The sequence below is a fragment of the Streptomyces sp. NPDC049597 genome (assembly GCF_040675505.1).
Lineage (GTDB): Bacteria > Actinomycetota > Actinomycetes > Streptomycetales > Streptomycetaceae > Streptomyces.
Map to the genome: position 1 here is coordinate 1 of NZ_JBFAOY010000019.1, position 55,307 is coordinate 55,307.

General features: G+C 72.9%; 55 protein-coding genes and 1 pseudogene (1 of these 56 running past the window's edge). 33 read left to right on the forward strand and 23 right to left on the reverse strand.

Annotated features, from left to right (window positions below):
- Positions 1 to 259: 259 nt before the first annotated feature.
- Together AB0K02_RS21350 and AB0K02_RS21355 are read right to left on the reverse strand one after the other, a co-directional pair.
- Positions 260 to 1,159, reverse strand: coding sequence for a hypothetical protein (locus AB0K02_RS21350; protein ID WP_365994061.1), 900 nt, complete (start codon positions 1,157 to 1,159; stop codon positions 260 to 262).
- Positions 1,156 to 2,181, reverse strand: coding sequence for an SPFH domain-containing protein (locus tag AB0K02_RS21355; RefSeq protein ID WP_365994062.1), 1,026 nt, complete (start codon positions 2,179 to 2,181; stop codon positions 1,156 to 1,158). The genes AB0K02_RS21350 and AB0K02_RS21355 overlap by 4 nt, the downstream gene beginning before the upstream one ends.
- 131 nt (positions 2,182 to 2,312) lie before the next feature.
- Between AB0K02_RS21355 and AB0K02_RS21360 the strand changes: the two genes are divergently transcribed.
- Complete coding sequence (locus tag AB0K02_RS21360) at positions 2,313 to 3,041, forward strand: class I SAM-dependent methyltransferase (RefSeq protein ID WP_365994063.1); 729 nt, start codon at positions 2,313 to 2,315, stop codon at positions 3,039 to 3,041.
- Between the two features lie 37 nt (positions 3,042 to 3,078).
- Here the strand turns inward: AB0K02_RS21360 and AB0K02_RS21365 are convergent, their stop codons facing one another.
- Positions 3,079 to 3,819, reverse strand: coding sequence for a carbonic anhydrase (locus AB0K02_RS21365; RefSeq protein WP_365994064.1), 741 nt, complete (start codon positions 3,817 to 3,819; stop codon positions 3,079 to 3,081).
- A 257-nt stretch (positions 3,820 to 4,076) separates the two neighbouring features.
- Entirely contained in the window at positions 4,077 to 5,195 is a 1,119-nt protein-coding gene (gene dnaN, locus AB0K02_RS21370) for a DNA polymerase III subunit beta (RefSeq protein ID WP_365994065.1), read from the reverse strand.
- Positions 5,196 to 5,335: 140 nt separating this feature from the next.
- On the opposite strand from dnaN, the gene AB0K02_RS21375 reads away from it, so the two are divergent.
- Positions 5,336 to 6,007 carry a hypothetical protein gene (locus tag AB0K02_RS21375; RefSeq protein ID WP_365994066.1) on the forward strand — a complete coding sequence of 224 codons (672 nt, stop codon included), beginning with the start codon at positions 5,336 to 5,338 and terminating at the stop codon, positions 6,005 to 6,007.
- The gene (locus tag AB0K02_RS21380; RefSeq protein WP_365994068.1) at positions 6,000 to 7,010 is read left to right on the forward strand and encodes an endonuclease/exonuclease/phosphatase family protein; all 1,011 of its coding nucleotides are present in this window, start codon (positions 6,000 to 6,002) and stop codon (positions 7,008 to 7,010) included. The genes AB0K02_RS21375 and AB0K02_RS21380 overlap by 8 nt, the downstream gene beginning before the upstream one ends.
- On the opposite strand, the gene AB0K02_RS21385 is transcribed toward AB0K02_RS21380, so the two are convergent.
- The gene (locus AB0K02_RS21385; protein WP_365994069.1) at positions 7,000 to 7,914 is read right to left on the reverse strand and encodes a LysR family transcriptional regulator; all 915 of its coding nucleotides are present in this window, start codon (positions 7,912 to 7,914) and stop codon (positions 7,000 to 7,002) included. The genes AB0K02_RS21380 and AB0K02_RS21385 overlap by 11 nt on opposite strands.
- A gap of 77 nt (positions 7,915 to 7,991) precedes the next feature.
- On the opposite strand from AB0K02_RS21385, the gene AB0K02_RS21390 reads away from it, so the two are divergent.
- From AB0K02_RS21390 to AB0K02_RS21400, 3 genes are all read left to right on the forward strand, one after another.
- Positions 7,992 to 8,723, forward strand: a complete 732-nt coding sequence (locus tag AB0K02_RS21390; protein ID WP_365994070.1) for a hypothetical protein — start codon at positions 7,992 to 7,994, stop codon at positions 8,721 to 8,723.
- A 218-nt stretch (positions 8,724 to 8,941) separates the two neighbouring features.
- A complete protein-coding gene (locus AB0K02_RS21395; RefSeq protein ID WP_365994071.1) occupies positions 8,942 to 11,407 on the forward strand; it encodes a helix-turn-helix domain-containing protein in 2,466 nt (821 codons plus the stop codon).
- Between the two features lie 9 nt (positions 11,408 to 11,416).
- Complete coding sequence (locus tag AB0K02_RS21400; RefSeq protein WP_365994072.1) at positions 11,417 to 11,977, forward strand: helix-turn-helix transcriptional regulator; 561 nt, start codon at positions 11,417 to 11,419, stop codon at positions 11,975 to 11,977.
- Positions 11,978 to 12,007: 30 nt separating this feature from the next.
- On the opposite strand, the gene AB0K02_RS21405 is transcribed toward AB0K02_RS21400, so the two are convergent.
- The gene (locus tag AB0K02_RS21405; RefSeq protein ID WP_365994073.1) at positions 12,008 to 12,760 is read right to left on the reverse strand and encodes an aquaporin; all 753 of its coding nucleotides are present in this window, start codon (positions 12,758 to 12,760) and stop codon (positions 12,008 to 12,010) included.
- Between the two features lie 298 nt (positions 12,761 to 13,058).
- Between AB0K02_RS21405 and AB0K02_RS21410 the strand changes: the two genes are divergently transcribed.
- A complete protein-coding gene (locus AB0K02_RS21410; protein WP_365994074.1) occupies positions 13,059 to 14,033 on the forward strand; it encodes a glycosyltransferase family 2 protein in 975 nt (324 codons plus the stop codon).
- Here the strand turns inward: AB0K02_RS21410 and AB0K02_RS21415 are convergent.
- From AB0K02_RS21415 to AB0K02_RS21425, 3 genes are all read right to left on the reverse strand, one after another.
- On the reverse strand, positions 14,008 to 15,510 hold the full coding sequence (locus AB0K02_RS21415) for a DUF6056 family protein (protein ID WP_365994075.1): 1,503 nt from the start codon (positions 15,508 to 15,510) through the stop codon (positions 14,008 to 14,010). The two genes, AB0K02_RS21410 and AB0K02_RS21415, sit on opposite strands and share 26 nt — an antisense overlap.
- Positions 15,511 to 15,650: 140 nt before the next feature.
- Positions 15,651 to 16,355, reverse strand: coding sequence for a hypothetical protein (locus AB0K02_RS21420; RefSeq protein ID WP_365994076.1), 705 nt, complete (start codon positions 16,353 to 16,355; stop codon positions 15,651 to 15,653).
- Positions 16,352 to 17,977 carry a protein kinase gene (locus AB0K02_RS21425; protein ID WP_365994077.1) on the reverse strand — a complete coding sequence of 542 codons (1,626 nt, stop codon included), beginning with the start codon at positions 17,975 to 17,977 and terminating at the stop codon, positions 16,352 to 16,354. Before AB0K02_RS21425 ends, AB0K02_RS21420 begins: the two co-directional genes overlap by 4 nt.
- A gap of 262 nt (positions 17,978 to 18,239) precedes the next feature.
- Here AB0K02_RS21425 and AB0K02_RS21430 point away from each other — a divergent pair, with 262 nt between their 5' ends.
- The 7 genes from AB0K02_RS21430 (at position 18,240) to AB0K02_RS21460 (ending at position 27,616) form a co-directional block, all read left to right on the forward strand.
- On the forward strand, positions 18,240 to 19,427 hold the full coding sequence (locus AB0K02_RS21430; protein ID WP_365994078.1) for a S1 family peptidase: 1,188 nt from the start codon (positions 18,240 to 18,242) through the stop codon (positions 19,425 to 19,427).
- A 289-nt stretch (positions 19,428 to 19,716) separates the two neighbouring features.
- A complete protein-coding gene (locus AB0K02_RS21435; protein ID WP_365994079.1) occupies positions 19,717 to 21,573 on the forward strand; it encodes a hypothetical protein in 1,857 nt (618 codons plus the stop codon).
- A gap of 40 nt (positions 21,574 to 21,613) precedes the next feature.
- Positions 21,614 to 22,798 carry an ROK family protein gene (locus AB0K02_RS21440; protein ID WP_365994080.1) on the forward strand — a complete coding sequence of 395 codons (1,185 nt, stop codon included), beginning with the start codon at positions 21,614 to 21,616 and terminating at the stop codon, positions 22,796 to 22,798.
- Between the two features lie 41 nt (positions 22,799 to 22,839).
- Positions 22,840 to 24,150 carry an ABC transporter substrate-binding protein gene (locus AB0K02_RS21445; RefSeq protein WP_365994081.1) on the forward strand — a complete coding sequence of 437 codons (1,311 nt, stop codon included), beginning with the start codon at positions 22,840 to 22,842 and terminating at the stop codon, positions 24,148 to 24,150.
- Positions 24,147 to 25,133, forward strand: a complete 987-nt coding sequence (locus tag AB0K02_RS21450) for a sugar ABC transporter permease (RefSeq protein ID WP_365994082.1) — start codon at positions 24,147 to 24,149, stop codon at positions 25,131 to 25,133. Before AB0K02_RS21445 ends, AB0K02_RS21450 begins: the two co-directional genes overlap by 4 nt.
- Positions 25,130 to 25,969 carry a carbohydrate ABC transporter permease gene (locus AB0K02_RS21455; RefSeq protein WP_365994083.1) on the forward strand — a complete coding sequence of 280 codons (840 nt, stop codon included), beginning with the start codon at positions 25,130 to 25,132 and terminating at the stop codon, positions 25,967 to 25,969. The genes AB0K02_RS21450 and AB0K02_RS21455 overlap by 4 nt, the downstream gene beginning before the upstream one ends.
- 45 nt (positions 25,970 to 26,014) lie before the next feature.
- Positions 26,015 to 27,616: an alpha-amylase family glycosyl hydrolase gene (locus AB0K02_RS21460; protein ID WP_365994084.1), complete on the forward strand. Its 1,602-nt coding sequence runs from the start codon at positions 26,015 to 26,017 to the stop codon at positions 27,614 to 27,616.
- A gap of 135 nt (positions 27,617 to 27,751) precedes the next feature.
- Here the strand turns inward: AB0K02_RS21460 and AB0K02_RS21465 are convergent, their stop codons facing one another.
- Positions 27,752 to 29,218 carry an aminotransferase class I/II-fold pyridoxal phosphate-dependent enzyme gene (locus AB0K02_RS21465; protein WP_365994085.1) on the reverse strand — a complete coding sequence of 489 codons (1,467 nt, stop codon included), beginning with the start codon at positions 29,216 to 29,218 and terminating at the stop codon, positions 27,752 to 27,754.
- 291 nt (positions 29,219 to 29,509) lie between these two features.
- Between AB0K02_RS21465 and AB0K02_RS21470 the strand changes: the two genes are divergently transcribed.
- Positions 29,510 to 31,060, forward strand: a complete 1,551-nt coding sequence (locus AB0K02_RS21470; protein ID WP_365994086.1) for a hypothetical protein — start codon at positions 29,510 to 29,512, stop codon at positions 31,058 to 31,060.
- 70 nt (positions 31,061 to 31,130) lie between these two features.
- Here the strand turns inward: AB0K02_RS21470 and AB0K02_RS21475 are convergent, their stop codons facing one another.
- A complete protein-coding gene (locus AB0K02_RS21475) occupies positions 31,131 to 31,448 on the reverse strand; it encodes a PRC-barrel domain-containing protein (protein ID WP_365994087.1) in 318 nt (105 codons plus the stop codon).
- Between the two features lie 177 nt (positions 31,449 to 31,625).
- Between AB0K02_RS21475 and AB0K02_RS21480 the strand changes: the two genes are divergently transcribed.
- Both AB0K02_RS21480 and AB0K02_RS21485 read left to right on the forward strand, forming a co-directional pair.
- Positions 31,626 to 32,012, forward strand: coding sequence for a VOC family protein (locus tag AB0K02_RS21480; RefSeq protein WP_365994088.1), 387 nt, complete (start codon positions 31,626 to 31,628; stop codon positions 32,010 to 32,012).
- The gene (locus AB0K02_RS21485) at positions 31,999 to 32,640 is read left to right on the forward strand and encodes a TetR/AcrR family transcriptional regulator (RefSeq protein WP_365994089.1); all 642 of its coding nucleotides are present in this window, start codon (positions 31,999 to 32,001) and stop codon (positions 32,638 to 32,640) included. The genes AB0K02_RS21480 and AB0K02_RS21485 overlap by 14 nt, the downstream gene beginning before the upstream one ends.
- 32 nt (positions 32,641 to 32,672) lie before the next feature.
- Here AB0K02_RS21485 and AB0K02_RS21490 read toward each other — a convergent pair whose 3' ends face one another.
- On the reverse strand, positions 32,673 to 33,545 hold the full coding sequence (locus AB0K02_RS21490) for an LLM class flavin-dependent oxidoreductase (RefSeq protein WP_365994090.1): 873 nt from the start codon (positions 33,543 to 33,545) through the stop codon (positions 32,673 to 32,675).
- Between the two features lie 243 nt (positions 33,546 to 33,788).
- Between AB0K02_RS21490 and AB0K02_RS21495 the strand changes: the two genes are divergently transcribed.
- On the forward strand, positions 33,789 to 34,004 hold the full coding sequence (locus AB0K02_RS21495) for a hypothetical protein (protein WP_365994091.1): 216 nt from the start codon (positions 33,789 to 33,791) through the stop codon (positions 34,002 to 34,004).
- Between the two features lie 86 nt (positions 34,005 to 34,090).
- Here AB0K02_RS21495 and AB0K02_RS21500 read toward each other — a convergent pair whose 3' ends face one another.
- On the reverse strand, positions 34,091 to 34,381 hold the full coding sequence (locus AB0K02_RS21500) for a DUF6355 family natural product biosynthesis protein (RefSeq protein WP_365994092.1): 291 nt from the start codon (positions 34,379 to 34,381) through the stop codon (positions 34,091 to 34,093).
- A gap of 239 nt (positions 34,382 to 34,620) precedes the next feature.
- Here AB0K02_RS21500 and AB0K02_RS21505 point away from each other — a divergent pair, with 239 nt between their 5' ends.
- Complete coding sequence (locus AB0K02_RS21505) at positions 34,621 to 35,349, forward strand: SDR family oxidoreductase (RefSeq protein WP_365994093.1); 729 nt, start codon at positions 34,621 to 34,623, stop codon at positions 35,347 to 35,349.
- Between the two features lie 33 nt (positions 35,350 to 35,382).
- Here AB0K02_RS21505 and AB0K02_RS21510 read toward each other — a convergent pair whose 3' ends face one another.
- Positions 35,383 to 36,129, reverse strand: a complete 747-nt coding sequence (locus tag AB0K02_RS21510; RefSeq protein WP_365994094.1) for a class E sortase — start codon at positions 36,127 to 36,129, stop codon at positions 35,383 to 35,385.
- A gap of 236 nt (positions 36,130 to 36,365) precedes the next feature.
- Between AB0K02_RS21510 and AB0K02_RS21515 the strand changes: the two genes are divergently transcribed.
- From AB0K02_RS21515 to AB0K02_RS21525, 3 genes are all read left to right on the forward strand, one after another.
- Entirely contained in the window at positions 36,366 to 36,758 is a 393-nt protein-coding gene (locus AB0K02_RS21515; protein ID WP_365994186.1) for a helix-turn-helix transcriptional regulator, read from the forward strand.
- A gap of 71 nt (positions 36,759 to 36,829) precedes the next feature.
- Positions 36,830 to 37,276, forward strand: a complete 447-nt coding sequence (locus AB0K02_RS21520; protein WP_365994095.1) for a VOC family protein — start codon at positions 36,830 to 36,832, stop codon at positions 37,274 to 37,276.
- Entirely contained in the window at positions 37,270 to 37,908 is a 639-nt protein-coding gene (locus AB0K02_RS21525) for a CAP domain-containing protein (RefSeq protein ID WP_365994096.1), read from the forward strand. Before AB0K02_RS21520 ends, AB0K02_RS21525 begins: the two co-directional genes overlap by 7 nt.
- A 106-nt stretch (positions 37,909 to 38,014) precedes the next feature.
- On the opposite strand, the gene AB0K02_RS21530 is transcribed toward AB0K02_RS21525, so the two are convergent.
- Together AB0K02_RS21530 and AB0K02_RS21535 are read right to left on the reverse strand one after the other, a co-directional pair.
- Positions 38,015 to 38,185, reverse strand: coding sequence for an SAM-dependent methyltransferase (locus AB0K02_RS21530; RefSeq protein WP_365994097.1), 171 nt, complete (start codon positions 38,183 to 38,185; stop codon positions 38,015 to 38,017).
- A gap of 103 nt (positions 38,186 to 38,288) precedes the next feature.
- The gene (locus tag AB0K02_RS21535) at positions 38,289 to 38,741 is read right to left on the reverse strand and encodes a hypothetical protein (RefSeq protein WP_365994098.1); all 453 of its coding nucleotides are present in this window, start codon (positions 38,739 to 38,741) and stop codon (positions 38,289 to 38,291) included.
- A 305-nt stretch (positions 38,742 to 39,046) separates the two neighbouring features.
- Between AB0K02_RS21535 and AB0K02_RS21540 the strand changes: the two genes are divergently transcribed.
- The 7 genes from AB0K02_RS21540 to AB0K02_RS21570 all read left to right on the forward strand — a co-directional run bounded on the left by AB0K02_RS21540 (position 39,047) and on the right by AB0K02_RS21570 (position 44,385).
- Positions 39,047 to 39,205: a hypothetical protein gene (locus AB0K02_RS21540; protein ID WP_365994099.1), complete on the forward strand. Its 159-nt coding sequence runs from the start codon at positions 39,047 to 39,049 to the stop codon at positions 39,203 to 39,205.
- Positions 39,206 to 39,484: 279 nt separating this feature from the next.
- A complete protein-coding gene (locus tag AB0K02_RS21545) occupies positions 39,485 to 40,480 on the forward strand; it encodes a DUF3048 domain-containing protein (protein WP_365994100.1) in 996 nt (331 codons plus the stop codon).
- A 324-nt stretch (positions 40,481 to 40,804) separates the two neighbouring features.
- Positions 40,805 to 41,275 carry a hypothetical protein gene (locus AB0K02_RS21550; protein WP_365994101.1) on the forward strand — a complete coding sequence of 157 codons (471 nt, stop codon included), beginning with the start codon at positions 40,805 to 40,807 and terminating at the stop codon, positions 41,273 to 41,275.
- 380 nt (positions 41,276 to 41,655) lie between these two features.
- Positions 41,656 to 41,787 (forward strand): hypothetical protein, encoded by a 132-nt coding sequence (locus AB0K02_RS21555; RefSeq protein WP_365994102.1) that lies wholly within the window; start codon positions 41,656 to 41,658, stop codon positions 41,785 to 41,787.
- Positions 41,784 to 42,647, forward strand: a complete 864-nt coding sequence (locus AB0K02_RS21560) for a polymorphic toxin-type HINT domain-containing protein (RefSeq protein WP_365994187.1) — start codon at positions 41,784 to 41,786, stop codon at positions 42,645 to 42,647. The genes AB0K02_RS21555 and AB0K02_RS21560 overlap by 4 nt, the downstream gene beginning before the upstream one ends.
- Before the next feature lie 18 nt (positions 42,648 to 42,665).
- Positions 42,666 to 42,914, forward strand: coding sequence for a hypothetical protein (locus tag AB0K02_RS21565; protein ID WP_365994103.1), 249 nt, complete (start codon positions 42,666 to 42,668; stop codon positions 42,912 to 42,914).
- A gap of 211 nt (positions 42,915 to 43,125) precedes the next feature.
- Entirely contained in the window at positions 43,126 to 44,385 is a 1,260-nt protein-coding gene (locus tag AB0K02_RS21570; protein WP_365994104.1) for a GAF domain-containing SpoIIE family protein phosphatase, read from the forward strand.
- A gap of 199 nt (positions 44,386 to 44,584) precedes the next feature.
- On the opposite strand, the gene AB0K02_RS21575 is transcribed toward AB0K02_RS21570, so the two are convergent.
- Positions 44,585 to 45,859: an MFS transporter gene (locus AB0K02_RS21575; protein WP_365994105.1), complete on the reverse strand. Its 1,275-nt coding sequence runs from the start codon at positions 45,857 to 45,859 to the stop codon at positions 44,585 to 44,587.
- A 411-nt stretch (positions 45,860 to 46,270) separates the two neighbouring features.
- Here AB0K02_RS21575 and AB0K02_RS21580 point away from each other — a divergent pair, with 411 nt between their 5' ends.
- Complete coding sequence (locus tag AB0K02_RS21580; RefSeq protein ID WP_365994106.1) at positions 46,271 to 47,050, forward strand: 2OG-Fe dioxygenase family protein; 780 nt, start codon at positions 46,271 to 46,273, stop codon at positions 47,048 to 47,050.
- Here AB0K02_RS21580 and AB0K02_RS21585 read toward each other — a convergent pair.
- Both AB0K02_RS21585 and AB0K02_RS21590 read right to left on the reverse strand, forming a co-directional pair.
- The gene (locus AB0K02_RS21585) at positions 47,037 to 48,179 is read right to left on the reverse strand and encodes a YbdK family carboxylate-amine ligase (protein ID WP_365994107.1); all 1,143 of its coding nucleotides are present in this window, start codon (positions 48,177 to 48,179) and stop codon (positions 47,037 to 47,039) included. The two genes, AB0K02_RS21580 and AB0K02_RS21585, sit on opposite strands and share 14 nt — an antisense overlap.
- 71 nt (positions 48,180 to 48,250) lie before the next feature.
- A complete protein-coding gene (locus AB0K02_RS21590; protein WP_365994108.1) occupies positions 48,251 to 49,513 on the reverse strand; it encodes a cation:proton antiporter in 1,263 nt (420 codons plus the stop codon).
- 253 nt (positions 49,514 to 49,766) lie between these two features.
- On the opposite strand from AB0K02_RS21590, the gene AB0K02_RS21595 reads away from it, so the two are divergent.
- Both AB0K02_RS21595 and AB0K02_RS21600 read left to right on the forward strand, forming a co-directional pair.
- Entirely contained in the window at positions 49,767 to 51,128 is a 1,362-nt protein-coding gene (locus AB0K02_RS21595; protein ID WP_365994109.1) for an FAD-dependent oxidoreductase, read from the forward strand.
- Between the two features lie 223 nt (positions 51,129 to 51,351).
- A complete protein-coding gene (locus tag AB0K02_RS21600) occupies positions 51,352 to 51,555 on the forward strand; it encodes a hypothetical protein (RefSeq protein ID WP_365994110.1) in 204 nt (67 codons plus the stop codon).
- A gap of 137 nt (positions 51,556 to 51,692) precedes the next feature.
- Here the strand turns inward: AB0K02_RS21600 and AB0K02_RS21605 are convergent, their stop codons facing one another.
- The 4 genes and pseudogenes from AB0K02_RS21605 to AB0K02_RS21620 form a co-directional block, all read right to left on the reverse strand.
- Positions 51,693 to 52,322, reverse strand: a complete 630-nt coding sequence (locus AB0K02_RS21605; protein WP_365994111.1) for a DNA polymerase ligase N-terminal domain-containing protein — start codon at positions 52,320 to 52,322, stop codon at positions 51,693 to 51,695.
- Between the two features lie 93 nt (positions 52,323 to 52,415).
- Entirely contained in the window at positions 52,416 to 53,261 is an 846-nt protein-coding gene (locus tag AB0K02_RS21610; protein ID WP_365994112.1) for a class I SAM-dependent methyltransferase, read from the reverse strand.
- A 213-nt stretch (positions 53,262 to 53,474) separates the two neighbouring features.
- A pseudogene (locus tag AB0K02_RS21615) lies at positions 53,475 to 53,729 on the reverse strand (monooxygenase); the annotation flags it as partial.
- Between the two features lie 551 nt (positions 53,730 to 54,280).
- A complete protein-coding gene (locus tag AB0K02_RS21620; protein ID WP_365994113.1) occupies positions 54,281 to 54,865 on the reverse strand; it encodes an XRE family transcriptional regulator in 585 nt (194 codons plus the stop codon).
- A 331-nt stretch (positions 54,866 to 55,196) separates the two neighbouring features.
- Between AB0K02_RS21620 and AB0K02_RS21625 the strand changes: the two genes are divergently transcribed.
- Positions 55,197 to 55,307 carry the 5' portion of a GNAT family N-acetyltransferase gene (locus tag AB0K02_RS21625; protein ID WP_365994114.1) on the forward strand. The gene runs 408 nt beyond the window's last position, so 111 of the gene's 519 nt are visible here — the first part of the coding sequence; its start codon is at positions 55,197 to 55,199; the stop codon falls past the right edge of the window.

Genomic DNA, 55,307 nt, shown 5'->3' on the forward strand with positions numbered 1-55,307 from the left:
GCTCGACGCCGGGCGGGCCGCCGCCGACCTGCACACGTTCCTGGCCAGGCACTCCCGTACGCCCGCCTGCGGCGGTGTGACCGCCGAAGGTTGAAAAGTCATGCACATGACAGATGTGTGTCGGCGCTGCGCGGTCGGTGCGGACCGGGAGTGGTCGAAGGGTACAAACCGCCAACAGGGGCCACCAGTCGAGGACCGGCCATTGAACGGCTCCGGAAGGGCCCGTTCAATGGCCGGGTCCCGACCGTGCGGGCCGGCCTCAGTCCAGCAGACGCAACGCGGTGTCGCTGACGCCCAGGTGGACGGACTGTCCCCAGGTCACCTCCAGGGCGTCGGCCTCCATGCCGTCGCCGAACACGACCAGCCGGTCCGACTCCACCGTGATCCGCAGCCGTTCCGCACTGCTCAGCGCCCCGGCGACCCGCTCTGTGCCGGTGGCCGGTGACGGCCAGGCCTCACGGACGAACCAGATCAGCCGGCGGTCCGTCGGCGACGGGAGCGCGAGTGTGCCGCCCCGTTCCTGCCACACCGAGCGCAACCACCCCGTGGCACCCGTGCCGGTACCCACGAGCACTCCCGACGACGCCTGGGCCTCGGCACCCGACAGGTCGCCGTCCGGGCCGAGCCGGTAGCGGGCCGTCTGATGGCCGGGCCGCCCGAGGTAGATCTCGTTGAGTGCCACCAGGCGCTGTGTGTCGTCGGCGACGGCCTCCACCATCGTCAGGTCGTCCGTCCGGCGGCCCGGCAGGACCGCGGAGCGCAGCAGCCGGCCGGTGTCCGATGCCCGGTGGCGCACCAGGACGCCCGGGTTGCGTCCCGGTTCGGTGTCGATGCCGATGACGGGCTGACCGGCCAGGTACTTCGCCGTGTTGGCGACCAGCCCGTCCTGGCCCACGACGACGACTACGTCCTCGGGGGCGAACAGGAAGCGATCCAGGTCCGACCGCTCGACGCGGGCGCGGCGCCACGAGAGCGGCACCGCGCCCGCGACGTCCGCCAGCGCCCGCAGCGTACGCCGGTGCCGTTCGGCCACCTCCCGGATGCTGCGGCCCCGCGAGGAGAGGAAGAAGTCCGCCTGGCCGTGCGTGCCGTGCCGGGCGAGCAGTTCCTCGTACTCGGTGGCGCGGTGGACGAGCACGGCGCGTGGGGCGAGGCTCACGCCCCGGCCGCCGTACCGCCGCCCCCCGGCGTCCCGGCGAGCCTGGCGAGCGCGGAGGTGAGCACGTCGGGGGAAAGGGTGAGGCTGTCGATACGCGGCAGGTTCTCGGCGAGGCGCGTCACGGCCAGCGCGTGCAGCGTCGCCGGATCGACATCAGCGTGCACCCGCAGCCATGCCGCCTGGGCTTCGGCGCGCGCCGCGCCCACCCGCTGCGCCGCTTCGGCCTCCGCCCGTGCGAGCCGGACGGTGCGGGACGCCTCGGCGTCCGCCTTCACGGCGTCGGCGGCCGCGCTCTCCTCCGCCTGACGTCGTGCGTTCGCGCCGTTCTGCTCGACCAACTGCTCCTCGCGGCGGGCCAGTTCGATCCGGCTCGCCAGTTCGTTCTCGGCGATGGCGCGCTCGCGCTCCACGGCCACGGCCCGGCGTTCGTACGTCGCACGGTCCGCCTCCTGCTGGATCTGTTCGCGGGCGGGCGTGCGCAGCGCGCGCTCGACCTCGGGCTCGGGCCTGATCGCGACGACGCGGACCGCGACGACCTCGATGCCGGTCGCGGGCAGCCGGGGCTCATCGGCGAACCCCGCGCCGACGCGCTCGCGTACCGAGGCGACACCGTCCGCGAGCGCGGACGCCAGTGAGGTGCGGGCCAGCACGTCCAGCGCGTGCTGCTGCGCGGTCTCGGTGAGCAGGTTCGCTATCTGCTCGAGCGGTGTGCCGCGCCAGGCGCCGGTGTCGGGGTCGATGGAGAAGTCGAGGCGGGCGGCGGCCGTGGCGGGGTCGTGGATCCGGTACGTCACCGTGGCCTGGACGCCCACGTCCTGGAAGTCCGCGGTGCGCGCGTGGAAGGACATCGCCAGTTCGCGGTCGTCGACGGGCACTTCGGACAACGCGGCGGTCAACGCCCGGAACCAGAAGCTCAGTCCGGGCCCGTCATGGGCGAGTCGGCCGCGCCTGTTGTGCCGGATGTGGGCGGTGGGTGCGGCGCGCAGGTGGCGCCAACCGAGGCGTGCGGTGATGTCTGCCAAGAGAATCCCCTCTTTTCGTCACTATGACGATAGTTGGTCGACTCCTTATCGTCAATCGGACGTGATGAGGTCCCGGGCGGCGCCGGACAGCCCCGTGACCCGAGCGGTCCCGGCAGCTAGGCTGATCAGCGATGTTCACCGCACACGGGCCCACCCTGAGGGAACTGGCCGTCCAGGCACTGTCCTCGACCCAGCGGGGCTACGACCTGCTCGCGCCGAAGTTCGACCTGACGCCCTTCCGGACTCCGGACCCGGTCCTCGACTCCGTCGCGCGGGCCCTGCGGCCGCTCGGCCCGTTCGCCGCCGGCCTCGACATCTGCTGCGGCACCGGCGCGGGGACCGGGATGCTGCGCGAGCTGTGCACCGACCGCGTCACCGGGGTCGACTTCAGCGCCGGCATGCTCGCCGCCGCCCGGGCCGTGACGGCCACGAGCGGCCCGCCGGCCGTCTCCTGGGTGCGGGCGGACGCGCGGTCCCTGCCCTTCGAGGGGGACTTCGACCTGGCCGTCAGTTTCGGTGCCTTCGGCCACTTCCTGCCCGAGGAACGGCCCCTGCTCTTCGCCGGGGCCCACGCCGCCCTGCGGCCGGGCGGGCTCTTCGCCTTCCCGGTGCTCGCACCGCCCGGCCCCCGGACACGGCTCTACTGGGCGCTGCTCGCCTTCGACCTCGTCATGCGGGTACGCAACGCCCTGTGGCGGCCGCAGTTCGTCATGTACTACCGCACCTTCCCTCTGGGCGGCGTGCTCGCCGACCTCCAACGGGCCGGGTTCGAGGTCCGGTTGATCCCGCTCGCCGGCCTGGGGCGGCTGCCCGGCGGCGCGCCGCGAGCCCGGCTCGTCATCGCGCGGCGGCGCGACTGACGGGCCGCGGCATACGACCGCCCCGCCGGGCGGCGCGTCAGGTGAGAGTGTGCACCCGCTGTGAGGTCAGCTCGTAGCGCGCGCCGACGACCGCCAGGGCACCGGTGGCGATCCGGGCGGCGAGGTCGGGCTCCTCGGCGAGCCGGCGGGTGACCATGGCGACATTGCGGTCGATCGTGGAGTCGATCCGCGCCTCGCCCTGCTGACTGTGGTCGATGGCCGGGCGTATGCGATCGGCTATGTACTGGATGTGGGCGGGCAGTTCCTCGCCGGTCTCCTCGGCCCGCACCGCCGCGCTCACCGCTCCGCACGCCTGGTGCCCGAGCACCATGACCAGCGGTGTGCCGAGTTCCAGGACGCCGTACGCCACGCTGCCGAGCACGGCCTCGTCCAGCACCTCGCCCGCGGCGCGCACCGTCATCAGGTCGCCGAGACCCTGGTCGAATATCAGCTCAGGAGGCACCCGCGAGTCGATGCAGCCCAGGATCACGGCGAACGGGTGCTGCCCGCCGACCAGGGCCTCGCGCACGGCCCCGCTCTCGTGCGGGTGCTGCTGGTGGAAGGTCCGCCAACGGCGGTTGCCGGCAGCCAGTTCGCGCAGCGCGGCGGACGGCGTCGTGGGCCGCGGGCGCGGCGGCGCGGTGCGGTGCGCCGCGGACGCCGGTGCGGCTCCGAGGAGCAGGCCGCCGGTGGCGAGCGCCCCACCGGCGACGGCCGCGCGCAGCAGGGTCCGGCGGCTCTCGCCCACCGGCTTGTCGGTCTGTCGAATGAGTGTCACACAGGTGAACGTAGAGCGCCTGACCGGTCAGATGTTCGTTGCCCGGAGTTCTTTGTGCCTGCTTGGACAAGCCTTGACCGGTGCCGTGGCAGGCCTGGGGTTCCCCTATATGAACCGCACGGGCATCGCGGCGGGCGGGCCGGCCCGGCGGTGGCCGACTCCGGTCTCCTGCCCCTGATCCCCTCGACCCGTCAGAGAGCCACGAACCGGAATCGCCGCACCGCACGCACGCCCGTCCGGGCACCCGGCTGCCGGTGTCACACCAGCGGCTTCACCGACATCAGCAGATGACGGTGCATCGGCTCCGGGTCCCTGTCGTCGGCCGACGCCAGGCCCGTCAGCAGGGCCCTCTGTCCCGGACCGAGCAGATCGAAACGGACCACGGGCGCGTCGAAGGACGACAGCGCGTCCACGAGATACGACGGGTTGAAGGCGACCGTCGTCTCCGGTGTGCCCTCCAGCGCCGACGGCAGCCGCTGCGAGGCCACGTCGTCCTCGTACCCCGCGCGCAGACACACCGAGCCGTCCGAGAAGTCGAGCTGCAGCGGACTGTCCCCCTCTGCGACGACGGCCACCCGCCTCACCGCCTCCAGCAGCGGCTCGCGGCCGGTGACGGCGACGGCGGTCGGTGTGAGCGCGAACAGCTTGTCGTGACGCGGCAGTTGTCCCTCAAGCAGGCGGGTCGTGATCCGCATGCCGCCGTTCTCGAAGCCGATCGAGCCCGTGTCGAGAGCGATCCTGACCATTCCCGAGCGGGCCAGGGAGCGCGCGATGTCGGTGAGCCGGCGCGCCGAGACGACGGCTTCACCGGACGCGTCCCGCGCCTGCGGCTTCCAGCCGAGCGTACGCACCGCGTACCGGTAGCGGTCGGTCGCCGACAGCGTCATCCTCTCGCCGTCGAAGGCCACCCGGATGCCCGTGAGCACCGGCAGCGTGTCGTCACGCCCCGCGGCGACCGCCACATGACCGACCGCCGAGGCGAACACCTCGGCGTCCACCACCCCGCGGAACTCCGGCAGCGCGGGAAGGGCCGGGTAGTCGTCGGACGGCAGCACCGACAGCCCGAACCGCGCACCGTCGCTCACCACCGAGAACCGCGACCCGTCGGCCGAGCACTCCACCGTGCCGGCGGGAAGCACCTTGCAGATGTCGACCAGCCTGCGCCCCATGACCAGCACCCGTCCCGGGCGCACCACGTCCGCCTCGACCTCGATGCGCGCGGACGCCTCGTAGTCCAGCCCCGAGACGCGCAGCATCCCGGAGCCCGCGTCCAGGAGGAGGCCACCGAGCACGGGGACCGGCGAGCGGGCGGGCAGCACACGGGCCGCCCACGCGACCGCTTCGGCCAGCTCACTGCGTGCGATCCGGAACTCCATGCGAACCCTCTCCTCGTCGACGGCGACGCTTCGACGCTATCGGCCACCACTGACAAGTCCCTTGTCTCAGCGGCCTGGCAGGATCATGGGCACGGGGGAGGCCGAGTGGGCTCCCGGCGAACACGGGGACAGGGGGTGTCGTGGGCGAGACGGAGACCGCCGGCACGGCCGCGGGGACGACGGCGCGGAACGCGGACGGGCGTCCGCCGGACGGTCGGCGGGGCGGGTGGGCGCGCCGGCTGCTGTGGGCGGTGGTCGCCTTGACCGGTGCCGTGGGAGGCCTGGTGGTCGGGTGGTTCGCGTGGGTGATGGTCTCGGTCGTGGTCAGCGACGATCCCTTCGGTACGCATTCCACGATCAGCTGTTCGGCGGCGATGGAGTTCGCCCACGGCACGTTCCCGGAGAAGACCACCGACGAGGACTGCAGCATCGACGACTGGATGGATGACGTGGTCCGGGGAACGTTCCGGATGCCGCGCGAGGACGTGGACGAGTGGCTGGCGTCGGCGTACCCGAATGTCCGGCCGGAGGAGCACTGCGCCGAGGACGTCTGCATCGAGATCGGCGGGAGCGACGACTCGGCGGGGCCGTTCGCCGAACCCACCGGCTCCGCCACGGCCGGCACCCCCACGCCTTCCGCCACGACCGCCGTCCCCGCCGCATCGGCCACCGATGCCGGCCCCGCCGTCCCCGCCGCATCGGCCACCGGTACCGGCACCGCCGCCCCCGCCGGCGCGGACGTCGTCCGGCTGACCGTGCGCTACGAGAGCGAGAGCACGGCGCTTGTCACCGTCGAGGCCTTCGATGACTGAGCCGCGCCCGGCACGGCATCCGCTGCGACGCATCCGGCCGCTCGGCCGCGACGCAAGACGGCGCTCGGACGCCCCCGGCCCGGCCCTGCGGCGTGGCCGTGCGGTGGCCGCGTGCGCCGTCCTCACGGCGTTTCTGCTCACCTTCCACCGGGCCGTACCGAACACCGCCGTCCGGTTCGGCAGTCTGCTGGAGACCTTCCTGCCCTGGCTGGGCCTCGCCGTGCCGGTGCTGCTCGTCCCCGCTGTGCTGCGCAGGTCGGTCACCGCGCTCGTCGCCCTCCTGCTGCCCGCGGCCGCGTGGCTCGGCTGCTTCGGTCCGTTGCTGCTGCCCGCCGGTGACGAGCCCCACGACATCGTCGCGGTGCAGCACAACGTCAGCGACGTGAACGCCGACCCGGCAGGCACCGCGCGGGCCCTGCTGCGGGAACGGCCCGATGTCGTCGCCCTGGAGGAGGTGACCCCCGAGGCGCTGCCCGTGTACGCCAAGGCGCTCGGCGGGCGCTGTCCCCACCGCGCGGTGGTCGGCAGCGTGGGCCTGTGGTCCGCCCATCCCCTTGACGACGTACGGCCGGTGGACATCAGGCCCCGTGGTCTCGGGCCGGACTGGAACAGAGGGATGCGCGCCACCGTGCGGACCCCAGGGGGCGATGTCGCCGTCTATGTGGCCCACCTGCCCTCGGTGCGCCTCGGCGTGCCGCACGGGTTGGGCTCCGCCCGGCGGGACGAGAGCGCGGCCCTGCTGGCGAAGGCCATCGCCCGCGAGGAGGTGGACCGCGTGATCCTGCTCGGCGACCTCAACTCCACCGTCGACGACCGCGGCCTCGATCCGCTGCTTTCCCGGCTGCGTGTGGCGGGGCCGGGCATGGCGTTCAGCTGGCCGGCGGCGTTCCCGGTGGCCAGGATCGACCAGATCATGGCCCGGTCCGCGACCGTCGTCGACGTCAGGTCGCTGCCCGCGACCGGCAGCGACCACCTGCCCGTCGTCGCCCGCATCAGGCTCTGACGGCGTCCGCCGCCCCGCCCGGCACGGACGCGAGCCGGGCTGCCAGAAGAGCCGCCGGCCCGATCCCCGTCCCGCCGTGGAGCGCCTCGATCCGGTGCACCGTACGCGGCTCCGTCACCGCGGTTCCCACCACGCCGCACGCCCCTTCCAGCGCGGAGCGCGGCAGGAGCGCGAGGCCGTGCCCGGCGGCGACCAGAGCGATCAGCCCGCGTACGTCCGTCCCTTCGTACCGCAGAGACACGGGGAACCCGTCGTAGCCGCACAGGGTCCTCAACCGGTCGAGCCCCGCGGCTGTCCCCGGGGCGTCGATCCACCGGGCGTCGCCGAGGTCGACGAGCCGGACGCCGTCACGGCCGGCCAGCGGATGCCCGGCCGGCAGCGCGACGGCCGACGGCTCCTCGGCCACACCCGTGGCCACGAGCGGTCCCGCCTCCGGGAGGTACAGGGGATCGCTCGGCGCCGCCATGCCGTCGACCAGCGCGAGGTCCAGTTCTCCGGCGGCGGCGCCCCGTACGGCCGCGGAGTGACCGGTGACCCGCACGGCGACCTCCAGCCCCGGCTGCTCGCACCGCACTTCGGCGAGCGCGCGGCTCAGGCGGGACGACATGGCCAGTGGCGTGACTCCGAGCGTGAGCCGGCCGGCCGGCGCCGACAGCAGCCGGGCGATGTCGGCGCGTGCGGCGTCGAGCCGCAGCAGCAGCGGCTCCGCGTGCTCCAGCAGACGTGTCCCGGCATCGGTGGGGACGACGGGCCGGCGCAACAGCAGCGGTGCACCCAGGTCGTGCTCCAGGGCGGCGATGTGCTGCGACACCGCGGACTGGGTGTAGCCCAGTTCGCGCGCGGCGGCCGAGAACGAGCCGAGACCGGCCACGGTGACGAAGGTGCGCAGCAGATGCGGGTCCATGGTCCATCAGTATCGCTGATGCACAGGTCATGAATCATCGTTGGCGCTGAACGCACCGGGCAGGCCAGGATGTCCGCATGTCCGCTGCACACCGCACCTCGTCGGCCCGTCTCGCCCTCGTCGGCGACCGCTCACCCGGCGTCCGCGCCCATGCCCGTGTCCCGGCGCTGCTGCAGGCGCTCGCCGCACGGGACCAACTCGTCCTGGACGCCTACTGGATCCCCACCCCGGACGCCGAACAACCCGGCACCCTCGATGAGTTCGACGCCGTCTGGCTCGTCCCCGGCAGCCCGTACGCCAGCGAGGCGGGTGCGATCGCCGCGGTGCGCACCGCGAGGGAGCGGGGCATCCCGTTCCTGGGGACGTGCGGGGGGTTCCAGCACGCGGTCCTCGAGTACGCCCGCTCCGTGTGCTCCCTGGGGGAAGCCGCCCACGCAGAGAACCGCCCCGGCGCCGAGGACCCGTTGATCGTCCCGCTCGCCTGCTCGCTGGTCGGACACGAGGGCGCGGTCGAGGTGGAGCGCGGCTCGCTGGCCGCACGGGTTCTCGGCGCCGAGCGGACCGTGGAGCGCTACCACTGCTCGTACGGCATGAGCCCGGCGTATCTCGATGTGCTGCGCGACCACGGCCTGCGCTTCAGCGGACGGGACGAGACCGGCGACGTCCGCATCGCGGAACTGCCGGGCCACCCCTTCTTCCTCGCCACGCTCTTCCAGCCCGAGCTCGCGGGCGACGGAACGCGCCCGCACCCGGTCGTTCGAGCCCTCGCCCTCGCGGCCGCGGAGCACGCGCGGGGCGCGACCGTCTGACGTGTTCGGGCCGACTGATGCGGACGCCGTCCGGCACCCGGACGCGGGGCGCGCGGGGGCATGACCGGGGGCCTCAGCGAGCGAAGACCATGCCGGCCAGGGCCGCGTGGACGGCGGTGTCTGTAGCCGCCCGTGCGCACCGCCTCGCGGGGCGCGGTGTGTTCGGTGTGCGATCCGGGGTGCGATCGGGACTAGGGTGGGTGCCGGAGGTGATCCGCGTGGCCGACGAGCAGGCGGAGTTGTTCGCCGCTGTGGACGCGCTGCTGGAACAGGCGGCGACACAGGACACGCTGCCCGCACCGGCGGAGCGCAAGCGTCTGCGCGAGGCCGCGGGTGTCAGCCAGGAGCAGGTCGCCCGAGCGCTCAAGGTGCGGCGGGAGACCGTGACGAGCTGGGAAGCGGGCCGTACCGAGCCGCGGCCGCCGAAGCGCGCGGCCTACGCACGCCTCCTGGAGGGCCTCGCCGCCCAACACCCGCCCCGCCGCGCGCCGGAAGCCCCACCGGCCACGGACCAGTCCGCGCCCGGCCACGTCGCCGCCCTCGACCCCGCCGCAGACACCGGCGCCGCGCCCGGGGCGGCCGGCGGTCGCGACCGGGGAACGACTCCACCGCCCGGGCGTGACCCGAGCGCGTCCCCTGCCGAAGCGCCCGCGCCACGGCCGGCACCGGACCGGACCGCGCCGGCAGCAGCTGCCGTGCCGGCTCCCACGCCGCCCGAGCCCGAGCCCGGCCCCGCCTTCGCACCACCGGCCACAGGGCGGACCGTGCCCGAGCCCCGGCCGGTGCGCGGTCCCGCCGGGGGCCGTGGCGGCCGGCTGCCCGGTTCCGCTGCCGACGGCGTCCACAAGGGGTCCGCCACCGTCGCCCCGCCCCCCGGCGTTCGCCCCGCCCGCGTCCGTGCCCAGGGCGCGCGGACGCGGGACGGCGAGCCGTCCGGCGCGGCCGTCGCCGCCGACCCCCGGTTCGCCGACGGGCCGCTCGCCGTGCTCGACGGTGACGGCCGCGCCCACTGCGTCGGCGGCCTGATCCTCGACTGCCCCGCCGATGACGTGCCCGCCCTCGTCGAGTGGACGCTCGGCGAGACACGGCTCGGCGCTCCCCGGCTCCACCGCAACGGCAAGGACGCCGACCCGCTGATCGTGCTCACCGAGGCCGCCGCCGTGCGGCTCGGGCTTCCTGCCGTGCTGGAGGACCGCCGGGCGCTGCGGCTGCCCGACGACCACCCGGTGGTCCGCGCTCTGGCCCGCGCCAAGTGGCGCCTGACGAAGCGCGGCTTCGGTCCCTGGCCGCGCATCTACCGTCCAGCGCAGTCCGGCCGGCGCAGCTGCGTGCAGCTCGCCGTCCTGCCGTGGGGCGCGCTGGACTCCCGCACGTGGGGCGACGCCGGCACCCTCCCGCCGCCGGAACTGGCCCGCGTCCTCGGCACGTACGCCGCCCGTGTCCTGACCCCGCGCGGGTCGGCGGCCGTGTCCGGACTGGAACTCATGACCGCGCTGCGGCCGCCGACCCGTGCGGTGCAGGACGCCGGCACCGGCTCGTGGACGTCGGGCCCGGTGCCCGGGGCGCTCACCGAAGCCGTGGACCCGGCGCCGCCCGAGGCGCCCGACGAGCACCCTGTCGTCGCCTCCCTGTACCCGCGGGGCCACCGGCGCACTCCCGACGAGGTGCTCGACGAGGAGGCGTTCGAGTGGACGCGCGACCCCGAACTGCTCACGGACGCCGAGTGCGCGAAGGGGTACGCGGTCGGCATCGACGTCAACACGGCGTTCCTGGCGGCGGCCAACCGGCTCGTCGTCGGCCTGGGCGAGGCCGTCCACGTCCGCGCCCCGGCGTTCGACAAGTCCGTACCCGGCTCCTGGCTCGTCGACCTGTCCGGAATCGAGATCGACCCGCGGCTGCCGAACCCGTTCACGCCCGACGGCGTGCGCCCCGCGGGACCGGCCTGGTACGCGACCCCGACCGTCGCCTACGCCCGTGAACTCGTGGACACCTACCGCCTGCCCGTCACCATCGCCCCCCTCGAGGCGTGGATCCGTACCGAGAGCGGTCCCTACCTCGACCCCTGGTACAAGCGTCTGAGCGAGGCGTACAAGGACACGATGGCCGATCTCGGGGTGCCGTCGGGTCTGGCCGAGGCGGAGTTCCTCGCCGTGATGGCCGAGCACCGGCACACCGATCCGGCGCTCGCCGCCGTGCTCACGGCGGTCAAGGCGACGGTCAAGGGCGGCATCGGCAAACTGCGGGAGCGGCCCCAGGGCACGTCCTACCGGCCGGGCGAGCCCTGGCCCGCGCTGTCCCGGCCGACGTGGCGGCCCGACATCCGTGCCGCCGTCATCGCGACGGCCCGCGTCAACATGCACCGCAAACTCCTCAGGACCGCCCTGGCCACACAGCGGGACCCGGCCCCGGTGGGCCATCTGCGGCTCGGCGAGGACGCGTTGTGCGCGATCGCGCTGCTGTCCGACGGCGCGGTCTACCTGTCGGACGGGCCGAGCCCCCTGGACTTCCTGCCGCACACGGCCGACGGCCGGCCGGCACCCGGAGCGTTCCGCCTCGGGGTGAGCCCGGGCATGGTCAAGCACGAGGGCACGCAGTCCATGATGTGGGCGGTGCAGTTGCTGGACCAGGGACTCAACCCGGCCCGGCACATCAAGGGGTCGGACGCGTCGGACGACGGAGAGTAGGAACAGGCCATGGGGCAGATCGGCGACAGCCTGGACCGGGCCGCGCAGAAGGTCACCACCCGTCCGATCCCGGTGAGCGCACAGGCCCGCGTGCGATTCCTCGTCAAGAGCGCCAAGGGCTCCACCAGAGCGGTCGCCGAACAGCTGGGCGTCTCCCAGCGCACCGTCGAGCGGTACCTGAAGGGCCAGATCAAACGACCGCGCAAGGAACTCGCGGAGCGGATGGCCGCCGAGGTGCGCCGGCTGTGGCAGCCGCGGGTGAAGCAGCGCGCGCGTCGGCAGGCCGCGACGGCGCGCGGGCTGGTGATCGAGACCCGGGCGCGTTTCGGCTTCACCGCGGCACCCGGCAGCACCGACGACAGCCGCATCCGCCGCGTCACCCAGCACCTGCCCCCCGACTACGCGGCCCGCCTGTTCGCCGCCCAGGACGCGGGCGCGGGCGAACGGCAGCTGCGGCAGATCGCGGCGGAGGGGCTCCAGGAGATCTACTTCAAGGACCGCGGCCGCCGCGCGGAAGGCCTGCAGGTGGAGTTCACCGACATCGACTACGTCGAGATCGACTACAGCTGACCCCGTTGCGGCGCCGTCGCGGCGCGCCGTTCACGACGCCAGATCGAGCGGGCCGCAGCCGCAGGCGCGTTCCGCGGGCCGCACGGACGCCGCGGTCCGCCTCCGGGGCCGCCCGTACAGCAGCACGGACAGCCCGGCCCCCAGCGCGCCGCCGACGAGCTGCGCGGCGACGAATCCGTCCAACGACGACGGTGCGATGCCCGTGAAGGAGTCCGAGAGGGATCTGCCCACGGTGGCAGCGGGGTTGGCGAACGAGCCGGACGAGGTGAACCAGATCGCCGCGGCGATGTAGGCGGCGACGCCGACGGGAGCGAACCGGGCACGGCCCGTCCGCCGCAGACCGGTGATCAGCAGCACCAGTCCTGCCGTGGCGACCGTCTCGCCGAGGAGCAGGTGCCACTCCGATCGCGGGTGCGTGGACCACACACCGGGGCGCCGGCCGAACATGACGTCCGCCAGGACGGCGCCCGCGGACGCGCCCGCCAGCTGCGCCGCGAGGTAGGCCAGTGCCTCCCGGCCGGCCGCACGGCCCCGCCGCCCCTCGTACCACCAGGTGCACAGGGTGACCACCGGGTTGAGATGGGCCCCGGAGACGGGGGACAGGAGTGCGATCAGCAGACCGAGTCCGAGCGCGGACGCCAGCGAGTTGGCCAGCAGCGCGGTCCCCGTGTCCGGGCTGAGCTCCGCGGCCCGGATCCCGGAGCCGACGACGACGGTCACGAGTGCGGCGGTGCCGACGAATTCGGCCACCGCCCGGCGCGCCAGCGCCGCCTGTGCAGTCACGATCCTTCTCCCCACCCTGTGTCGCTTCGTGGAAAGTATATTCCGCTGACCGGAATGCTAGCTCGCGGGTCGAGGAGGGACACAGCCGTGCCCGAGGTCAGCGCTGCGGCCGCCGGTCCGGCCGAGGGGGTATACATCCGAACGGGGCAGCCGACACGCGCCCGGGGCGGTCCGCTCCCCGTGACGAACCGGCGCACGTCCCACCATGGAGGCAACCTCGACGGGCGGACGGCCATCTTCACCGTGTGCAACGGGCCGCGACGCCGCGGCCCGCCCGCATCACAGCGCATGGAGTGAGATGACAACGGTCCACACCTCGGTCGTCGTGCCGTGCTTCAACGAGAGCGAGGTCATCGAGGCGTTCCACAAGGCCCTCGTCGTCGCTCTGGAGTCGACCGGGACCACTTTCGAGATCTGCTACGTCGACGACGGCAGCGACGACCGGACCCGTGTGCACCTCAAGGACCTGGCCGCCGCGGACGCCCGCGTGCGGTACACATCCTTCAGCCGGAACTTCGGCAAGGAAGCCGCGATGCTCGCAGGGCTGCGCATGACGCGGGGCGATGCCGTCGTCCTCATGGACGCCGATCTGCAGCACCCGCCCGAGCTGATCCCCCGGATGCTCGAACTGCACCGCCACGGCTACGACCAGGTCGTCGCCCAGCGCGACCGCACCGGCGAGGGCGTGATCCGCACCGCGCTCAGCCAGGCGTACTACCGCCTCGTGCGCCGCTTCATGGACGTCGAAATCGTCGACGGCGCGGGCGACTTCAGGCTGCTCTCCCGCCGCGCCGTCGGGGCGATCCTCTCCCTGCCCGAGTCGAACCGCTTCTCCAAAGGACTCTTCTCCTGGATCGGATTCGACACCGTCAGCTTCACCTACACCAATGTGCAGCGCGCCGCCGGCCGGTCCAAGTGGGGCGGCCGGCGGCTGCTGAACTACGGCATCGACGGCCTGCTCTCCTTCAACAGCCGTCCGCTGCGCCTGGCGATCCACAGCGGCCTGTGGCTGCTGCTCTCGGCTCTCGCCTACGCGGCCTGGATCGTCGGCAACGCACTGGTCAACGGCGTCGACACACCCGGCTACGCCACGCTGATCACCGCGATCGTCGGCCTCGGCGGCATCCAGCTCGTCACGCTCGGGGTGATCGGGGAGTACGTGGGCCGGATCTACCACGAGGCCAAGCGGCGGCCCCACTACGTGGTCCGCGAGACCGACGAGACGACCGCGCGGTCCCAGGCGTCCGTCAGGGGAGCCGCTTCGAGTAGGTGACCCTCTCCAGGTGGTAGTAGTCGGCGACGCACTGCGCGGGCCATGCCCGGCGTCCGCCGTTGCTGAACGGCTCCAGCATCCTCGCCACCGACACGGGCGTGTACGGCAGTTCCGCAGCGCCCCGCGCGGCGCCCGCCCGCAGCGAGCGGTCCTGGCGGTCCCACCGCTCGGCCCGCACCTGCATGTCGTGGCCGAGGGAGACGAGGGGGGACACGAGCCCGAGCACGGCCGCGGCGCACAGTGCCGCGGCCGTCGCCGTCGCGGCACCCGGACGGTACCGCCGCAGCCTGCGGCCGAGGAACACACCCGCGGTCACCAGCAGCACGATGTACAGCAGCAGATAGTCGTTCCAGGTCCGCTCCGTGGTCACCACTCTCGCCCCGAACACGGGATAGGTGATGACGGTGCACAGGTACCCGGACACCAGGTACGCGAGCGTGCCGAGCGCGAGGACCGGCAGCGGCCGGCACGGGAGGAGGACCGACGGCCGGTCGGACCGGCGGCGCGCCACGAGTCCGAGCAGCACACCCGCGGCCACCGCGCCCACGTACTGCCAGGTCGAGAACACCGTGGCCAGGATGTGCGCGAAGCCGCGCAGGGAGCCCAGCAGCGATTCGGGGGCGAGCATGGACGTGCTCTCGGCGCCGTACCGCTCACGCCGGTTGCGCGACCCCGGGGACGTCACCAGCAGCAGCGTGCCGACGCCGGCACCCGCCATGCCCGCGAGCGACCAGAGGCGGGCGAACCGCCGTGCGCCGGGCCTGAAGAGGCGGGGGGCGCACAGCACGGCGCCGGACAGCACGACCAGGGCGACGACCGACGCCTCCTCCGACAGCGTTCCCATGAACACGCCCGCGACCGCCACCGTCACCAGGGCGGCGACACGCCCGGCGCGACCCCGGGCGCGCAGCAGCGGAAGCGCGGCGGCGCACGCCAGGACCGGTGCCAGGGTGTGCGAGACGGACGCGGCGGGCCAGTAGAACGTCTTGTACGTGTTCGGCGTGGCGAACAGGAACACCGCCGTGACCATGGCGGCGACGAGCAGCGGCACCCCGCGCGGCACGAACTGGCCCGTCCTGCGCAGCGCCTGCGCGGTCAGGGCCCACAGCAGCGCCAGCATCAGGACGCCGCTGACCAGGCCGAACCACTGGTGCCCGGCGACGGGGAACTTGGCGTACAGACCCACCAGGAGGCCGTTGCCCAGACGCCCGTTGTCGGTGTACCAGAACTTGCCGATCAGGCCCGACACGCCGTGGTCACGGACCACCGGGAGGAAGCACCACTCGTCGGCGCCGGGCCGTACATGGCGTCCGAACCACGAGGCCAGCCCGAGCAGACCGAGCGGCAGCGCGGCCAGGGCGAACGGCCAGGCGGCCCACCAGGACGCCCACCCGTGCCGAGGGCCGTTCCGCCGATCAGGAGCGCCGAGCCCGCCCGGTTCCGGCGCGACGGTCACGCCGGATGCGTCGACGGACATATCGTCCCTGCCCTTCGGAAAACTGATGGTCCGGCATCCAAGAGGCGAATCAGGGGTGCGCCGTTCCATCTTTCACCGGGCAAGATCGGCAGGCCGCCACGACAGGCCGGTCAGGCGCCGAGCCGGGTCCGCACGCCGGCTCAGCGGCAGGTGTACACGAACCGCGCCGACGCCGTGTGCCGTGACGGCGAGACGATGCGCAGCTCGGCGCGCGCCCGGTACTCGCCACGGCCGTGGAAGGTCCACAGCAGGTGCACTGTCGCCCGCTTCTGACCTCGCGCCACCTCTTCGTGCAGGGGCCCCGACGTCGTGCCGTCGCTGCGCACCCAGCGGTAGGTGAGGGTGCCGGGCCTGCCGTCGGTCCGTACCACGCCCAGGACATCGGCGGTGCCGTCGCAGCCGGGCCCATCGGCAGGGGTCCGGACCGCCACGCCGCGTACGCCGACCTCCGGCCCGCAGCGCTGCCAGGCCAGGAACGCGAGCACGGACAGCAGCACGAGGGCGAACGTCGCACACCCGCGCAAGCGGCGGCCGTTGCGGCGTGACCGGCCCCCGGCCGGCGGCCCACCGGCGAGGCTGCCGTGCCACACGTCGACGGCCGTCGCGGCGCCGTCGGCGGGCCTTACGGCCGCCGTCACCCCGGGCCCGAACCGCAGGACGTCGCCCTCGATCCGGTCCGGCGCGGCGTCGGACGTCCGGCGGCCGAGCACGGCGGTGGGTGTGCCGACGGCGTCCTGCGGCTCGGGGTGCGTGAACCAGTGGCTGCCGAGGGCGGTCGCGCTGTACTCGTCGTCCTGGGCGCCGTCCTGGCCTTCGCCGGCGCGGGGGCCGAGCCGACCGTTCATGAGACCGTGCACCCCCTCCCGGTCAGGAGTTGCCGGGTGGAGGTGCCGTTCGCGGCCCCCGGGTCCGTGGACGCGCTGACGGCCCAGTAGCAGCCCCCGCCCTGGAAGGCGTGGGTGAGCGGGAGGGTGTACCGCGTGGCGCCGCTGCGCTCGAACGTCTGCGAGCCGTCCGGCGCGCCGAGCTGCCCCTCGGTGTCGCCGGTGTACCAGGAGACCACGACCGTGACCGGACCCGTGCCGTTGGTGGCGACGTCGACGGAGGCGGATCCGGTGGCCGTGCCGGTCCGGCGGAAGCTCGTGACGGAGACGGACTCCACGGACACCGGGGCGGGCGTGGGCGTCGGCCCGGCGGACGGCTCCGTGGACGCTTCGGTGGTGGGCCACGCGGTGGGCCCGCCGGGCGCGGGCGGGGCACTTGTCGTGGGCGAGCCGGTGGGGACGGGCGCGGGGCTCCCCGAGGGCGAGGGCGGATGCCAGGGCGTCGCGGCAGACGGCGACGGTGCAGGACCGACGGACCCCTCGGGCCCCGGGGCCGGCGTACCGGACACGCCGGGAAACGCGGTCGTCGTGGCCACGGCCTCGGCGGCGGTCCGCCCTCCCGCGTCGGTACCCTCCCGTGCGGCGACGGCCACCAGGACGGCCACCACGGCCGCGACGATCCCGGCACCTGCCCGGCGCAGCGCCGGAGTCAGCCATCCACCGGGCGCGCCCAGGGAGGTCGTCGCCACTGCGGTCGTGCCGGACCCGCTGCCCCCGGCCGACGGGAACAGCAGGGGCAGCAGCGCGGCGAGCGCCGCCAGCCGGCGCCGGCCACGCTCTTCCCAGCCGGGCCCGTACGCGGCCCCGGCGATCTCCTCCAGTTCGGCCACGAACGCCGCCGCGGTCTGCGGACGGTCCTCGGGCGCCTTCGCCATCCCGCGCCGGATCAGCGGCCTCACCGCCTCGGGCGTGTCGTCCTCGGGGACCGGCGCGCCGATGTGCTGCAGGGCCAGCTCGGCGACGTTGTCGCCGCTGTAGGGCTTACGGCCGGTCAGGCACTCGTAGAAGGTCGCGGTCGCCGCGTAGACGTCGGCCGCGGGCGAGGCCGGCTCACCCCGCCACTGCTCCGGCGCCATGTACGCCGGCGTGCCGGCCACGCCGGGGGCGCTGCCACGGCCGGTCGCGATGCCGAAGTCCACCAGCCTGGACGTGCCGTCGGCCGAGACCAGCACGTTCTCCGGCTTGTAGTCACGGTGCACGACACCGGCGCCGTGGGCGGCGGCGAGTCCGAGAAGGGAGCCCTTGAGCACCACCAGGGCCGCCTCGGGGCCGGTCGCTCCCTCGTGTGCGAGCAGCGACCGCAGGGCTGTCCCGTCGATCAGCTCCATCACGATCGCCGCGCCGTGCGGTGCCTCGACGTATTCGTAGAGCCGCACGACATACGGCGACTCCAGCGCGCCCAGCACGCGCGCCTCCGCCCGGAACTCGCGGACGAAGGCCGCGTCGCCGCGCAGCCGTTCCCCGAGGTACTTCACCGCGACCGGCACGCCGGTGGCGTCATGGACGGCGAGGACGACACGCCCGCCGGCCCCCGATCCGAGTTCCCGGGACTCGGTGTATCCCGGTACCGACCACACGCTCATCGCGTCCCCCCGTCCGGCGGACATCCTGCCCGGGCCGTCGTCGTCGGGCCCGGCTCACGGACTGTCCTCAGCACAGACACATTTCCCTCACGGCCGGTTCCCGTAGGGATCAGGACATCTGCGGCACGACTCCGTACTTGGCATGGACCTGCCCGGCTGGCTCGGTTACGCTCCGCCCGGGCGCTTCTGAGAGCGCTCTCACCCCGATCTGTTCCTCCCCACCTCTGTCGGAACCAGTGAAAGGTCGAACGCTGTGAGACGCATGACAGCCATATGTGCGGGATCACGCCGTGGCCGAGGCAGGCGCGCGACGACGGTCGTACGCGCCGGCCTCGCCGCGCTCCTCGCCCTCGGCGCGTGGACGTCGGCCGTGGCGAACCCCGCCGCGGCGCAGGAGCCCGCCCCCTCCACCGGCGAACCGGTGTCGGCGGGTCTGCTCGCTGCGATGCAAAAGGACCTGGGGCTCACCGAAGGCCAGGCGCGGGAGCGACTCGCGGCCGAACGGGCCGCCGTCGCGATCGAACCGAGGGCGCGCCGTGCCGCTCAGGACGCGTACGGCGGGTCCTGGTTCGACGCGGACAGCGGACGCCTGACCGTCGCCGTGGCCGACCCCCGCAGGGCGGCCGCCGTCCGGGCCACGGGCGCGGCCGTCCGCGTCGTCGAGCACAGCGCGCGCCGGCTCGACGCGGCCAGGAGGGCGATCGACGCGCTGGACGCTCCCGACGGAGTGGGCAGTTGGCACGTCGACCCCGAGGCGAACCGGATCGTGGTGAACGTCGTCCGTGCACAGCGCTCGGACAACGATGTCGAAGCATTCCTCGACCGTGCGCGCAGAGCCGGTCCCGTCCTGGTCAGGAGCGTGGCCGAGGCGCCGCGGACCTTCGCCGCGGGGACGGTCGGCGGCGACCCGTACTACACGGGCAACGTCCGCTGCTCGATCGGTTTCTCGGTGCACGGCGGCTTCGTGACGGCCGGCCACTGCGGGCGGCCGGGCGCGGCCGTACGCGGCTGGGACGGCTCGCACATCGGGACGTTCCAGGGGTCCTCGTTCCCGGACAACGACTACGCGTGGGTGAACGTCGGCAGCGGCTGGTGGACCGTGCCCGTGGTACTGGGCTGGGGCACGGTGCCCGACCGGTTGGTGCGCGGCTCGGCAGAGGCGCCCGTCGGCGCCTCGGTCTGCCGCTCGGGCTCCACGACGCACTGGCACTGCGGCAGCGTCCTCGCCAAGAACGAGACAGTGAACTACAGCCAGGGCGCGGTCCATCAGATGACGAAGACCAGTGTGTGCGCCGAACCGGGCGACTCCGGCGGGTCGTTCATCAGCGGTGACCAGGCGCAGGGCGTCACGTCCGGCGGCTGGGGCAACTGCAGCGGCGGCGGACAGACCTGGTACCAGCCGGTCAACGAGATCCTGGCCCGCTACGGGCTGAGGCTGCACACGGCCTGACCGGTACGGCGCCGTCGGCCGGCGGCGGACATGCTGCCGCTCCTCCTGGGAGCGGCAGCATTTTTTCTTGCTGTGTGAAATCAAAAGCGCTGAGCTGCTGGGAGATCCATCAGCTATTGCCCTGATTTCGGCGCAGTTCTCGATCGGGCGTGGAGCCACTCCGCGGGACGTCACGGTTGAATAACGCGCTGTTTTCTTGCTTGACGCACAAAAAACAGAGGCGACACACTCCCGTCATCCGCAGGCAACCGGGGCACCCGCCCCGGCCCTGACGACGGACGGAGACAACATGGCGATCTCCAGACGAGCCCTCATAGCCGGTGCCGGAGCCGCTGCCACCGGTGCGGTACTCGCTTCCGCGTCCACGAGCCACGCCACCGAACCGGCGGCCCTCGCGCGGCGGGCCGCACACCCGGCCGCGCTGCCCATCGCCTCCCGCAACAGCGTCTGGACCCGGTCCGGCGCCGGCCCGCTGTACTGGAACATCTACGGCTGGGCCTTCCCGCACAACGCCCCGATCCCCGAGGCCGAGTGGCAGGCCAACGTCGACTGGCTGGCGAAGGACTTCGCCCCGCACGGCTACCGCATGGCCTGCACCGACGGCTGGATCGAGGGATCCTCCCGCACCACCCGCAACGGCTACATCACGACCTACAACGACTCCTGGCAGCACGACTGGGCCTACTGGTCCCGGTACCTGAAGAGCCGTGACATGTCGCTCGGCGTCTACTACAACCCGCTGTGGGTGCACCGCGCCGCCGTCGCCGATCCCGGCAAGACGGTCGCGGGCCGCCCCGACGTCCGGATCGCCGACATCGTCACCGAGGGCGACTTCTTCGCCGGCGGCATCGGCGGCGACACCCTCTACTGGGTGGATGTCACCAAGGACGGCGCCAAGGAGTTCGTCCAGGGCTATGTGAAGTACTTCAAGGACCTCGGCGTCCCGTACCTGCGCATCGACTTCCTCTCCTGGTACGAGGACGGGCGCGACGCCAACATCGGCACGGTAGGACTGCCGCACGGCCGGGCCAACTACGAGACCGCACTGCGCTGGATGCATGAGGCCGCCGGCGAGGACGTCGAACTGTCCCTCGTCATGCCGCACCTGTACCACCACGCCGAGGCGGAGATCCGGTACGGCGACCTGATCCGCATCAACGCCGACGCCGACAAGGGCGGCTGGGACCGGCTGAGCGGAGGCAGGCAGCACTGGCAGGACGCCTGGCCCAACTGGCACAACCCGTTCCTCGGCTTCACCGGCTACGCCGACCGGTCCGGACGCGGCCAGCTCATCCTCGACGGCGACTTCCTGATGATGAACACGTTCGCCAACGACGACGAGCGGCGCACCTGCATCTCCCTGATGACACTCGCCGGATCCCCCCTCAACATCTCCGACCTGCACAGCAACATCGCGGACCACGGGTGGGCCTACACCAACCCGGAGGTACTGGCCCTGCACCACCAGGGCCTGGTCGGCAAGCCGTACTTCCACAACGCCACCTCCTACGCCGTCGACCCCGGCAGCCGCGACAGCGAACGCTGGGCCGGCCAGCTCCCCGACGGCACCTGGGCGGTCGCCCTGTTCAACCGGTCCGACGGCCCCGTCACTCGCTCGCTCGACCTCACCGCACTCGGCATCGACGGCACGGCCCGCGTACGGGACCTGTGGCGGCACGAGGACCTCGGCCGGCTGTCCACCGTGCGCGCCGACCTGCCCGCGCACGGCACCCTGCTGGTCAAGGTCACGCCCGACGACACCTCCCGCTACCAGGCGGCCTTCGCGGCCTGGGGAGGCGGCGCCGGGTTCGGCAACACCGTCGCCGGTCACCAGGCGATGGGGTACGCGGACATCGACGGCGACGGAGCCTCGGTCACCTTCGCCGTCGGCGCCCGCGCCTCCGGCACGTACCGGATCTCGCTCCGCTACTCCTCGCAGGCCGGAGGCACCCTGACCCTCGGCGCGGAGAGGCCCGACCACACCGTGGTGACCCGCCCGGCAAGGGTGGACTTCCCCGCGACGGGCGGAGGTTGGGCCACCATGAGCGGCACGGTCAAGCTCGCCGCCGGTGACAACCTGATCACCGTCGTCAGGGCGCCCGGTGACACCGGGACGATCGCGCTCAACCACATCGACGTCCGCTGACCGCGGCGGACCGGTCCACCGGCAGACGGAGGTACGGGCGATGAGCCCTTCACGGATCCCCTTCTCGGATCTCATCGGCGAGCAGACCCGCGCGGAGATCTTCGCGACCGTGCTCACCGCGGGGCCCATCTCCCGTACCGGTCTCGCCCAGCGGCTGGGGCTCGCGCCCTCCAGCGTGACCAGGATGCTGCCTCCGCTGCTGGAGCACGACTACCTGCGCGAGACCGACGCCCAGCCGCAGGGCCGCGGGCGGCCCCAGCGGATGCTCCAGGTCAATGCCGACAAGCACATCGTCGTCGGCATCAAGATCGGGCCGGCGCAGGTCTCCGGAGTGGTCACCGACATGGCCGCCAAGGTGCTGGCCCGCGCCGAGGCGCCGATCGCCGACAGCACCCCGGACACCGCCCTCACCGCCGCGGCGCGGCTCACGGCGGACCTGCTCGCCGAGGCGCCCGAGGCCGCCGACCGGGTGCTGGGCATCGGTGTCGGCGTCAGCGGCCATGTCGACTCCACCGCCGGGATCTGCCGCTACTCCGCACTGCTCGACTGGAACAAGGTCGACGTCGCGGGCCCCCTGTCCCGCGCGACCGGACTGCCCGTCGTCGTCAACAACGACGTCAACACCCTGGTCGTCGCCGAACGCTGGTTCGGCGAGGGCCGTGACATCGACTCGTTCGCCGTCGTCACCGTGGGCCCCGGCATCGGCTGCGGTCTCCTCCTCGACGGCACCCTGTACGCCGGAGTCAGCGGCATGGCCGGCGAGCTCGGCCATCTGCCGCTCGACCCGGCGGGCCCGATGTGCAGCTGCGGCCGGCGAGGCTGTCTCGAAGCCCTCGCCGGCGAGCGGGCCGTCCTGCGCCACATCCGCGACGGCGGCGTTCCCGGCTGCGCCACCATCGCCGAGGCACACGAACTCGCCCGGCACGGCAGCGGAGCCGGCCGCGCCGTCGCGGCCGCGGCGTTCGCCGAGGCGGGCACCGCGCTCGGCCGGGGTCTCGCCGGCCTGTGCAACCTGCTCAACCTTCAGAAGATCATCATCGCGGGGGAAGGCGCCGTCGCCTACGACCTCTTCGGCCCGGCCATGACCGGAGCCCTGGAGGCGTACGCGTTCTCCGACGCCGCCCGCGACTGCACCCTCCACGTCGATCCGGTCCACCACGACCTGTGGGCGCGCGGAGCCGCCTGCCTCGTCATCCGAGAGGCCGTCCGCGCCCCGATCTCCTGACCCCCTCCCTCAACTCACCCCGTGCTCATCGAGGAGCCGTCATGCGCATCGCCGTGCGCCGAGCCGTCACCGCGCTCGCCACCACCACCGTCCTGCTCGCCGCGAGCGCCTGTTCCACCGGCGGCGAAGCCGCCGACGAGAAGAAGCCCGTCGGCGCCGCCAAGGGCGCCATCACCTGGTACGCCATGGACTTCGGCACCGACAACCTGCCGCAGAAGCTCATCGACGCCTTCGAGAAGGCGCACCCCGACATCAAGGTGACGCTCAAGGCGGCCCCGACGAACTCCGACACCGTGCGTGCCACCCTCACCACCGAGATATCCGGCGGCTCGTCGGAGATCGACGTCTACAACGGCGACGTCGTGTGGCCCGCCCAGTTCGGGGACGCCGAACTCGCGCTGCCCCTCGACGAGTACCTGCCGAAGGACTACTGGGAGCAGTTCGCGCCGGGCCGCGCCGACGGCACCGTGCACGAGGGGAAGCACCTCGCCGCGCCCCTGTTCACCGACGAGGGATTCCTCTTCTTCCGCAAGGACCTGCTGGAGAAGCACAAGCTGCCCGTGCCGAAGACCTGGGAGGAGCTCGCCGCCACGGCCGAGAAGCTCCAGGACGCGGGGGACGTCACGTACGGCTACTCCGCCCAGTGGGCCAACTACGAGGGCTTGACCGCCGACTGGGCCGAGCTGTCCGCGTCCGCGGGCGGCGCCACCGTCAGCGACGACGGCACGAAGTCGCGGATCGACTCGCCCGAGAACCGCAAGGCCCTCGGATACATGCGCTCGCTCCTCGACCGGGGCATCGCGCCCAAGGCCATGCTCTCCTTCCAGGAGGCCCAGTCCCTGCAGGCGTTCACCAGCGGCCAGACGGCCTTCCACCGCAACTGGGGTTACGCCTGGGGCGAGTCCGAGAACCCCGAGGTGTCCAAGGTCAAGGGCAAGGTCGGCATGACGGCGATGCCCACCTTCGAGGGCCACCCCTCGCCCGGCTCGTCGAACATCGGCGGCTGGAACATGATGGTCAATCCGCACTCGAAGAACCTCGGCGCGACCCTCGCCTTCGTCACGTGGATGACCGGTGCCGAGGGTCAGACCATCCTCGCGCGGAACTCGATGATCCCCGCCAACGAGGCCGTCCTCACCGACCCGGACCTCGCCGCGGGCCAGCCCGTGCTGCAGGCCGCCGCCACGACCGAACTCGTCTCCCGCCCCTCCAACACCCCCCGCTACGCCCAGGTCAGCAAGGCCGTCTACAGCAACCTCAACGCGGCTCTCGCCGGCTCCGCCTCCGTCGAGGACGCCCTGAAGAAGGCCGACAAGGAGATCGGCGAGGCCCTGGGGGGCGGCGGACTGTGACCGGCACCACCGCACCGCCCGCCGCCCCGGCGGCCAAGTCCCGCCCGCCGCGGCCGCCCGCCTCCGCGGCGGCCCGGCGGGGCAGGACCGCCCGCGACCGCAGGCTCTCCCGGCTCGGCTGGGGCTTCGCCTCACCCGCCCTGCTCGCCGTCGTGGCCGTGACCGTCTTCCCCATCCTGTTCTCGCTGGCCATGAGCTTCTCCGAGGTCGAGGTGACCGGATCCGGCTTCCGGCTCGGCGCGCCGACCGGCGACAACTACGCCGAACTGTTCGCCTCCGAACGCTGGCGGCACGCCCTGCTGTTCACCGTGCTCTACACCCTCGGCACCGTCTTCGCCGAAGTCGTCCTCGGCACGGCCGTCGCGCTCGTCCTGGAGCGGCTGACCGACGGCCGGGGCTGGATGATGGCACTGCTCCTGCTGCCCTGGGCGATGATCACCGTCGTGTCGGCGCAGCTGTGGGCGTACGTCTACAACGGTGTGTACGGCGTCCTGTCGTACGTCGTCGAAGCCGTCACCGGCGACCAGGTCAACGTTCTGGGCACGCCGGTACCCGCCGTACTGGCGATGAGCGTCGCCGACATCTGGAAGACCACCCCGTTCGTCGCGATCATCGTGCTCGCGGGACTGGTCATGCTGCCGGGCGACGTCACCGAGGCGGCCCGTATGGACGGGGCGAACGCGTGGACGATCTTCTGGCGCGTGCGGCTCCCGCTGCTGCGGCCCACCCTCGCGATCGCCGTCCTCTTCCGCATCCTCCAGGCCTTCGGCATCTTCGACCTGCCGTTCGTCCTGACCGGCGGGGGACCGGGCGACGCCACGCAGTCGCTGGCGCTGCTGGGCTGGCAGGTCATGTTCCAGAACCTCAGTTTCGGCCCAGGAGCCGCCGTCGCCGCCTCCACCGCGGCGCTCGTATTCGCCGGCTGTCTCGTCTTCCTGCGGGCTTTCCGCACTCAGGTCGGCGACGCGGAGGAGACCGCATGAAGAGCACGATCCGACGCCGCCCGCGGCCCACGTGGACGCATGCCGCGGCCCTGCTGATCGCCGCCTTCGTCGCGGCCCCGCTGTACTGGATGTTCGCCGGGTCGGTGAAGTCCCGCACGGAGATCGCCGCCGATCCGCCGACGCCATGGCCCGAGGACATGACGTGGGAGAACTACGAGGAGGCGTTCGGCCGCTACGACTTCGGCACCTACATGTCCAACTCCGTGCTCGTGTCGGTGATCGCCACTGTGATGGTCCTCGCCCTCGCCACCTTCGCCGGGTACGCGCTCGCACGGCTCCCGGTGCGCGGCAGGACGCCCATCATGGTCGCCCTCCTGATGATCTCCCTGTTCCCGACGATCGCACTGGCCGCACCGCTGTATCTGCTCATGCGCGAGACGGGCATGCTCAACAGCCACCAGGGCCTGATCGTCGTCTACGTCGCCCTCAACGTGCCGTTCGCGATCTGGATCCTGCGGAACTACTTCCTGTCCGTCCCCCAGGAGATGGAGGAGGTCGCCTGGATGGACGGCGCCTCCCCGGTCCGTACCATCGTCTCGGTGATCCTGCCGCAGGCCAGGCCCGGCGTGTTCACGGCCGGCGTGTTCACCTTCACGGCGTGCTGGACGGAGTTCCTGATAGCCGTCACGCTGAACAGTGCCGACGCCTATCGGACGATCCCCGTCGGCATGGCCCTGTTCGGCGACCAGTACGACGTCCCCTACGGCACGATCTTCGCCGCCGCGACCGTATCCGTCCTGCCCATCGCCCTGTTGGTCCTCGTCTTCCGCAAGGCCGTCGTGTCCGGCCTGACCTCCGGCGCCGTCAAGGGCTGACCCCGGCCACGGCACACCGCCGCAACGAAAGGCTGCACCCTCTCCATGACCACGTTCCGACCCGCCCCCGCCTGGCTGGCCGACGCCGTCTTCTACCAGATCTACCCGCAGAGCTTCGCCGACTCGAACGGCGACGGCATCGGCGACTTCAACGGCATCACCGACCGCCTCGACCACCTCGCCTGGCTGGGCGTGAACACGGTCTGGCTCAACCCGTGCTTCTCCTCTCCCTTCCGCGACGCGGGCTACGACATCGACGACTACCTCGCCCTCGCCCCCCGCTACGGAACCGACGACGACCTCGCCCGGCTCGTGGCCGAGGCGGCCCGCCGGGGCATCCGGGTCCTGCTCGACCTCGTCGCCGGACACACCTCGGACCGCCACCCCTGGTTCCTCGCGTCGGCCGACGACCCCGCCGACCACCGCTACATCTGGACCGACGGCGACCGCCCCGAAGGCTTCGTCGCCTCGCCGGGCCGCCGCCCGGGCGCGTACCTGCCGAACTTCTTCGACTCCCAGCCGGCCCTCAACTTCGGCTACGCCCGGCGCGATCCGGCCGAACCGTGGCGGCAGAGCCCCGACGCCGACGGGCCGCGCGCCAACCGGCAGGCGCTGCGCGACGTCATGGACCACTGGCTCCGGCTCGGCCTCGCGGGTTTCCGCGTCGACATGGCCGCCTCGCTCGTCAAGGACGACCCGGACAAGCGGGAGACCGCCGCGATCTGGACCGAGCTGCGGCAGTGGCTGGACCGCACCCATCCCGAGGCCGTGCTGCTGTCCGAGTGGGGCGACCCCGCGGTCTCCGTGCCGGCCGGCTTCCACGCGGACTTCTTCCTCCAGTTCGGCGGACCTACCAACGGCCGCCCCCTGCGCTCCCTGTGGAACAACCGCACCGGCACGGACAACGACGACTGGGACCCCGTCGACTGCTTCTTCGACCCCGAGGGCAAGGGGACTCCCGCCCACTTCGTCGAGGCATGGCAGTCGGCCGGGGAGGCCATCGGCGACAACGGCTTCACCGCACTGCCCACGGCCAACCACGACTTCTCCCGCCTCAACTGCGGCCCGCGTACGGCGGAGCAGCTCCCGGCCGCCTTCGCCTTCCAGCTCACCTGGCCCACTCTCCCCGCCGTCTACTACGGCGACGAGATCGGCATGCGCTTCGTCCCCGGTCTGCCCGACAAGGAGGGCAGCGTCCTCGGCCCGCGCTACAACCGCGCCGGCTCCCGCACCCCCATGCAGTGGGACGACACCGAGAACGCCGGCTTCTCCACCGCACCGGCCGACGCGCTCTACCTGCCCCTCGACCCGGACCCCGCCCGCCCCTCGGTCGCCTCCCAGCGGGCCGACGACGCCTCGCTGCTGAACCTGGTCCGCCGCCTGATCGCGCTGCGCCGCCGGTCACCCGAGCTCGGCCCCTACGGTTCGGTGGAAATCCTGCACACCGGCTACCCGTTCGTCCATGTACGCGGCGGCCGGTACCTCGTGATCGTGAACCCCGGTGCGGCCCCGGCGAAGATCACGGTCGACGAGTCCCGTACCGCGGGCGCCCGCCCGTTGGAGGCACAGGGCGTCCGCATCGCGGACGGCACGATCACGGCGGACGGCTTCGCGTACGGCGTCTACAGCCTCGCGCCCGGGGCCTGACCCGCCCGAGCACGCCCGGGCCGCGCCGGTTCACTCCGCGCGGCCCGGCGGCGCGGCTGCCGCGGCCACCGGAAGCCGCCCTTCCCGGACTCACCACGGCAACTCGCCGCAGGCGAGGGGACTCAGGCCGCCGTGTCAGGCCGCCACGACCCGCACGGTCTCCATCGACGGATCGGCGGCGTCGGGGACCAGCAGCCCGGCGGCCACCCCGCTGCGCAGATAGTCCATCACCTCGGCCGTGATGCGCTCGCCGGGGGCCACGGCCGGAACACCGGGCGGATAGGGGCTGATCATCTCGGCGGCGACACGCCCCACGGCCTGCGAGGCGGGAACTTGTTCGGCAGGGCCGAAGAACGCCGTGCGCGGCAGCATGACCTGCTCCAGCTCCAGCGCACCGGGCACCGGCAGAGCCACCGGAGGCCCGCCGTCGACGGCACCGGCCCCGGCGGCCTCGGCCAGCCGCTTCAGCGAGTCGAGGAACAGCTCCTCGGTCCGGTCGTCATCGGCGTGCGTGATCACGCCGCTGATCCGGCAGGTGTCCGAGGACCCCATGTCCACACGGCAGTTGGTGCGCAGCCATTCGGCGGCCCGCATGCCGCTGATGCCCAGCTCCCGCACATCCACCACGATCTTGAGCGGATCGAGATCGGCCGCGTGGCCCGACTCCACGATCTCGGGGCCCATCAGCCGCAGTCCCGGCACGGCGGCCACCGCCTCCCGCAGACGACGCGCGCGGCGCAGAGCGCCGTCGATGAGCTCGTGGCCCCGCTCCACCATCTGCCGCCGCCAGCCGTCCAGGGATGCGTAGACCAGGGACGAGGCGCTCGTCGTGCCGAGAAGGTCCTCGCGCTGCTTGAGCGCGTCGGCCGACACGCGGTCGCCCTGGAGGTGGAACACCGAACTCTGCTCGACGGCGCTGCCCATCTTGTGCACGCTCGTGACGACGAGATCGGCGTCCGCGTCCATGCCCCAGGCCGGCAGGCCGTCGTGGAACGGCAGGTGCGCGCCCCAGGCCTCGTCGACGATGAGCGGCACGTCCTGCGCGTGGCAGACCTTGGCCACGCCCGCGATGTCCGCGCAGGACCCCCAGTCGGTCGGCGTGATCAGCAGCATGCCCTTCGCTTCGGGGTGTTCCGCCAGGGCCTGCCGCACGTCGTCCGGCTCCGGCGGGTGCGTGAGGTTCCGCTCGGCGTCGAAGGCGGGGTGCACCCACACGGGATCGACGCCGCTGACGATGACCGCCGCGATCACGGACTTGTGGGCGTTGCGGGACACCAGGATCTTCTCGCCGGGCCCCGCGACGGCCAGCATCGACGACTTGACCGACAGGGAACTGCCGCACGTCGAGAAGAACGCCCGCTCGGCGCCCACCGCGTCCGCCATCAACTCCTGCGCCTGGTCCAGAACGCCCTGGGACTCGCGGCGGTCGTCGAGCCCGTTGAGGGACAGGACGTCGGAACGGAACACGCCCTCGCCCATCACCTCCAGCACGCGCGGGTCGACGCCTCGGCCCTGCCGGTGTCCGGGCGGGCCGTAGACGGTGTCCCCGCGCCGGTGGAAATCCGCCAGGGCTTCGAGAACGGGCACACGGGAATGGTCCATGGTGCGGCTCCTGGGTCTCGCGTCGGCGCACGGCCGGTACGACTGCACAAAGCGGGTTGCCGTCAGGGGGGGATCTCAAACCGGCGCCGTCCCGCGCGGGGTGCGGGAGCCCGGGGCGGCGCGCACCGTTCGGCAGTTGTCGGCGGGTCGTCGTCGACGAGCTCCAACTTCCTGTGACGATGGCCGACTCACGCACCGGGAGTCCGACCGGGGAGCCGTGTTCCGGCCGGACCGGCCGGCCCCGTGTGCGTCGCTTGGCCAGAACGTCAGGACAGCGGCTACGGTGCTGAGGTGGTGATCACTGGGGAGAACTCGGCGCCGGGTACCGCGTTGCTGCTGGCAGCGGCTCCGGCCGGCAAAGGCCGTCTTGTGGACGCGACGTCCGTGCTGCCCGCGCTCGCCGCCGTACCCGCCTCTGTGCTGACCGGTACGACGGGCGCGGCGGCGACCGTGATCGAGCTCGCCGATCCGCTCGATCCGCAGACCGTGCTGACCCGCATCCGCGCGGCGGCCGCGGCCGAGGGGCCGCTGTTCCTCTACCTCGCGGGACAGTTGCACGTCGACCGCAAGCAGCAACTGCTGCATTTCGCGCTCGCCCGTACGACCCCGGCGACCGTGCGGTACACGGCGCTGCCGTGGCACTGGCTGGCCGGGGAGCTCAGGACCCGCCGGCCGGGGACGACCACGGTGGTCGTCGACCTGGTCGCGGACGGCGCGGCATGGCAGCAGGTGCGAGAGGGCCGCGCCGGGCTCGGCCCGGGCACGCTGCTGTACGGCAGGATCGCACCGGCCCCCGGCCGCCGTACGGTGGTGCCGCCGGCGTACCTCAAGGCGATGGCCACGATCTGGCGCAGCGGCGCCCGGCCGCCCTTCGCGCAGCTGCACGAGCAGGCCGCGTCGGAGTCCGACCACCCGGCCGGCGCCCTGCTGTTCCCGCTGCCGATACCGACGGCGACCCACGGCACGCCGGCGGCGTCGCATCAGCCCGTGCCCGTGCCCGTCGACGTCCCGTCACCCGCGCCTGCGTCGGCGGCTGGAGGGCCCGTAGGCGGGGCCGTGCCCGTCGAGGTTCCGCCACCGGGGCCTGCGCTCGCGACCGGGCTCCGTGACCCCCAGCCGGCCGCTCAAGGGCCCGCGCCCGAGGCGGTGTTGAGCGAGGCCGGGCCCGCTCCTGCGCCCACCGCCGAGCCCCCGGCCCCTGCTCCCGTGCCCTTGCCCGTCGCCCAGCCGCCCGCGACGCCTGCGGCCGAGAGGCGGACGACCTCGTCACCCGCGCCTGCGCCTGCTCCCGCGGCCGGCCCCGCCTCCCAGCCGCCCGCGACGCCTGCGGCCGAGACGCGCACGACTCCGTCCCCCGCGCCCGCACAGCCGCCCGCGCCCCCGGCCACGCCTTCCTCGGTTGCGATCGGCGTGGCCCGCTGTGGCGACGGGGATCCGCACCCGGCGATCCTCGCCGCGGCACGCGCCGGGCGGCACGCCGAGGCCGCCGCTGCCGCGGCCGCGTGTGAGGGCGAGGCCCTGCGGGTGTACGGACCCGGGTCGGTGCAGGCACTGCACTGGCTGGAGGTACGGGCCGACCTCGCCCGCCTCGCCCGCGATCCCGCCCGCAGCTGCGAGTTGTGGATGGCGGTGGCCGACGCCCGGCTGCGACGGCAGCAGACCGCGGACGACCCCGACGTCGAGGGAGCCGTGGACCGCGCACACCATCAGTGGGAACAGGTCCGCGACGCCGCGCGGGCGCGTCGGCTCGCGCCGGAACTCGTCCGGCTGCGCCGGCGCGTGCCGGGTCGTCAGCGCGGCGCACTGCAGTTGCTCCAGCGCAGGCTGGAGCAACTGCAGTAAGGGCGGCGGGGCCGCTCCCCGTACGGCGTGACGTCGTGCTCGGCGCCTCGGCGATCTCCCGGTCGGCGTCTCATTCGACGCTGTAGTGCCGGTACAGGCGCTCCTCCTCGTGCCGGGAAAGGTGCCCACGGGCGTCGACGTCGACGTCGGGTGCTTCCTTGATCTTGTTCTTGGGGTAGGGCACCTCGAGATGGTCCTCGACCATCGTGGCGTCCCCGATGGGCACCAAGGATTCGCCGGTGCCGAAGAGGCCGGTCTGCACGCTGACCCAGTCCGGCTCTCCTGTGACGTCGTCGACGAAGACGTGCTTCGCGTTGCCGACCTTGTGGCCCTCGGCGTCGTACACCGGGTGGTCCAGCACATGCGGGATCTGGTCTCGGGTGATCACTCTCTTCCTCCCTTCCACGACGTCCCTCCGGCGGCGGGTAGCCGGATGAATGACGGCTAAACAATGACGGAAGCGGCGAATGGATCAACGAGGGCGGCGGGATCGCGGCCCTTTTCGAAGCGGTGCCGATGCTGTTACGATCCGTTCCGAGACGGAACGAAAACAGGGGAGAACGGGATGCGAGTCAAGGATTTCGACCACCTCGTGCTCAACGTCCAGGACGTCGAGCGCGCGCTGGAGTTCTACTGCGGACCCCTCGGTCTGGAGCCGGTCAGGGTGGAGGAGTGGCGCGAGGGCAAGGCGCCCTTCCCCTCGGCGCGGATCAGCCCGACCGCCATCATCGATCTGGTCAGCCGCCCCCGGGGCGAGTCCAACGTCGACCACATCTGCCTCGTCGTCGATCCGCTCGACTGGCAGGAGGTCGTCGACTCCGGCCGGTTCACCGTTCTCGAAGGCCCTGTCGACCGCTACGGCGCCCGCGGCAGCGCGCAGTCGATATACGTGCAGGACCCGGACGGCAACACGGTCGAACTGCGCTGGTACCCGCAGGATGCCGCGGACTGAGCCCCGCCGGGGGCGGCCCAGGGACCCGGCCATCGACGCCGCCGTACTCTCCGCGACCCTCGACGTGCTGCGGGAGCAGGGGTACGCGGGATTCGCCCTGGAGCGGGTCGCCGCCAGGGCGGGCACGACGAAGCCGTCGATCAGGCGCCGGTGGCCGGTCCGGCAGGATCTGGTCATCGATGCCCTCGCCTCGGTCCTCGTCACGCCCCCGGTCCCGGACAACGGCTGCACCCGCTGCGATCTGACCCAGAGCGTCAGGCTGCTCGCCGAGGCGCTGCACGACCGGCTCCCACCGGGCGTCCTCGCACCGCTGCTGGCCGACTGCGCGCGCGACCCGGCGCTTCACCGCCGCCTGATCGAGACCGTCGTGCAGCCCAGCAGGCGAGCCGCGGCGGTCGCCGTGCGGCGCGCGGTCGACCGCGGCGATCTGCACGACGACGTCGATCCCGAACTGCTCGTCGACCTGCTCGCGTCGACGGTCTACCAACGGGCGCTGTTCGGGGACGGGCCGGTCGGCGAGACGTCCGCACGTCCGCTGGTGGACCTGCTGCTGCGCGGGGTCGCCGTCGACTTCGACCGGCTGGTGCGCATCAGCAGGCAGCCCCCCGGCGCCCGGCACCGCCACTGACCCCAGGATCCCGGAGGCTGCCCCGACCGGTGTCACGGCACGAGCGGACGGACCTCCTCCGCGGCGAACCGTACGAAGCCCTCCGGGTCCGGCTCGTCGGCGGTCGGCTGCAGCACCACCGTGTCGGCCCCGGCGTCCGCGAGCCGCTGCACGGCCTTGGCCACCGCACCCGCGTCCCCGGCGACACCCAGCTCGGACGCCGACTCCTCCGGGGAACCGGCCAGTTCGCCCCGCAGCCTGCCGGCGGCCCCGGGGCCGGTCGCGGTGTGGAGGTAGACGACGACAGGGTGGGGTCCGGTGCGTCCGCCCGCAGCCCGCCCTTCGTCGATCAGTTCCCGGGCTCGGCGCACGCCGTCGGCCGGTACGCTCGCGTCCAGGACCGTCCCGTCGGCCGCTTCGCCCGACAGCCGCAGCGACTTGGGCCCGCGGGCACCTGCGAGCACCGGCGGCGCGGCAAGTGGCGGCCAGTCCAGGGCGACGCCGTCGAGCTTCACGTAACGGCCTTCCACCGTCAGCCGCTCACCGCCCAACAGGGCGCGTGTCGCCAGCAGATGCTCGCGCAGCAGCGTGAGGGGTGACTCGACCCGCGCACCGACCTGGCCCATCCAGTCCTGGACACCGTGCCCGAGCGCCAGCTTGATGCGCCCGGGGAAGAGGCGCAGAAGCGTGGCGGCCTCCATCGAGGCCAGCGCCGCGTTGCGCAACGGGACCGGGAGCAGGCCCACGCCCACGCACAGTCGCTCCGTCCACGCGAGTGCGGCCGCCGCGGTGGCGATGCCGCTCTCCAGGAAGCAGTCCTCCCAGAGCCACAGCTCCTCCAGACCTGCAGCATCGGCCGCGCGGGCCATGCCACGGAGCCGTTCAGGGGGCAACTGGGGCCGGAACACCACGCCGAGAGTAGTCATGGGCCCTTTCCTACCCACCTGTTCCGCGCTCCCACCAGGCAGTGTCCGCCCGCACGCCGGGCGTCCTTTCGGGGCGAAGACCACGCGCAGAACCCGGCGGACCGGGGGCCGTGGGGGCGCGTAATGGTGTCCGCTGGGGCCGGAAAGCATGCCGGACCTGCTCGTTTTTCGGTGGACATGCGAGTGATGTCGGGTCGTGCGAGGCTGAACGCGCCCAGATCCCCCACCTCGAAGGAGAGACTGATGGGTATCAAGGACCAGTTCAGGGACAAGGCCGAACAGCTCAGGGACGAGGCGCAAAAGCGCATGGACGACGCCAAGTCGCGTGGCCGGCAGTCCCAGGAGCGCGGCCGGCAGCAGTCCGACGAGCGCGGCCGGCAGGAGCGGGAGCCCGGCCGTGCGGGCCGTGAACCGCGCCAGGCGATGCTGGACGAGGACGAGGACCGCTACCAGAGCTGATCCGGGCCGTCATGTCGCGGGAAGGGGCGCACCCCCTGCGCGGGTGCGCCCCTTCACTTGCGCGCGGCGCGCAACGGGTACCCGGATCAGCAGGTGCGGCCCGTGTAGAACGCCCCGTCGATCCTGCTCGCCGCGCCCAGCCAGGTGTCACCGGGGCCCAGGCACCACTCGTAGTTCGGCCCCCACACCTCGATCTCGACGATCACGCGCGAGCCGTCGCCCGTGCAGTGGTTGTAGAAGGCGTCGCTCGACGTCTCGTAGAACCCGCACGGATTCATGGCGGCGACCGAGGGTGAAGCGGCGGCCGCGACACCGGACATGCCGAGCACGAGGGTCACGGCGCCGACGGCGGCGGACAGGGAGCGGCGAAGGCTCATGCAGAACTCCTGAGTGAGAACGAGACGCCCCGTGGCGGGGCTTCTGATCAAGGAGCATCCATGACCGTTGCCGCCGAGAGGCCCGCATCCGCCCGTGCGGAGCTCATGGTTCACGCGGACGGACGGCACGTCGGCGCGCCCGGTCCGCGTCACCGTGCGACCGTTGGGGCCACCGGCCGAGGGCGGCGGACCGCCAACTACAGTCGCGGAGCAGCCCGATCGCGTTCCCGGAGGCTCCGTTGACCCAGCACCTCACCGTCGTCACCGGCGGCAGCCGCGGCATCGGCGCCGCGATCTGTGTACGCCTCGCAGCCGAGGGCCACGACGTGGTGGTCGGCTACCGGTCCGGCGAAGACGCCGCGTCGACCGTCGTCAAGGCGGTCAATGACGCCGGAAGGCGCGCGCTCGCCGTCTGCGTGGACACCGCCGACGAGACGTCCGTGGACAGCCTGTTCGACCGCGCCGCCGAACTGGGCGCCGTCACCGGCCTCGTCAACAACGCCGGTGTCAGCGGCCCCAACGGCCGCCTCGCCGACGCCGACGCCGAGGGCATGCGCCACGCCCTGGAGGTCAACGTGCTCGGCTATCTGCTCTGCGCGCGCCGCGCAGTGCGGGACATGACCGCGTCCGGCGGCGGGGCCGTCGTGAACATCTCCTCGGCGGCCGCCACCCTCGGCAGCCCCGGCCAGTACGTGCACTACGCCGCGACCAAAGCGGCAGTCGACGCCATGACGGTGGGTCTGGCCAAGGAGGTCGCCGCCGACGGCGTACGCGTCAACTGCGTGGCGCCCGGCGTCATCTGGACCGAGTTCCACGAGGATCCGCAGCGCCCCGCCAAGCTCGCGGGCACGATTCCGCTCGGCCGGGCGGGACGGCCCGAGGAGATCGCCGGATCGGTCGCCTGGCTGCTCTCCGACGACGCGTCCTTCACCACGGGCGCCGTGCTGCGTGTCGCCGGCGGCATGTAGGCACGCCGTCCCGTGCGGTGCGCGACCACGACGTCAGCGGGCGGGCTCGGCCTTGCGCAGCACACCCACCTTGTCGATGCGGTGCTCGGGGTTGCCCCGGTCGTCACGCCAGAAGTTCCCCGCGGCGTTGTCCTCCGGGGTCGCGCAGGTCGAGATCGTGATCATCGCCTTGACGGGCCGCTCGCCGGGACGGCCGGGAACGGCCGCCCGCTGCTCGGCGAGGGAGCGCTCGGAGCGGAAGGAGGTCGTCCTGCTCTGGGTGATCTCGTACTCGTACACGCGGCCGCCCGCGCGGACGAACACCGATTCGCCCTCGGCGAGCGCCGGCAGATCGCGCAGCGGGCCTCCCGCCGAGAGGCGGTGGGCGGTGACCAGGTAGTTGCCGACCTCGCCGGGGCCGACGCCGCCGTTCTCCCCGTACGGGCTGGCGCCCACGCCGCGGTCCTGGATACGGGTGCCTGGCCAGTCGTCGGTCGTGCCCTCGTACGGGACGACCTTCAGCTCCTTCAGCCCGATCGACGGTATGGAGAGCAGCGCCGTCTCCGTCCGCGGCCGGGGCGGCTCGGGGGCGGGCGTGGCGGCCGCCGGCTTGGTCGCGGGCTCGGTCGGTGTCGTGGCGGTAGAGGCGAAGGCGGCGGCGGGGCGCTCGACCGTGGCCTGTGCCCCGCCGCCCGCCCGGGGCTCCGCGGAGGCGCTGCCGTCCGCGGCCGCGGTGCATCCGGCGAGTACGGTCACGAGCACGCTCGCGAGAGCGAGGGGAACAGCTCGCAGAAGAGTCATGGAAATCCGGATCGTCAGCCGGGCGGAGCGGCCGGCGCTCCGGCGTGGGCACGCCGATCACGCCAATGGCCTCTTTTCGGACACAACAACGATATTCGACCGGATGTTCCTTCCGCCCGGTCGGCGGGCGATTCCTTTGGTTCGTGCAGGTCAGTGCCTGTGTCAGCGCCGCGTGCCAGCATGAGGACGTGACGAACCTGGCCCACCTGAAGCAGCTGAGGCTCGCCAAGGACGCGATGGACCGCGACTGGATGGAGCCGCTCGACCTCGACACGGTCGCCGCCCACGCCGGGTACTCGCGCTACCACTTCGTGCGCGCGTTCAAGGCGGTCTACGGGCAGACGCCCGGCCAGTACCTGTCGGGCCGCCGGATAGAGCGGGCCGAGGAGATGCTCCGCACGGCGAACCTCTCGGTCACCGAGATCTGCACCCTCGTGGGGTTCACCAGCCTCGGGACGTTCTCGGCCCGTTTCAAGCGGCAGACCGGCCTGTCGCCCAGCGAGTACCGCGCGCGGCACGTCGGCCGCGGCGCCGCCCTCATACCGGGGTGCTACGCGATGCTGTGGGCCGGCGGCTTCTCCCCGCCCGAGGGAGCCGTCCGGGGGAAGGGCGCCGGAGACCGCAACTGAGAAGAAGCTGCCCGAGCGGGACAGCTCCTACGGTGGCAGGGCAACGGACACCCCTTCCCCAGGAGCACGCCATGATCAAGGGTCTCGCCATCGCCACCGTCTGGGTGCTGGACCAGGACCGGGCCAAGGAGTTCTACACCGAGAAACTGGGCCTCGAGGTGCGGACGGACATGACCATGGGCGAGGGCGGCATGCGCTGGCTCACCGTCGGTGCCCCGGACCAGCCGGACGTGGTGCTCACCCTCATGGTCCCGGGCCCGCCCGCCATGGACCCCGAGTCCGCCGAGGCCATGAAGAAGCTGGTCTCCAAGGGCATCCTGGGCGCGGGCGTGCTCGCGACCGACGACATCCACGGCGACTACGAGAAGCTCAAGGCACGCGGTGTGCAGTTCCTGCAGGAGCCGCAGGAACGCCCGTACGGCACCGAGGCGATCTTCCGGGACGACTCCGGCAACTGGTTCTCCTTCACCCAGGCCCGCGAGGGCGACCTCGACCTGGACAAGGACTGGGCATGCTGAGGGCGACGCGCAGGCAGGGGAGGGGAGCGGACCCGAAGCGCCACGACGGCCCCGCCCTGCCCGGAGGCGCAGGGGGCCGGCCGCGCGGCCCCGGCGCGGTACGGACCGCCGCGACGGCCGCGGTGGCCCTCGCCGTCGCCGCGAGCGGGCTGCTCGGCGGCTGCACCGCCGGTCAGGAGCCGCCGCGCGCCTCCGCCGGCTGGCGGCTGGAGGCGGCCGCTCACAGCTACGACGCGCCCGGAAAGGCCACGAAACTGGCCCGGCGGATCGTCTCCCTGGTGAACGTGCACCGCAGGCGTGCCGGATGCGCGCCGCTGCGCATCGACGACCGGTTGCAGGCCGCGGCCCAGGCACACGCCGACGACATGGCCGCCCGCGGCTACTACGAGCACGAGAGCCCCGAGGGCCGCGACGGCGGCTACCGTATGGCGGCCCGGGGCTACGCGTGGAACCGCTGGGCCGAGAACATCCACCGGGGCCCGACCGGCCCCACCGAGACAGTCTTCGGATGGATGCGCAGCGCGGTCCACCGGGAGAACATCATGGACTGCCGGCTCGAGCACACCGGCGTCGGCATCAGCCTCAAGGGCAACGGCCCCTGGTGGGTCCAGAACTTCGCCGCCCGAGGCTGAGCGCACCAGGCAGCGACGGCCACGCGCCGCACCAGCGCGCCCGGATCGGTCTCGTCCGGGACGCAGGCGGCATACGAACGACGCGGCCACCGGCGGCTGTAATCGATCAGCCGGCCGGTGGCCGCGTGGCCGCAGATGCCGTCGGTTCGCGCACGTCGGCCTGCACGACGGCCGTGCGGTCGCCCTCGTCGAGCGGAGCCCAGCCGTGCGCGTGGACGATCGGGCCGTTGTCGAGGTGGACGACGCGCGTGCGCGGCGGTACGGAATCAAGCGTCACGTGACGCACTGCGCGGCGCGTTGCGGCCACGATCCGTCGGGCCGCATGCGCCACCGCAGGCGCATGCCGAAGCGGGCCGGGCGCGCCGGACGTCTGTCGGCGGTCAGCCCGCGACGCGGACGTCCAACTGCACACACGCTTCCAAGGCGTTGTCGTCGCCGGTCACGTGGATGCGCACGTCGATGTTCTGACCTGCCAGCAGCGGGGGCGGGGCCATCTCGTACGCGACGGTGTAGAGGTTGCCTGCGGTCACGGCGCCGACCGCGGCGCGCGTGTACGCGAGCCGGCCGAACCGGCCCTCGGTCTGCACGTGCAGCTCGGTGCTCGCGTGGGAGCGCGCGGGGCGGAAGTCCAGTTCGAACCGGGTCGTCTGTCCCACGTCGAGGGTCACCGGGCCCGCGTCCGCCTCCGCGTGACCGGAGACACGGAAGGCGGAGACCTGGCCGCTCCCGCCGCACTCCTCGGCCGGGCCGATGTGACCGGCGTGGGCGGGGGCGGTGGACAGCATGAGCAGGGCGAGCGCACAGGCGGCGGCTGAGTAAGTGATCTTCTTCACGCAGGATCCAACGACACGCCCGTGTGGCGGTCACTCGTCCTGCGCCGTCCGGGCCTCCCGCGGTGTGCAAATGCACCCGAACGGAGCACCGCTCGCGTATCGGCCGGTGCTCGCGCGCCCGGAGCCCGGTGATGAGGCGTGCCCCGACGGTCACGCGGTGTGCCGGTGCGGGGGCCGACGGCGAAGTGGCGCGGGCCCACCCCGTACACTCGGCCCCTGCTTCCGGCAGTACCGCGTGAAGCCCGTGCGGCGCACGGATCCGTGCCCGAGGCAGAGCCCAGGGCAACCGAACGAAGGGACCTATCGTGAGCTCCGCAGACAGGGCTGACGCACCGATCTACGACAGCCTGGTCGAGGAGCGGGGCGACGTCCCCGCGGATGTCCGGCAGACCGCCGAGGAGACGCTGCGCGAGGTGAGCCGCACGCTCGACTTCGAGCTGCAGGGTTTCGCCACACGCGGCTAGCCTCCCGGCCGGCCGGTCTCAGCGGTCCACGACGACCGCGAACGAGGAGAGCCGCGTCGGCTGCTCCCTGCTGTCGTTGTCGTCCGACCGGACAGAGCACCCGGCTGCCCCGGTAGTCCCCTCGGTCGGCTGCGAGCCCAGAGCCGCCCTCGGCGTCGGCCGGTACGGCCGTGCCTTCGACGCCCCGGCCAGGGCCATGTCCCGCAGGACGCCCGCCCCCGTCCCGGCTGTCGCCACCCCGTCTTTCGTGGTCCACTTGAGGGAACGAGAGCCGGGCCCATGAAGACACGCCGAGGACAGCGCCACAGACGGGCCGGCGGGGCCGTCGCCGCCCTCGCCGCCGCCTCCCTCACGCTCGGGCTCTTCGGCTGCTCGGACGGGGGCGACCGCCCCGAGCCGACCCGCCCGCCGGCTTCCGCGCAGCAGCGCACCTCCTTCTTCACCGGCCTGCCCGCCGAACCGGCCCCGGTGCTCGCCGTCAAGATCGACAACGTCCGCCCCGCACGCCCCCACACCGGGCTCGACGCGGCCGACCTCGTCTACGTCGAGCAGGTCGAGTCGGGCCTCAGCCGTATCCTCGCCGTGTTCTCGTCCCGGCTGCCGCCGCAGGTCGGCCCCGTGCGCAGCGCGCGCGAGTCGGACCTCGAACTGCTGCGCCAGTTCGGACGGCCGGCGCTCGCCTACTCCGGCGCGCAGTCCGCGCTGGGGCCGCTCATCGACGCCGCCCCTGTCGTCGCCCTTCCCCACGGCAGGGCACCGGACGCCTACGTCCGCGGCAGTGACCGCCCGGCCCCGCACAACCTGTATCTGCTTCCCGGGAAGCTGCTCGCCGCGGCCCGTGGCGTGAGCGACGCCTCCGACATCGGGCTGCGCTTCGGGGCCGCCCCCGCGGACGGGCGGCCGACCGCGGAGCAGACGGTGCGCTACCCGTCGGCCCGTTACGCGTTCACCTGGTCCGCCGCTCAGAAGAGGTGGCTGGTGGCCATGGACGGGACCGCGGCCAGGACCACGGACGGGAAGCGGCTCGCGCCGGCGACGGTGGTCGTCCAGTACACCGAGGTCCGCCCCTCCAAGTTCCGTGACCGAGGCGGCAGCGTGTCCCCGTACACCGAGACGGTCGGCTCGGGCCGGGCGCTCGTCCTGCGCGACGGCCGTGCCTTCGACGCCCGCTGGGAGCGCGAATCGGCGGCGGGCGACACGGTGTTCACGACCACCGCGGGGGAGCGGCTGAACTTCGCCCGCGGCCAGGTGTGGATCCTCCTCACCGCGCGCTGACCGGCCGCGGTCAGCGTTCCAGCCCGTGTTGCCGACCGAGGCCGCGAACAGTTGCCTGAGCGGGCGCCGGCTGTGCGGGGCGGCGGTCCGGACGGACACGGATGCTGTCGTGATCGCGACCAGCCCCAGCCCCGTCCGCCGCTGCACATGCCGCGACCGCGCCACGACCTGAGACACCCGGCGGCGGCCGGAAACGCAGTCCATGATGCTCCGTCACATCACAAGTGGAGCTGATGTCTTGAATATCCGATCGCTTGACACGCTCATTTCATTTCCCCCACAACTCTCCCTTGACGACCGAGACCACAGGTTGAGGGAGAGACGATGCAGGGAAGACGTGCACGGCGCTGGCTGATCGTCAGCAGCGTCGTCGCGCTGGCCGCCACCGGTGTGCCGCAGCCGGCTTTCGCCGCAGCACCCCCGGGCGACGGCCCGGGGCTCGTCGAGGGGTTCAGGAACTTCCTCGGCCTGGACGAGGACGACACCGAGGCCGCCGAGCCGCCGGCACTTCCGGACACGGGTGTGCCGCGCAATGACCTCTTGCCCAAGGGCAGGGACGCGGCTCCAGCGAAGCGGATCAAGGAACTCGAGGACCTGCGCACCCCCAACGCCCGTTACTGGCAGCTGTCCGACGGCCGCGTCCAGTCCGAGGTCTCCGCCGTCCCCACGCACTACAGGGCAGGCAAGGACTGGAAGGCCGTCGATACGGCCGTCAGGGCCACGCAGCGCAGGGGCTTCACGCACGCCAACACCACCAACGTCGCCCGGACCTACTTCGGCGAACGTCCCGGCTAGCTCGTCCGGTTCGAGCTCGACAAGGGGCACTGGGTCGCCATCGGCGTCAAGGGTGCGGCCGCCGGCCGGCTCACCCCCGAGGTCGACGGGTCCACCATCACCTACAAGGACGCCCTGGGCCGCGGCACCGACCTCGCCTACACCGTCGGCAACGGCACCGTGAAGGAGGGCATCGTCCTCGGCGGCGCCCCCTTCGCGGCCCCCTCCTACGAGTTCGCCCTCACCACGCACGGCCTGACCGCCGAGCGGCGGAGGAACGGCTCCATCGCCCTCCACAGCGAGAGCTCCGGTCCCGCGCGGCCCGAACTGGTCATCCCCGCGCCCTTCATGACGGACGCGAAGAAGGACCCGCAGGCCGCTTACGGAACCGCGAGCAGTCGGTGCGTTACGAGGCGGCGGAGTACGCCTACAAGGGCGAGGTCGCCAACTACCCGAAGCTGGTGCTCACCTGGGGCCGCCCGGGCGTCACCCTCGACGCCCCGAGGTCATCCGGGCCACCGGCGCCGAGCTGAAGTGGTCCGCCTACCAGGACCAGGACCCGGTCGCCGCCGGCGACGACATCGTCGAGGCGCTGAACGTCGGCGACCAGGTGGTGGCCACCGACCCCGAGACCGGGGACACCCGGCCCCGTACGGTCACCGACACCCGTGACCACAGGAGCGGAAAGGAGCTCGTCACCCTCACCGTCGACCCCGACGGCGACGAAGGCGCCGCCAAGCCGGGCAAGATCACCTCGACCGCGTCGCACCTGTTCTGGCTGCCGGACTACGGCACCTGGGACGAGGCGGCCGACCTCGAGTCCGGGATGTGGCTGCAGACCGCGTCCGGTACCTGGGTGCAGATCACCGCGGTCGACACCTCCCACCGCACGGAACGCGTCCACAACCTCACCGTCGAGGGCGTTCACACGTACTACGTGGTGGCCGGTGGTACGTCCGTCCTGGTCCACAACTGCGGACCCGACGCCGAGAACGTGGCCACCTGGGTCGACGAGGGCGGCGATCTGCGCGCGACGCCCCCGAGGCCCGGCATGCCGCCGAACGCCTACACCTACCAGTCCGGCGTGGCCGGGGCCCGCTCCAACCCGGCGACGGGACGGGGCATGGCACCGCAGCTGGAGATGCCGGGAGCCGACGGCATCCCGGTGACGGCGAAGTTCGACGGTGTCAACGGCAACGAGATCATCGACCGGAAGCTGAATCCCCGATTCACCGAGAAGGCGGTGGACCAGGCCCGCCGCCAGGCGGCCACCGCCGTCTACAACGGCCTGCAGGCCGTATGGGAGTTGCCCACCGCCGACGCGGTGGCGGCTGCGAACCGGTTCATGACCTACGCTGGCATCACCACCATCACCGTCCGAATGGCGCCCTAGGTGAATCCGGAACCTCTTGTGAACGCGATCATCACCGCGATGATGCTGATGGAGCACTGCGGACCCGACGAGATCGATCCCGACACGGCGGTGCGCGGCCTGGAGAACATGGGCTACGAACTGCTCCAGCTGACGGGTGACGACCGAGCCGAGTTCCTGGCACTCCTGGAGAGGATGGCGGCAGCGGCGGACGATCCGCACACCGCCGCGTTCATCCGCTCGGTTCCTTTCAGCATCGGGATGACCGAGGAGCCCGGCACCACCTGACGGCTGTCAAGCGGACATGTGCGCCCGGCCGGGGTTCCCCGGCCGGGCGCACTGCTGTGGGGCGGCTGCCGTCCGCCGGCCCGCCTCGGCCGGCCGGCCGCTCGGGCCGTGCGGCGGACATCCCGCCGTTCGTCTGCGTCGCTGCCCGGCCCGCGGCCCGAACGCTGATGTGATGACGTCCGTACGAGCGGCGGTTGCACGGAGGTGGCCTTTGTCGGCACGGCACGAGGGGCAGGGGCGGGTGCCGCCACGGCTGGCGGCGATCGAGCGGGCCCTCGACGCCATCGGCACCAGACTCGACGAGCAGACCGTCTGCGCGGAACTCGCCCGGTTCCTGTACCCGTCCCTGTGCGAGGCCGCCGCTGTCGACATCCTGCCCGAGGACGTCGCCACGGACCGGCCGCACGCGCACGGCCCGCTGACCCGCACGTGCGCGCTCGGTCGCGACGGCCTGCTCGACACCGGGACCGACGCCACAGCGCAGTCATCGGCAGCACTGGACGAGGGTCACGACATCCACGCGGTCACCACGCTCACCGGCGGCAGGCCCGCCACCCGTCTGCACGTACCGCTCCTCGCCCACGGCCGTGCCTACGGCGTGCTCCTCGCCGTGCGGGAGGGCCGGGGCTTCACCGACGACGAGACCGCCACACTCCACTACGCGGCCCGCCTCGCCGCCGTCCTCATCGGTCACGCGCGCGCCCACGCCTCCATCCGCAGCACCGCCCTCAACCTCCAGCGCGCGCTGCTCGCCGAACCCGGCAGACCGCATCCGAACCTGGAGGTCGCCACCCGCTATCTGCCGTCCGGAAGCAGCACCCTGGTGGGGGGCGACTGGTTCGAGACCGTGCGCCTCCACTACGGGCGCACCCTGCTCGTCGTCGGTGACGTGATGGGCCACGGTCTCGACGCGGCCGTCGACATGAACGCCTACCGCTCCGCCCTGCGTTACGTCGCCTCCGCGGACCTGCCTCCGCACCGGGTGCTGCGGCAGCTCGACGAGACCGTCGCCGCGAGCGCCGGCCGCCGTCCGGCCACCTGCCTGCTCATCCGCGTCGATCCGGCTCGGCGCGTGGCCGCGTTCGCCAGCGCGGGCCACCTGCCGCCCGTCCTGTTCGGCGCCGACAACGTGGCCGAAGTCGTGCCCGTGCCGGTCGGCCCGCCGCTCGGCACGGGCCTCGGCGGATACGAACTGCTCACGCGCACCATGGCTCCGTCGCAGACCCTGCTGCTGTTCACCGACGGCCTCGTCGAGCGCAGGGGAGAGGACATCGACGTCTCGCTGGCGCGGCTCGCCGGACGGTGGCTACGGCCCGGCGCGGGTGTCGAGGAGCTGCTCGACACGGTCGTCGACCGCTTCGACGCCCAGCACGCCGAGGACGACGTCGCGGTCCTCGCGGCCCGCGTACGCCGCCGCGCCCACCCGGAGGCCCACGAGGCCGTGACGCCACCGCCTCCGGACGCGACCTGAGCCGCGACCGCGCCACCGCTGCCGTGCGGCGCACGGGACACGACTTCCACATCACTTGGCACGCTCCCTGGTTCGCGAGAGCGGCCCCCGGATCACGGCGGCGGAGTGGGAGAGGGCCGTGGCCGCCGATCCCGGCCTCGTCTGCTGCCGCGAGCCCCGGACCGGAGCGGGGGACCGGCAGGACGGCCGCGCGCCGCCTCTACGCCCTCGGCAGGCTCCGCACCGAGGGAAGCGCCAGGAGCACACCCACCGCCAGTGCCCCGAGCACCACGCCGCCCAGCAGGACCTGCCGGGTGCCGAGGGCCTCGGAGGCGGGACCGGCGAGTGCCCGGCCCGCCGCCAGCATCAGCAGCGAACCGGCCACGTCATAGGCGTGCAGACGGTTCAGCGCCTGCTGGGGCACATGCGTCTGCACCGCCGTCGACCACATGACGAGCCAGTACGCGAAGGCCGTTCCGACCACGAACTGGCCAACGCCCAGCGCGGCCACGGACACGTCGGAGGCCAGCAGGGCGAGGTTCACCGGGACCCCGAGCAGGGCCACCGCACCCGCCGCGAGCGGCCGCGCGGGACGCGACCGCAGCGCCAGCAGACCGCCGACCGCGCTGCCGGCCCCGTTCACCGCCATCAGCAGCCCGTACGAGGCCGAGCCGTGCCGGTCCGTCACCAGCGCCGCCGTGAGCGGCAGCATCGGTCCGAGGACCGTCAGCCCGTACACCGTCCAGACCGCGATCACCTGCCACAGCCAGCTGCGGGCCCTGAACTCGCGCCAGCCGTCGGCCAGTTCCGCCGTCATCGACCCGCGCCGCACCTGGTCGCCCGGCAGGGTGACCAGCCGCATCAGCGCCAGGCACACGGCGCTGACACCGAACGTCGCCGCGTTCGCCGCGAAGACGGCCCCCGCGCCCGCCAGCGCGACGACCAGCCCGGCGAACGCGGGCCCGGCCATCGCCATCAGCGCCTCACTGACCCGCAGGACGGCGTTCGCGCGCTGAACGTCCGCCGATATCCGCGGGATCGTGCTCGCCACTCCCGGCTGGAAGAGGGCGGCCCCGACGCCGCTGAGCGCGCTCAGCGCGTACACCGACCACAGGGGCGGACTGCCCGAGGCGAACAGCACGGCGAGCGTCGAGGCGCCGGCGAGCCGCAGCACATCGGCGATGATCATCATGCGGCGGGCCGTGAACCGGTCGGCCAACACCCCGCCGAAGAGCACCAGGAGCGCGAACGGACCCATCCACGAGCCCAGCGCATACCCGACGGAGGACGCGGGACGGCCCGCGTCGAGCAGACCCGCGGCGAGCGCCACGGGCACCATCCCGTCACCGAGGACGGCGACGGAGCGCGCCACGAAGAAGAGCCGGAAGTTGCGGTTCCACAGGCCGGGCGGTTCGGTCGCAGACGCCCGCCCGCGGGTGCCGTCCGTCGCTGAATGGGCGGGTACCTGCCGGTCCGCCGGAATCTTTTCGGTCACGGAAGTGACATGTATCAGTCGAGAGGTCTGGACCACCAGGGGGTATCGCGGCCCGGGGGCAAGCGCTTGTGCTGCGCCGTGCGAACTCGCCCCCGGCGCAGCCGCGTGGGAAGCGGGGCGGGGCGAGGGGACGCAGTGCGGGTCCACCGGCTCCCCGTCGCCCTTTGCCTCCGCCTGGTCCAGCAGCTCGCCGGCGATCCCCTCGACACGCGGCCGGCGCAGCAGTTCCACGGACACTCCTTTAGGGCGCAGTCCGGGGAAGCGTGATGAAGCCACGGTGGCGATCACAGCGGACCGAAGAGAAAGGACCGGGTCGGGCCGGCGACGAAAACGGCTGGTTGGAGCACCGGGAAGGGGGAACCCGGGGCTCGGGGCGGGAAGCCCAGCGCGCTCAGGAAGGCGGTTGGACCCATGGAACCCCACCTCGGCACCCGAGGCCCCGCGATGCACGGCGACCGCACCGGCGGCAGCGCCCCCGCGGTCGACGAGGCCCGCGCCGCCCTTGCGTCGACCGGCGTGTATTTCATGCCCCCGGAGACGGTGCTGGCGTCGCTCGGCGCCGACGGGCCCCACTGGCCCGAGTGGGCCGCGTTCGCCGCCCACTGGGACGACCTGGCGGAGGACCCGTACGCGGCACACCGCGGTACCCGCAGGCTCCGCCGCTACGGCCACTTCGCGTGGGACTCCGCCACCGGGGAACTGCGGATGCTCCCGCACGAGGTGTTCGTGCAGCCCGCCCACACGAACCCGCTCTACGACGCGGTCGACCGCCGCTTCGAGCCCCTGACCCGCGCTTTCACCGACGACCCCGTTCTGCGGTCCCTTCTCGGCCTGCTGGGGCGCATGGCGCGGGCGCTGGACGGGGCCAGGGAGTGGAGCGTCAAGGTCCATCCGTTCCGCGTGGTCGCGACGGCCGGCGGCGTGGGGGAACCGACCCCCGAGGGACGCCACCGCGACGGCGTCACCCTGGTGTCCTCGCTGCTCGTCGCACGGAACAACGTCTTCGGCGGCGAGAGCACCGTCTTCACCCCGCAGGGACGTCAGCTGCTCTCGACGACGCTGCGCGACCCGGGAAGCCTCCTGCTCAACGACGACCGCGCCACCCTCCACGGGGTGTCCGCCGTCCATCCGGCCGACCCGGCGCGCCCCGCACACCGCGACGTGCTGGTCACCACCTTCACGGCCGCCTGACGGCATCGGCCTCGGCGCCCGCCCCGGCGAGGAGGCCGTCCACGACATCAGTCAGCCGGGAACGCCGCTCCCACAGGGCACGCTGCCTGCGCGCCCCGCACCCGTGTGCCGCCAGGCGCCCGACGAAAGCCGTCACCCGGTCCAGGTCCCCGCACCCCTCCAGCACCTCCCGTACCTGATCCACCAATCGGGCCGCCTGGACCTCGAACGGCACCACCTCCTCGGTGGTCCCGTCCAGGCCGGCTCCCGCCCAGCCGTCCCGCGCCGCCCGCCAGTACGAGGCGCGCAGCAGCTCACCGCAGGTGCGCGGACCCGGATCGCCCTTGTGGACCAGAGCCACCGAGCGCACCACGAGCGCCCGCACGAGTGCGGCGAGAGCCGCGGTGTCCCCCGCGTCGGCCGGCACGTCCATGACGCGGACCTCCAGCGTCGGCACGCGGGGGTTGGGCCGCAGGTCCCAGAACGGGTTGTTCGCGTCGAGCATCGCCTCCGACGCTTCCAGAGCCGCCGTCAGCCGCTCGTAGCGCGCCAGCGACTCGGCGTACGGCGGCGCGCCCAGCGCGGGGAAGCCGAGCCGCACGACGGTGCGCCAGCTCGCGTAGCCCGTGTCGCGGCCGTGGAAGAACGGCGAGTTGGCGCTCATCGCCACCAGCAGCGGCAGCCAGGGCCGCACATGGTTGCCGGCCAGGACAGCGGTCTCCCGATCCGGCACGTGGACGTGCACATGGGCGGAACAGACGGTGAAGTCGTCGAGCATCGCGCCGAACTGCCGCACCCCGGCCCGGTAGCGCGGATGGTCGCCGACCACCCGGGCCCCGGGGCCGCCGATGACGGGCGTGCCGCTCGCGCACAGCGCCAGACCGTCGGCGCGGGCGGCAACGGCCGTCGCCGGCCGTACGGTCTCCAGCGCCCGGGCAACCGCGGCGGCGTCGGCGCAGGGTGGGGTGCGCACCTCGATCTGGCTCTCGTGGAACTCACCCGCCACCAGGGCACCGGCCGCCGCACGGGCACGTGCCACGACGCGGGGCCCGGCCGGTTCCAGCTCCCTGCTGTCCGTCCGTACGACGAAGAACTCCTCCTCGACCCCGACGGTCGGCATCCGGCCCTCGCCGGACACCGGCTCGGGCATGACCACCACCTCCGCACGCCCGGGTACCCCCGCGAACCGGCTCGATGCCCGCGATCGCCTGCGGCCGGCCGTCACGGCGGTTCGCCGGACCTGCGCCGCAGGCGGTCGAGGCGGGTGATGACCGGCGTGGCAGCGGCGCCGTGCACCATCACCGACGCCAGGACGGTGAAGGCCACCACCGCCCACAACTGCTCGGCGCGGCCCGCGAAGCCGTCGTGGCCGAGGGCGTACGCGAGATAGAACAGCGAGCCGATGCCCCGGATGCCGAACAGCGACGTGACCAGCCGCTCCCGGGGACCGGCCGGGAACCCGATCTGGGCGACCCAGCCCGTGACGGGACGCACGACCAGGAGGAGCAGACCCGACACGAGCGCCCCCTGCCAGGTCAGGGCCGCGAGCCCGCCGGTGGCGAGGAAACCGCCCAGCAGGAACAGCAGGACCGCGGTCAAGAGCCGCTCGATCTGTTCGGTGAACTCGTGGAGGACCTTGTGGTAGCCGTGGCTGCGTTCGGCCGCGCGGATCGTGCAGGCGGTGACGAACACGGCGAAGAACCCGTAGCCGTGCAGCAGCTCGGCGATGCCGTAGGACACGAAGGTGGCGCCCAGGGCGACGAATCCCTCCATGTGCTCCGACAGCCGCAGCGCCGGCGCCTTGGCGCGGAAGAACATCCGGCCGAGGAGCCGGCCGGTCACCAGACCGGTCGCCAGTCCCACGGCGCCCCGGCCGAGGACGTCCGTCAGCAGCCAGCCGCCCAGCCAGTCCGCCGACCAGCCGGATCCCGCCGTGGCGGACAGGGCCAGCGCGGCGAGGACGAAGGGGAAGGCCAGCCCGTCGTTGAGCCCCGCCTCGCTGGTCAGCGTGAAGCGCACCTCGTCCTCGTCCTGCTCGGCGTCGGTCGGCTCCCCGACCCGCACCTCAGCGGCCAGTACGGGGTCGGTGGGCGCCAGCACGGCCGCCAGCAGCAGGGCAACGGCCGGCGGCCAGCCCAGCAGCCATGCCGCCGTCGCGGCCGTCGCCGCCACGGTGAGCGGCAGGGTGATCCCGAGCAGACGCCATGTCCCCGCCCACGCGCGCAGCCGGACCGGCCGGTTGATCGCGAGCCCCGCACCCATCAGGGACACGATCACGCACACCTCGGTCACGTGCTCGACCCACAGCCGGTCGCGCACCGGGTCCACGGTCGGCAGCGGGACGGGCAGCACCGCCGCGAGCACCCCGGCGGCCAGGAACACCATGGGCATCGACAGCGGTCGCCGGAACACGATCCGCGGCACGACGGCGGCGGCCAGCGCGCCGATTCCCAAGGCCGCGTAGACGGCGTCCGAGAGCATCATCCCGGCCATCCTCACTCACCGCTGTCGGCCCGGCAGGTCAGGCGCGTACCCCGCGCCCGTCCTGGTACGCGTCCGGCGGACGGGGGGCCGCAGCCGTGCATGGAGTCCGGGCCTCCGGGTAACCGGGGCTGGCGGGCGGGTGCGTCGGCGCAGGAGAATCCTGCCCTCCGGCTCATCGCGCGGCTGCGAACCGCCTGGGCGGCAGGACAGGCCAGGAGGCGGGAGACCCGCCGACTCGGAAGGGACGGACACCGTGGCACGACCGACGATTCTCGTGGTGGGCGCCGGATTCGCAGGAGTGGAGTGCGTACGCCGGCTGGAGCGCGAACTGTCCGCTGCCGAGGCGGAGATCCTGCTGGTCACACCGTTCTCGTACCAGCTCTACCTGCCCCTGCTGCCGCAGGTGGCGGCCGGCGTGCTCACCCCTCAGTCGGTGGCCCTCTCGCTGCGGCGCAGCCGCAGGCACCGGACCCGGATCATCCCCGGCGGAGCGATCGGCGTGGACACCGCGGCGAAGGTGTGCGTCTTGCGGAAGATCACGGGCGAGATCGTGGCCCAGAGGTACGACCGGCTCGTCCTGGCACCCGGCAGCATCACGCGGACCTTCGACATCCCCGGCCTTCTCGAGCACGCGCGGGGCATGAAGACGCTGGCCGAGGCCGCCTACGTCCGCGACCACGTCATCGCGCAGCTGGACCTGGCCGACGCGAGCCAGGACGAGGCGGAACGGACGTCCCGGCTGCAGTTCGTGGTGGTCGGCGGCGGCTACGCCGGCACCGAGACGGCCGCGTGCCTGCAACGCCTGACCCACCACGCCGTGAGGCGGTATCCGCGCCTCGACCCCCGGCAGATCAAGTGGCACCTCGTCGACATCGCGCCCAAACTGATGCCCGAACTCGGCGACCGCCTCGGCTCCGTCGCCCTGGACATCCTGCGCAAACGCGGCATCGAGGTGTCCCTCGGCGTGTCGGTCGCCGAGGCCGGGCCCGAGAAGGTGACCCTCACCGACGGCCGTGTCCTGCCGAGCCGCACGCTCATCTGGACGGCCGGCGTCGCGGCGAGCCCACTGGTCGGCACGCTGGACGCGGAGACGGTCCGGGGCCGTCTGGTCGTGACCCCCGAGATGACCGTCCCGGGCGCCGACGGCGTGTTCGCCCTCGGCGACGCCGCTGCGGTGCCGGACCTGGCCAAGGGCGACGGAGCCGTCTGCCCGCCCACCGCCCAGCACGCCCTGCGCCAGGGACGCAAGGTCGCGGGCAATGTCATCGCCTCGCTGCGCGGGCAGCAGTTGCGGCGGTACGCGCACAAGGACCTGGGGCTGGTGGTCGACCTGGGCGGCAAGGACGCCGTATCCAAGCCCCTCGGCATCGAACTGCGCGGCCTGCCCGCACAGGCCGTGGCACGCGGCTACCACTGGTCCGCGCTGCGGACCAACGTCGCCAAGATCCGTGTCATGACCAACTGGATGCTCAACGCCGTCGCGGGCGACGACTTCGTGCGGACCGGCTTCCAGGCGCAGAAGGCCGGAACGCTGCGGGACTTCGAGTACAGCGACACCTACCTGACGCCGGAGCAGATCCGCGAACACACGGCCTCGCTGCGCGCCCGCAGCTGATGCCCGCTGCGACCGCATCACACCGCTGCCCGTCCCGCCCCGTGCCGACCGCCCCGTGCCGCCTCGTGCCGACCCGTCCTGACCCTGGCTGAGCGGTCCCACAGTCCGGCCCTCGGGCCGCGGGGGGCCGGTCCCCGGGTGCCCGCACCCATGAGTGGCCGACCTCGCCGAGCGACTCGGGTTCGGCCGTGTCCTCCGGCGGGCCCCGGCAGTTGAAAGGAGCATGAAGAAGCGCAGCATCCTTGCCGTCATGTCCTTCGCCACCGGCGCCGTGATCGCCGCCATCAGCCCGCCGCCCGCCGCGCAGGCGGACGCCCTGGACGGGGCGCTGACCGCCCCCGACGCTCTCAGCAGCGCCGACGCCCTCATCGCCGACGCCGACAGCGACGCCCGGGCGGCCCTGGAGCGCACGGCCGACCAGGTCTGAGCACGCCCAGGAGTCCGACAGCGCCAGAACACCCCGTACACGCCGGACACCCCGAACACGCCGGACACCCCGAACACGCCGGACGCCCGGTCTCCTCGCGAGGAGACCGGGCGTCCGGCGTGTTCGCCGCGGGCGCCTCAGCGCTCCGACGACCCGTCCGCCGCGGCGTCGGCCGCCACCCGCTTGAGGGTGCGGCCGGTGCGTGCGGACCTCGCCCGGCGCGGCTCCGTCGCATGGCGCGAGGAGGCGTGCCGGTCATTCCTCTTCACCAGCAGCCAGGTCTCGCGCTGCCCGTCCCCACCGGGCCGGGTCCGGGTCAGCGCGTACCCGCCGCGGAGCTTGCCGCCGTGCAGGCAGAACGAGGCGTGACCCTCGCGCAGGGCGTCCGCGAACGGGATCTCGCGCCCCCGCCGGTCGGTGGCGAGGCTGTGGTACGTGCCCTCGTCCCAGATGATCACGGTGCCGCCGCCGTACTCGCCCTCGGCGATCACCCCCTCGAAGTCCGCGTAGTCGAGCGGATGGTCCTCGGTCGGCATCGCCAGGCGCTTGTCGTGCGGGTCGGCGGACGGGCCCTTCGGCACGGCCCAGCTCTTGAGAACCCCGTCCACTTCCAGCCGGAAGTCGAAGTGCATGGCGGTGGCGTCGTGGATCTGCACCACGAACGAGGGCTCGGGCCGTCCGCCGGACCCGGTGCTCCCCTCAGGCTCGGCCGTTCTGCGGAAGTCGCGTCTGCGGTGGTACTCCGCCAGGGGGTCTGTCGAGGGCATCGGGACCTCCTTCGCGTCCGGCCACGGCTCCCGACGCCCGGGGTACCCGGCACCCGCGTGCGTAAGCGCCCCTCCGGTCCGGCGGCGGCCGCCTCAGCTCAGCTTGCGCGCGGTGAGCAGCAGGTACTCCCACTCCATGGCCGTCGGCGCGGTCTCGTCCGTGTCGCTGGCCCGGCGCGCCAGAGCCGCGAGTTCCCGGTCGAGCGCGGCGACACGGTCGGGGTCCTCGGCGATGTTCCGGTACGTGGCGATGGTGGGGCCGTAGTTCGCCTTGAAGTAGTCGCGGAACGCCTCCGGCGACTCGAACCGGTCCACCCGTACCGTCTGCCGGCGGGCGTCCACATCGGTCACCCGGTCGGCGAACAGCGCCCGGACGTGCTGCTCCTGCCCCCACAGCGGCGGAGGCCGGGCACCGGGCGGAGGCGGTGGCGCGTACGGCTTCATCGTCGCGAACATGCGCCCGATGAAGCCCTCGGGTGTCCAGTTGACCAGGCCGATCGTGCCGCCCGGCCGGCAGACCCGCAAGAGCTCGTCGGCCGCCGCCTGGTGGTGCGGGGCGAACATGACCCCGACGCAGGACATCACGATGTCGAACTCGCCGTCCCCGAACGGCAGCGCCTCGGCGTCCGCCTCGCGCCACTCCAGCTTCACGCCCTGCTTCTCCGCCGCCTGCCGCCCCGCCTCCAGCAGCTCCGGGGTGAGGTCGGACGCCACGACATCGGCACCGGCGAGCGCCGCGGGGATCGCGGCGTTGCCCGCACCGGCAGCGACATCGAGCACGCGCTGTCCGCCGCTCACCCCACAGGCCCGCACCAGAGCGGGCCCCAGCTCCGGGATGAGCTCGGACGCCACGGCCGGATAGTCACCCAGCGCCCACATCTTCCGGTGCTTGGTCTTCAGGGCGCGGTCGGCTGAGGCCGCCCCGTTCGCGTCGCTCATGACGGATCTCCTCGCAAGCCTTCTGCGCGTCCGCTCCGGGACGGCCGGGTCCGGCGCGAGGCACCTCCGGCGGCCCTCCGGGGCGACGGCGCGCCCCGGTCTGCCGGAGGGACCTGGTCACCTCCTTCCCATCATCCGCCGATGCCCCGCGCTGCGCCGCCCGGCCGCCGTCCCCCCACGCGCGGCCTGCCGAACGGCCCGCGCGGCGCGGGCTCAGCCGGACGAGGTCTCGCGGGTCATGGGCGGCTCGGCCGGCGTACGCGGCACGGGGCCGAAGAGTACGGCTCGGGCCACCTTGGGGGCGAAGAGCGCGGTCAGCGGCGAGGTGAGCGTCAGCACGGAGCGGAATGCGGGCCCTACGACGGGATCTCCCGGATACCGCTGCTGGACACGGTCCGGATACCAGTCGGCAGGCCGGTCCAGGGCCCGGACGGTGACGGCGTTCCCCTTGGCGCCCGGCATTCGCCGCGACGGCCACGCCCCGCCCGTAGACCGGGTTGAACGTGAGTCAGCGAGCCGGTCTCGTCCGACCAGTGTCACGGCCCGCGGCGCGACGATCACCGAGACGGCTCGATGACGATCCGTCAGAGAACTTGCGCCCCGCGAGACTCCGGACCCGGTTGACGAGTTGAGCGCTGTCTCGGGTCCAATGCGCCGTCGGCCTCGTGACGTGTCCCGCCCCGCGGCGCAGCGCGTACCGGCGGCACCCGCGCCACTGGCCCGGCAACGCGCCGGCACGCTGCCCGCCGTGCGTGATGAGCGTGTTGACCGGAGTCATCGGGTCCGAGCCGACCGACCTGGCGAGCAGCATTCCGGCCACCAGGGGCAGCAGGACGCCCGCCAGGGCGGTTCCGGTCGCGGTGACGTGCCGCAGACGGGGGCGGAGGGACGCGTCGGGAGTCATGGACGCCATTCCACCAGCGGCGCGAGCGGCGGGAATCGGACGAGGTACTCAGGGACGGTGCCTCTCGTACTCAGTCCGAACCACCCCTCGCACGCGGCGTGCCGAGTGCTCGGGATCAAGCAGTGCCCGCGGGTCCGGACGGCAGGTGGACGGTCATGATCAGGTGGCACGTCTCGTCGCCCGAGCCGCGGTAGGTGTGCGGGGCGTCTCCGTCGAAGGCGGCGGTCTGTCCGGCTTCGACGGGGTGCTCGGCGCCGTCGACCACCAGGGTCATCCGACCGGAGGTGACGGAGACGGTTTCGACGACTCCCGGCTGGTGGGGGTGGCTGGGGTACTCCTCGCCGGGTTCGAGCTTCCAGCGCCAGACCTCGACCGGGGCAGAGCCCGAGGTCGTCAGCATGAGCCGTGCCTCGCTGCCCCGGCTGCCGGCCCACAGGGGCATCACGGCGTCGGCGGACACGACGCGGACGCGGCCTTCGGCCGGGCCTTCCATCAGGGCGGAGACGGAGACGCCGAGGGTGTCGGCGAGCCGGACCAGAGTGGCGAAGTTGGGGTTGCCCTGGGCCTTCTCCAGGCCGACCAGGGCGCCCTTGCTGACCCTGGCGCGCCGGCCGAGCTCGTCCAGGGACAGACCGGCGCGGTTGCGGGCCGCCCTGACGTTGCGCGCCAGTGTGCGCAGAGCTTCCTCTGCCTCGGCCATCCGATCGTCCTCCTCGCCCGTGGGCCCGCTCTGCTGCACCGTCCGGTCGGTTCGGCTGACGACTTTCGGTCGTTTCGCTGTGCGGCTCAGTCGTTGCACTGCAATGGTAAGGGATCTGCCTGTTGTGATCGCTCTGCTGGGGGCCCTGGGCGTCCCCCTCGCCACGGGTGCGCCGACTTCCTCGGTGGCCGCAAGGCGCACGTGCTGACGCACCGTGACAACCGCCTGAACGCCCCGGCTCCCTTCAGGGCAACGCCCTGTCGCAGACGGCCGGCACCGTTCCTGAAAATGCGTTCGAGGACCGCCGGGTGCCGTCGATAGGGTGCGCGGCATGACAGCGTCGCTCCGCCTGGAGAAGATCACCGCCGACAACGTGATCGCCGCGTGCGACCTCGCGGTCCGACCCGACCAGCAGGACTTCGCGGCCCCCGGCGCGCGCTCC

Excerpts from the sequence above, each read along its gene's own strand:
- AB0K02_RS21360 (WP_365994063.1), top strand. The coding sequence starts at position 2,313 with ATGTTCACCGCACACGGGCCCACCCTGAGGGAACTGGCCGTCCAGGCA.
- dnaN (WP_365994065.1), bottom strand. The coding sequence starts at position 5,195 with ATGGAGTTCCGGATCGCACGCAGTGAGCTGGCCGAAGCGGTCGCGTGG.
- AB0K02_RS21380 (WP_365994068.1), top strand. The coding sequence starts at position 6,000 with ATGACTGAGCCGCGCCCGGCACGGCATCCGCTGCGACGCATCCGGCCG.
- AB0K02_RS21385 (WP_365994069.1), bottom strand. The coding sequence starts at position 7,914 with ATGGACCCGCATCTGCTGCGCACCTTCGTCACCGTGGCCGGTCTCGGC.
- AB0K02_RS21390 (WP_365994070.1), top strand. The coding sequence starts at position 7,992 with ATGTCCGCTGCACACCGCACCTCGTCGGCCCGTCTCGCCCTCGTCGGC.
- AB0K02_RS21400 (WP_365994072.1), top strand. The coding sequence starts at position 11,417 with ATGGGGCAGATCGGCGACAGCCTGGACCGGGCCGCGCAGAAGGTCACC.
- AB0K02_RS21410 (WP_365994074.1), top strand. The coding sequence starts at position 13,059 with ATGACAACGGTCCACACCTCGGTCGTCGTGCCGTGCTTCAACGAGAGC.
- AB0K02_RS21415 (WP_365994075.1), bottom strand. The coding sequence starts at position 15,510 with ATGTCCGTCGACGCATCCGGCGTGACCGTCGCGCCGGAACCGGGCGGG.
- AB0K02_RS21420 (WP_365994076.1), bottom strand. The coding sequence starts at position 16,355 with ATGAACGGTCGGCTCGGCCCCCGCGCCGGCGAAGGCCAGGACGGCGCC.
- AB0K02_RS21425 (WP_365994077.1), bottom strand. The coding sequence starts at position 17,977 with ATGAGCGTGTGGTCGGTACCGGGATACACCGAGTCCCGGGAACTCGGA.
- AB0K02_RS21430 (WP_365994078.1), top strand. The coding sequence starts at position 18,240 with ATGACAGCCATATGTGCGGGATCACGCCGTGGCCGAGGCAGGCGCGCG.
- AB0K02_RS21435 (WP_365994079.1), top strand. The coding sequence starts at position 19,717 with ATGGCGATCTCCAGACGAGCCCTCATAGCCGGTGCCGGAGCCGCTGCC.
- AB0K02_RS21440 (WP_365994080.1), top strand. The coding sequence starts at position 21,614 with ATGAGCCCTTCACGGATCCCCTTCTCGGATCTCATCGGCGAGCAGACC.
- AB0K02_RS21445 (WP_365994081.1), top strand. The coding sequence starts at position 22,840 with ATGCGCATCGCCGTGCGCCGAGCCGTCACCGCGCTCGCCACCACCACC.
- AB0K02_RS21455 (WP_365994083.1), top strand. The coding sequence starts at position 25,130 with ATGAAGAGCACGATCCGACGCCGCCCGCGGCCCACGTGGACGCATGCC.
- AB0K02_RS21460 (WP_365994084.1), top strand. The coding sequence starts at position 26,015 with ATGACCACGTTCCGACCCGCCCCCGCCTGGCTGGCCGACGCCGTCTTC.
- AB0K02_RS21465 (WP_365994085.1), bottom strand. The coding sequence starts at position 29,218 with ATGGACCATTCCCGTGTGCCCGTTCTCGAAGCCCTGGCGGATTTCCAC.
- AB0K02_RS21480 (WP_365994088.1), top strand. The coding sequence starts at position 31,626 with ATGCGAGTCAAGGATTTCGACCACCTCGTGCTCAACGTCCAGGACGTC.
- AB0K02_RS21485 (WP_365994089.1), top strand. The coding sequence starts at position 31,999 with ATGCCGCGGACTGAGCCCCGCCGGGGGCGGCCCAGGGACCCGGCCATC.
- AB0K02_RS21490 (WP_365994090.1), bottom strand. The coding sequence starts at position 33,545 with ATGACTACTCTCGGCGTGGTGTTCCGGCCCCAGTTGCCCCCTGAACGG.
- AB0K02_RS21495 (WP_365994091.1), top strand. The coding sequence starts at position 33,789 with ATGGGTATCAAGGACCAGTTCAGGGACAAGGCCGAACAGCTCAGGGAC.
- AB0K02_RS21500 (WP_365994092.1), bottom strand. The coding sequence starts at position 34,381 with ATGAGCCTTCGCCGCTCCCTGTCCGCCGCCGTCGGCGCCGTGACCCTC.
- AB0K02_RS21510 (WP_365994094.1), bottom strand. The coding sequence starts at position 36,129 with ATGACTCTTCTGCGAGCTGTTCCCCTCGCTCTCGCGAGCGTGCTCGTG.
- AB0K02_RS21515 (WP_365994186.1), top strand. The coding sequence starts at position 36,366 with ATGGACCGCGACTGGATGGAGCCGCTCGACCTCGACACGGTCGCCGCC.
- AB0K02_RS21520 (WP_365994095.1), top strand. The coding sequence starts at position 36,830 with ATGATCAAGGGTCTCGCCATCGCCACCGTCTGGGTGCTGGACCAGGAC.
- AB0K02_RS21525 (WP_365994096.1), top strand. The coding sequence starts at position 37,270 with ATGCTGAGGGCGACGCGCAGGCAGGGGAGGGGAGCGGACCCGAAGCGC.
- AB0K02_RS21545 (WP_365994100.1), top strand. The coding sequence starts at position 39,485 with ATGAAGACACGCCGAGGACAGCGCCACAGACGGGCCGGCGGGGCCGTC.
- AB0K02_RS21550 (WP_365994101.1), top strand. The coding sequence starts at position 40,805 with ATGCAGGGAAGACGTGCACGGCGCTGGCTGATCGTCAGCAGCGTCGTC.
- AB0K02_RS21580 (WP_365994106.1), top strand. The coding sequence starts at position 46,271 with ATGGAACCCCACCTCGGCACCCGAGGCCCCGCGATGCACGGCGACCGC.
- AB0K02_RS21585 (WP_365994107.1), bottom strand. The coding sequence starts at position 48,179 with ATGCCCGAGCCGGTGTCCGGCGAGGGCCGGATGCCGACCGTCGGGGTC.
- AB0K02_RS21590 (WP_365994108.1), bottom strand. The coding sequence starts at position 49,513 with ATGATGCTCTCGGACGCCGTCTACGCGGCCTTGGGAATCGGCGCGCTG.
- AB0K02_RS21600 (WP_365994110.1), top strand. The coding sequence starts at position 51,352 with ATGAAGAAGCGCAGCATCCTTGCCGTCATGTCCTTCGCCACCGGCGCC.
- AB0K02_RS21605 (WP_365994111.1), bottom strand. The coding sequence starts at position 52,322 with ATGCCCTCGACAGACCCCCTGGCGGAGTACCACCGCAGACGCGACTTC.
- AB0K02_RS21610 (WP_365994112.1), bottom strand. The coding sequence starts at position 53,261 with ATGAGCGACGCGAACGGGGCGGCCTCAGCCGACCGCGCCCTGAAGACC.
- AB0K02_RS21620 (WP_365994113.1), bottom strand. The coding sequence starts at position 54,865 with ATGGCCGAGGCAGAGGAAGCTCTGCGCACACTGGCGCGCAACGTCAGG.